Genomic DNA, 54,807 nt, shown 5'->3' with positions numbered 1-54,807 from the left:
TTGCCGCCGGCGCGGTCGATGAGACCGCCCGCGAGTCCCTCGCCGTCGTCGAGCAGGACTTTCAGCAGATGCAGCGGCGAGAACTGCTGATGGCCGTCGCGCACGGCCAGCGATTGCGCCGATTGGATGAAGCCCCGGGCGCGCTCGGTATATTTTTCGATATTCATGATATTTCCCTCAGCCTGCTGTGACGCCCCGAAGGCACGATTTCAGCATCTTCATTGGGTTTCGGACCGCGCACGTTGACGTCCATCAACGCCGCACCCCTGACGTCGCCGGCTTGCGCCCGGCTTGAGCTGAAATGTGGGAAGGCGGGCCAAAAACGGAAGAGGCCGTTTCACAAATTCGTGTGCCCTGGCCGCGGCCATGGGAATCTCCTATGAGGCGGCATGAGCCAGACCCCTCCCGCGCGCATCGCCGGCCTGTACCGCTATCCGGTCAAGGGCCTTACCCCGGAACCATTGCAGACGGCACCTTTGCGGATCGGCCAGACCTTGCCGGCCGACCGCCGCTACGCCTTGGAGAACGGCCCCAGCGGGTTCGATCCGGACGCTCCGGTCTGGCGGCCGAAGACGGCGTATCTCATGCTGATGCGCAACGAGCGCCTCGCCGGCTTCAAGACCATCTTCGACGACGCAACGAATGTCCTCACCATCCGCAAGGACGACGCCGTCGTCGTGCAAGGCGATCTCGAGAGCCCCGAAGGCCGCGCGGCGATCGAGCGCTTTTTCGCAGGCGAGTTCGCCGACGAGCTGCGCGGGCCACCAAAGCTGCTGTCGGGCGGCGGCTACAGTTTCACGGACTTGGCGCGCAAGGTGGTCTCGATCATCAACCTCGCCTCTCTCGCCGAGCTCGAGAAGCTGGTCGGCGCTCCCGTGCATCCGCTGCGCTTCCGCGCCAACGTCTACGTCACCGGCTGGCCGGCCTGGCGCGAGACAGAGCTGTTAGGCGAAACGCTGTGCATCGGCGCGGCGCGGCTCAAGGTCGTCAAGGCCACGACCCGCTGCGCCGCCGTCAACGTCGACCCGGACACCGCCGCCCGAAACCTCGACATCCCGCCCGCGCTGATGCAGCACCGCGGCAACAATGAATGCGGCATCTACGCCGAGGTGATCGAAGCCGGTGATATCGCCGTTGGCGACGAACTCGCCGTGGAGCAGCCGCGGCTGGTGTAGTTCGAGCGCTGGCCGCATCGGCGGCGCGCCCCCTCTCCCGCGTGCGGGGGAGGGTTGGGGTGGGGGCCGCCCCACCCGAAAATCTTCGTGTGGAGAGACTTCCCCCACCCGCATCGCATCTTCGATGCGATGCGACCTCCCCCGCAAGCGGGGGAGGCGCACACCGAGCGAGCCTCGACGGCTCGATTCATATCAGTTCGAGATTGGTTAGTTCGGCATCACATACGCATACACCCGGCCGCGCGACACCGCGGTCTCGCGCACGCGGTTGCCGTTGTTGCCGGAGATGACGATCGGGTTGCCCTGGGCATCGACGCCCGAGACCACGCCGACATGTCCGCCGCCACGGCGGCTCATGACCGCGATCGCGCCGACCTGCGGGCCGGAGACGCGCTGGCCATAGCTCGCGAACGAGCGCGCCATGTCGGAGCCGGTGCCGCGATGGCCGGTCCGCTCCAGCACCATGTTCATGAAACGGGCGCACCACAGGCTGCGCCGGCCGGTCGGGTTGCCGCTGCCGATGTAGCTGCGCGCCGCGGAGACGACGCTGCTGCCGCCGCCGAAGCCGCCGGACGACGCCATGCCGTCAGACGCCGTGCCCGGCATCATGACGCTGGCCTGCGCGTCGGCAACGCCGCTCACCTGCACCCGCGCCACGCCGCGCTCCCAGCGCGACAACCGGGCGACGGACCGGCCGTGGTGATGATATCTTGCGTAGTGATGGCCGCCGTGGCTGCGGTGGGCATGATGCCCGGAGCCGTGATGCGGACGGGCCGAAGCCGGTGTTGCGGTGACGGCGACGACTGCCGAGCACATGGTTAACGCAACGATGTGAAGCGACCGGCGAAGGGTAGACACAACCATACTCAATCCTTCTGTTACTTCCCCCAGTACCTGACTTGGCACCCCCTGGTCCCTCAGCGCGGCCCCTCTGCAAGCCGCCAGCGGCGGTCCGTAAAATGTTGCGGTGTGACGAAACCATGACCATCGACGGCGAAAGGCTGGCGACGAGAGGGTGATTCCGAGTCTATGTCGCGGCGAAAACAAGGCGCCGGCCCGACCATTGTCGCGTGTCGCGCGACTCGTCATCATGCAACACGTGACACGGGAGGAGCTGACGATGCCCCACGCAACGGCGAAAGACGGCGTTCGCCTCTATTTCGAAGAGGTCGGCGCCGGCACGCCGCTCATCTTCCTGCACGAGTTCGCCGCCGACCACACCAATTGGGAGCCGCAGCTGCGCTACTTCGCGCGGCGCCACCGCTGCATCGCCTACGCCGCGCGCGGCTACACGCCCTCGGACGTGCCGGCCGCGCCCGACGTCTACAGCTACGTGCACTTCTACACCGACGCGCTGGCGGTGCTGGACCATCTCGGCATCGCCAGCGCCCACTTCGTCGGCCTGTCGATGGGCTCCTATTCCTCGCTGCAGGTGGCGCTGAACGCGCCGGGGCGCATCCGCTCGATGGTGCTGGCCGGGGTCGGCTCAGGCTCCAGCCTTGAGCAACTCGACGCCTTCCGCGCCCAGTGCCGCGCGACCGCCGAGCAGTTCGAGACCCTGGACTCAGCCGAGACCGCCAGGGTGACGCGCGAGGCGCCCGGCCGCATTCCCTTCCTGGTCAAGGACCCGCGCGGCCACGCCGACTTCTACGCCGCCCTCGCCCGCCATGACGCGCGCGGCTCAGCCAACACGATGCGCGGTTTCCAGGGTGGCCGGCCCTCGATCTTTACAATGACCGACGCCATCCGCGGCGTGCCGACGCCGACCCTCATCATCTGCGGCGACGAGGACGACGCCTGCATCGCGCCGAGCCTGTTCCTCAAGCAGCACCTGCCGGCATCGGGGCTGACGTTCTTCCCGAAGTCCGGCCATGTGTTGAATCTGGAGGAGCCGGCGCTGTTCAACGCGTCGGTCGAGCGCTTCATCGCGCTGGTCGAGGCCGGGCGATGGGGGCCGCGGGATCCGCGGTCGATGGCGGGATAGTTGCGCAGCCGAAGCGTTGCCGCTTTGCTCGACACGCAAGGCGCAGCGGGCCAGGCTGCTTCGAGCCGGCTTTGCCCATTCCAGCGACGATCACGTCCAACATGCATCGGACTCTGCCAGCCTGCGCGGGCATGACAGCTGAGGCTATTGCCACCTCCTCCGTCATCGCGAGCGCCAGCGAAGCGATCCAGGGCTACGCAGACAAGCTACCGTCGTGGCCCTGGATTGCTTCGTCGCTTGCGCTCCTCGCAATGACGGCCTGTTCGAGCAAGCCCTGCCAATGTCGCGACGGACTCGCCTACTCGCCGATGATCTTGATCAGCACGCGCTTGCGCCGACCGCCGTCGAACTCGCCGTAGAAGATCTGTTCCCACGGACCGAAATCGAGCTTGCCGCCGGTGATCGCGACCACGACCTCGCGGCCCATGATCTGGCGCTTCATGTGGGCGTCGGCATTGTCCTCGCCGGTCCGGTTGTGGCGATAGCCCGCCACTGGCTCGTGCGGCGCCAGCTTCTCCAGCCATTGCTCGTAGTCGAAATGCAGCCCGCTCTCGTCGTCATTGATGAAGACCGACGCGGTGATGTGCATGGCGTTGACCAGCACGAGTCCCTCGCGCACCCCGCTCTCCTTCAGCGCCGCCTCGACATCATCCGTGATGTTGATGAAAGCGCGACGGCCCGGTGTCTGGAACCAAAGTTCCTTGCGGAACGATCTCATCGGAACAATCCCGTGCTTCATCACCATGACCAGAGGATACCGCAACGCGCGTGTCCGTCCTCGAGTGTGCCGTAGCTCACAGCGTGCGGTTCCGGCTGCGCGCAGACTGGACCCGATGGAGTGCATACTGCAAGCCCAGCCGGCCCGGTGTCGCTTCGTCATACAATCCAAGATTGAACCGAACGTTGCTCGGACAGACTTAACTGCATTGCCGATCTCATTTCGACGATGACAACGACAGCGTGGCGGCTCGCCCTTCGGCGACGACTGTGCAGACCTGATCCGGCTGCAGCCGCTCATTCTCATCGCACGAGAAGCTCGACTTCTGCAGGCTGACGCCGATCGCAGCGAGTCGCCATTCAGAGGAGAGAGACAATGAGTCTGCTGCGTATCAATCTCTTTGGCGGTCTTGAAATCAAACGCGTCTCCGGCGAGCAGGTCGTCATCCCAAGCCGCAAGGCTGCAACACTCCTGGGCTATCTCGCCCTTACCTCTCCGCACGGCATTTCACGCAGCAAGCTTGCCGCACTCCTGTGGGAAGGCCGCTTCGGCGACAACGCGCGCGCAAACCTTCGCCAGGCCCTGTTGACGCTGCGCCGGGTGCTGCCGCAATGCGCCGACATCATTTCGGCGGAACGGGACGACATCCGCATCCATCCGAACGCCGTCAGCACCGACGTGCAGGAGTTCGAGCTGCTGCTGCAGCTCGGCGATCTGGAAACCATGGCGCGCGCCGCCGCGCTGTTCCGAGGCGAGTTGCTCGACGGCATCAGCTCGACGTCCTGCGCGTTCGAGGCATGGCTCTCCGCCGAGCGTCAACGACTGAAGACGCGAGCGATACGGGCCATCGCGGGCCTGCTGGACGTCGGCGGCCCCGAACATGTGGAGATCGCCAAGACATTCTCGTTGCGCGTGCTGGCCGCCGATCCGCTGCAGGAGGACGTCCACCGCACCCTGATGCGCTGCTACGCACAGCAGGGTCGCCGCGCCGACGCCCTGCGTCAATATGACTTCTGCCGCACCGTCCTGCGCAAGCAGGTCGGTGCCACACCGGAGAGCGCAACCGAAACCCTGCAACGCGAAATCAGGCGCATGCTTCGCGTCTGACGATCCGCGCGACCCTTGCTCCATGCGTGCCTCACATGATCGATTTTGACGGCACTTTCACGCCCCGCTTGACACTTGCATCACGGCCACACGCGCAACATCGCCCTCGATCGACGTCGCGCAGCAACTACTCCTGATGAGGTCAAGCGGCGCGTCGCTCAGAGGTCAGATAACGAGCGAGGAGGCTCAACATGAGTGGCATGCAGCAATCGACTGAGGACTTTGGTCAACTGAATCCCGAAGGGATCTTCGGCTCCGTTCTCGGCAGGTTCGCCGGACAAGCGATCGGACGCCTGATCGGCGGCAAGACCGGCCGGGACTTCGGCGGCGCCATCGGCGGAATCGCGGGCGGGTTCGCGCCGTTCTCCGTCGGCCCCGGCACCGAGCAGCCGTCGGAGATGGAGTTGCAGGGCTTCTGGAGCGTGCTCAAGAAGATCGGACAGGGCGTCCAGACCGGCCTCAATGTCGGCCACAACCTCGGCATCTTCAGCACCGATCCGCAGGCCGCCGCCGCGGCGCAGCCGACCGACATGGAGCTGCAGGGCTTCTGGAGCGTGCTCAAGAAGATCGGACAGGGCGCCCAGACCGGCCTCAACGTCGGCCACAACCTCGGCATCTTCAGCGTCGGTCCGCAAGCCGCCACCGCCGCGGCACAGCCGACCGACATGGAGCTGCAGGGCTTCTGGAGCGTGCTCAAGAAGATCGGTCAGGGCGTCCAGACCGGCATCAATGTCGGCCACAACCTCGGCATCTTCAGCACCGGTCCGCAAGCCGCCACCGCCGCGGCGCAGCCGACCGACATGGAACTGCAGGGCTTCTGGAGCGTGCTCAAGAAGATCGGTCAGGGCGTCCAGACCGGCATCAATGTCGGCCACAACCTCGGCATCTTCAGCACCGGTCCGCAAGCCGCTGCGGCGGCGCAGCCGACCGACATGGAGCTGCAGAGCTTCTGGAGCGTGCTCAAGAAGATCGGCCAGGGCGTCCAGACCGGCCTCGACGTCGGCCACAATCTCGGCATCTTCAGCGCCGGCCAGCCGGGCCAGCAGTCGGCGGCCGCGCAGCCGACCGACATGGAGCTGCAGAGCTTCTGGAGCGTGCTCAAGAAGATCGGACAGGGCGTCCAGACCGGCCTCGACGTCGGGCACAATCTCGGCATCTTCAGCGCCGGCCAGCCGGGCCAGCAGGCCGCGGCGCAGCCCACCGACATGGAGCTGCAGGGCTTCTGGAGCGTGCTGAAGAAGATCGGACAGGGCGCGCAGACCGGCCTCAACATCGGGCACACGCTCGGCATCTTCAGCACCGGCCAGCCCGCCGGCACGATGCACTAGGACGACCGATTGGAAGCAACGACCCGCGATATCGCAACGCGGGTCCAAGAGAGTGAAGCGGTGGGCGCACGAAAAGTCCGCCCACCGCCGACCTGACATGGAGGGAACGACGCATGGCGGATCCGAACTCAGAACAGGAATTCATCGTGCAAGGCGAGCCGGTCAAGTCCGGCCAGCTCGCTGATCACTTGAGCCGCGAGCCCAGCGTGAAACGCGTCGGTCAGGTCGCACCCGACGTCGTCATCCTGTCGATGACGAAGAGCCAGGCCGATCGCCTCCGATCGACTTTCAGCACGATCGTGGTGGAGCCGAACGCTCCGCTGAAACCCTTTGGCGCCGGCTGACTTCAGCGGCGCCTCCCGACGATGTCACGAGCGAGGATGAAGGAGCCCGCAAATGGCCGCACGAAGCAAGCCTGAAATCTCGGATCAGAAGGATGCGGCCGGCACGGCCGTCAACGGCACCGGAGCACAACCCGGAGCGGCGCAGCCGTCAGCCGAGGCCGCTGCCGCACCGCAGGCCGCAGCACGGGTGACCGCCGCATCAGCCCCAGCCGCACAAGGGACCAGCCGCAGCGACGGCGGCACGGCGGCGCCAGCAACGGGTCAACCCGGCGCGACGATCTCGCAACGGCGGGCGCAGTACATCCTGGCACCGCGCCAGCAGATGGGGCTTGGGACCTTCAGCGCCGACTTCATCGTCCAGCAACTGACAAACAGCCCCGACATCGACGTGGTGAAGACAATTCAGCCGCCGCGCCTGCTCGGATTTCAGAGCGCCGACCCAGGACAAGCACCGCTCGGCCCGATGGTGCTGGCCCGCATGGCGCCCGACAAGGCCGAATTGCTGAAGGCCCAGGCCGGAGCACGGCTCGCGGTCGAGCGCGATGCGCCGCTCACCTACATGCTCGATCCGACCGTCCCCCAGGTGCCGGCGCCGCACCAGCTTCCCAATCCCGGCGTTCTCATTCCCTTGGCCGACGGGTTCTCGACGACGATCGAAGTGGTCGGCGAGAGCGGCCCGCTGCCGGAGGTGGAAGTGTACGTGTTCGGCAGCGTGTGGCCGGTTCAGGGCGTCACCGACGCCAGCGGCCGCGTCACGCTCAAGATTCAGGGCGAGACGCCCGACACCATCCGCTCGATCCTGATCAAGCCGCGGGTCGATTACTGGACCTTCTGGCTCGATCGTCCGCAACTGACCCCCGACAGCGTGAACCGCATCGCCGCGAAGACGCTCGGCGCCTATCTGCGCGGATTTCCCGGCCAGCAATTGCTGGGTTGGGGCCAGCGCGCGATGGGCCTCGATCGCCTGCCCCTCGCCTATAACGGCGCGGGAGTGAAGATTGCGGTGATCGATTCCGGCGCCGCGCCGACGCATCGCAATCTGCACAGCGTCACGATCGGCAAGAGCATCGTCGGCAATGATCCCGCGAGTTGGACCGTCGATACCATCGGTCACGGCTCGCATTGCGCCGGGATCATCGCCGGCGGACCGATCGGCTCCGGCGGAGGCATTCGCGGCTTCGCTCCGGCGGCCGAAATCCATGTCTGCCGGATCTTCCCGGGCGGCCGGTTCAGCGATCTCGTCTCGGCGCTCGACTACTGCATGGAGAATGGCATCGACGTCGCCAACATGAGTCTGGGCGGCGGCGAGCCGTCGCAGATCATCGAGGAGCGGATCTTGCGGGCCAAGCAGATGGGCCTCGCCTGTATCGTCGCCGCGGGAAACTCGTCGGGGCCGGTCCAGTTTCCGGGCTCGACGCCGCATTGCCTGGCGGTCGCCGCGATGGGCAAATGGGGCGAGTTTCCCGAGGACAGCTTCCACGCCCAGCAGGGGTTGGACGGCTTCCGGAGCGCCGACGGATATTTTCCGGCGAAGTTCAGTTGCTTCGGGCCGGAGATCGACGTCTGCGCGCCGGGCGTCGGCATCGTGTCCTCGCTGCCGACGGATGGCTTCGGGGCCTGGGACGGCACCTCGATGGCCACGCCGCACGTCACCGGTCTCGCCGCGCTCGTGCTGGCGCATCATCCCGACTTCAAGGGCCAGTTCGCGACACGCGACGCGCGGCGTGTGGAGCGGCTGTTCCAGATCCTGAAGGAGACATCGACGCCGCTGCAGTTCGGCGATCCCAACCGTTCGGGTGCCGGACTGCCGAACGCGATGCGCGCACTCGGCCTGGAAGCGGGCGTGGCCTCCGCGCCCACGGCCGATCCCTCGCTCGACGTTCTCCGTCGCCTGCTCGGACTGGCGCGCGGCGAGGCGCAGAGCGGTGCGACGTCTCCCACGCTGGTGCCGCAGGCGCCCAATGGCAAGCTCAACGGAGCCGGTTCGGTTGCCAGGGGCCCGGCAACGACGACCAGCGAGTGGTCCAGCCCGGCGGTCGGTGATCCCAGTCCGGCGCAGATCCGCGACATCATGCACAAGGTCGGCTTGCTGTAGATCACGGGGCAAGCCGTAGGAACGGCATCAGACGTTGCACGACGGGCAGTTTGCGCATGAGCCTCATGCACGGACTGCCCGTCGTGTTAGTTTGTCGCACGATCGCGGCTTGCGTCGTCGGCCAAATCAAGCGCAGATTTCCGCCCGTCCCGCCTCACTGCAAGAGGGGCGTATCGCGGTCGTCACGAACGCTGAGGTGGGATGCGGTGGGCGTGTCGGATTGCGCGTGGGGCTTCCTCGCGCGGACGAGCAATTCCGGCACGCACGGTCAAGTCGCGCGGTCCTGATACCCCGATGCTGGTATCCAGCGCGATGCGCGCAAGCGCATTGCGCGACACGGTGGCCAAAAAGCCCGGCGCACCGAGGAGAATGCGAAGCAGCCGTTCAACCATCGCGCAGGGAAGGCCGGGTGTTCCGGCTCGTACCTGTGGTTCCTGCCGCCTGCATTTTTTCCGCAGGCGGGCCATGGGTGCGGCCAGCATCCGGCCTTCCCTGCGCCTCTTCGCTATCGGAGGCGATGCATGACGCATAGCTCGGGCGCAGATGCGCCGCGGGGATGCGCAGCCTTGTCTCAACCGCCATCGGCTCTTTGAAAAGTGAAATCCCGCCACCCCAAGCTCGTCATGGCCGGGCTTGTCCCGGCCATCCACGTCCGTCCTCGTGCACGCCTCAAGCTGTGATCCTATCGTAGAGATCGTCCCAGTCGGGATTGCTCGCAAGGATCAGTCCAATCTTCCAGGCGCGCGACCAATGCTTGATGTTGTGCTCCCGTTGGATCGCGCTCTGAATGTCGTCGAAGACTTCAAAGTACACCAATCGCTTCAAGCCATACCGCCTGGTGAAGCCATCAACCAAGCCGGATCGATGCTGAAAGACACGGCGCATGAGATCGCTGGTCACGCCGACATAGAGCGCACCGTTGGGACGATTAGTCATGAAGTACACGTAGCCGCCCGCCATCTCGCCATACTGCAAGACGTGGATGGCCGGGAGAGCGGGCCACAAACTTCAACAAGGCCCCGGGGCTGCGGTCGCCCCCCGTCTCCCTACCGCCCCTTCTCCGCCCTGCTCAGAAGAAACACCCCCTGCTCGCCGAACATGTTCCAGAACCACCAGGGCATGGCGACGCGCAAGGGACGGCCGTAACTATCAAGTGCGACGGCGCGCTCCATCTTGACGCCGATCTCGTCGCAGAGCTGCACGAAGTCCTTGATGGTGCAGAAATGGATGTTCGGCGTGTCGTACCAGGTGAAAGGCAGATTGTCGGTGCGCGGCATGTGGCCGCCGACCAGCAGCTGCAGCCGCAGCCGCCAGAAGCCGAAATTCGGGAAGGTGACGATGGCACGGCGGCCGATGCGCAGGAGATTTTCCAGCACCGTCTTGGGCCGCCGCGTCGCCTGCAGGGTCTGCGACAGGACCACGTAGTCGAACGCATCGTCGGGATAATCGACGAGATCGGTGTCGGCATCGCCCTGCACCACCGCGAGGCCCTTGGCGACACAATGGTTGACGCCCTCGCGCGACAGCTCGATGCCGCGGCCGTCGATGCCGCGGCTCTCGAGCAGCTGCAGCAGGTCACCGTCGCCGCAGCCGATGTCGAGCACCTTGGAACCGCTCTCGACCATGCCGGCGATCAGGAGATGATCGGGCCGATAGGCCAGCACCTCGCCGCCGGAGAATCCGTTCAGCGGCAGCACACCCTGCATGCTCATGTCTCAGCCTCCCGTCGCGACCTTGAGGCCGCGCGCCTTGCCGGCGGAATCGAGAAAAGCGCTGGCGATCTCGAAGAACTCGGGGACGTCGAGCAGGAACGCGTCGTGCCCCCTGTCGGTCTCGATCTCGGCAAACGACACCCGCGCGCTGGACGCGTTGAGCGCATGCACCAGCGCCCGCGACTCCGAAGTCGGAAACAGCCAGTCGCTGGTGAAGGACACCACGCAGAAGCGGGTCTTGATGCCGCGGAACGCCGCCGCCAGCACGCCATCGTGGTCGCCGGCGATGTCGAAATAGTCCATCGCGCGCGTCAAATAGAGATAGGAGTTGGCATCGAAGCGCTCGACGAAGGACGAGCCCTGATAGCGCAGATAGCTCTCGACCTGGAAATCGGCGTCGAACGAGAACGTCGGCAACTCGCGGTCCTGCATGCGGCGGCCGAACTTGCGATGCAGGGCTGCATCCGACAGATAGGTGATATGCGCGGCCATCCGCGCCACCGCGAGGCCGCGATGCGGATGGACGCCCTTGTCGCCGTAGCGTCCGTGGTCCCAATCCGGATCGGCCATGACGGCCTGGCGGCCGAGCTCGTGGAAGGCGATGTTCTGCGCCGAGTGCCGCGTGGCACAGGCGATCGCGAGCGTGGCGAACACGCGTTGCGGATAGGCCACCGTCCATTGCAGCGCCTGCATGCCGCCCATCGAGCCGCCGACCACGGCGAACAGCGTGTCGATGCCGAGATGGTCGATCAGCATCGCCTGGGCGCGCACCATGTCGGGGATGGTGATGATCGGGAAATCGAGCCCCCAGACCTTGCCGGTCGCAGGGTTCAGCGAGGCCGGTCCGGTCGAGCCCATGCAGCCGCCAATCACGTTGGAGCAGATGATGAAATAGCGGCTCGGGTCGAGCGGGCGGCCGGGGCCGACCAGCGTCTCCCACCAGCCCGGCTTGCCGGTGACCGGATGACGGTTGGCGACGTGCTGGTCGCCGGTCAGCGCGTGGCAGACCAGGACCGCGTTCGATCTGTCGGCGTTGAGCTCGCCATAGGTCTGGTAGGCGATCTGGAACGGCGACAGGTCGACGCCGCAATCGAGCCTGAGCGGCTTGTCGGCACCGAACTGCGCGACCAGCGAGCTCGGATGATCGACCTCGTGCGAGCGCTCTTCGGGCGCAATCGTGCGCAGCGCGGAGGTGGGTTTCGGCGTCAGGCCTGTCATGTCTCTCACCCCGGCCATCCGGCAAGGGCTCCCGAACCACGTGACACATCAGGCCATGAAAAACCCGGCCTGAACTGGGGTTCGGCCGGGATCGATAACGCCCCCGGCCTGTTTAGCGAGTTTTTTAACGTGGCTGCAAGCCGGCCGGCTCAAATGACCACGGAACAGGCAGAAACTAGTCCCGCGGGCGCTCCGCGTCAAGGCAAGCTGGGGTTGACCGCCGATCGGGCGCCCCACGGCTGCAAACCAGCCAAGCCTAGGCGGCACAAGGTAAACTTGCTGTTGCGCGCGTCTCCCGCATCGGAGAGAACGACATCCGTTCCAGTCGGCCGCACGTTAACCGGTGGCCTGCGAAGAGTGACCAGCCCATGTCCAACCCGCCGCCTGCCCCGCCTTCGCTTGCCGATTTGCGCAAGGAGATCGACGCGATCGACGAGCAGGTCCATCAGCTCCTGATGAACAGGGCCGACATCATCGACCGGCTGATCAAGGTCAAGAAGACGCAGGAGGTCGGCTCGGCGTTCCGGCCGGCGCGAGAGGCCGACATGATGCGGCGCCTGGTACAGCGCCATCGCGGCATCCTGCCGCTCGACACCGTCGAGGGCATCTGGCGCGTGATCGTCTCGACGTTCACTTACGTGCAGGCGCCGTTCTCGGTTCACGCCGACGTGTCGGTCGGCGAATCCGCGATGCGCGATTCCGCCAGGTTCCATTTCGGCTTCGTGGTGCCTTATGTCGCCCATTTCAGCGCCCAGGCCGCCGTCGAAGCCGTGGCGCGCTCGAAGGGCGATCTCGCGCTGGTGTCGACGACCTCGGGGCATACGCCGTGGTGGATCACGCTGGAGCCCGCGGGCGCGCCGAAGATCATCGCGCGGATGCCGTTCATCGAGCGGGCCGACCATCCGGCGGCGCTGCCGGTGTTCGCGATCTCGCGCGTCGCGGACGACGCGCTGGTGCTGGAGGTCGAGACCTGGAGCATCCGCGTCTCCGGCTGGAATGCGCAGGTGTCCCGCGCGCTGTCGCCGCTCGCCGACGTCATCGCGGTGCCCGATACCGCCTTCGACGGCGCGGCGCTGTTGGTGTCGATCGAGTCGCCGTCGAACCTCGACAAGATCAAGGCTGCCCTGATCGCGGCGGGCGCCTCGGTCCGCTCGACGGCCCTCGTCGGCGGCCATGCGAAACGCTATACGGTTCCCAGCTGAGACGCCCCGCGCCAGTGATGATTTTCCGGAGTTGACGATGAACCGCCCCGTGCCGAATCCCGGCATCCTCGAGATTGCGCCCTACACGCCGGGCAAGAGCCCGAAGCCCGAGCCGGGCCGCAAGGTGTTCAAGCTGTCGGCGAACGAGACTCCGTTCGGTCCTTCACCCAAGGCGATCGACGCCTTCAAGAGCGCGGCCACGCATCTGGAAGATTATCCGGAAGGCACCTCGCGGGTGCTGCGCGAGGCCATCGGCCGCACCTATGGCCTCGACCCCGGCCGCATCGTCTGCGGCGCCGGCTCCGACGAGATCCTGAATCTGCTGGCACACACCTTTCTCGGGCAAGGCGACGAGGCGATCTCGACCGCGCACGGCTTCCTGGTCTATCCGATCGCGACCATGGGCTGCGGCGCCAGGAACGTGGTTGCCGCCGAGACGGAGTATCGCACCGACGTCGACGCGATCCTGGCCGCGGTGACGCCGCGCACCAAGCTCGTGTGGCTCGCCAATCCGAACAACCCGACCGGCACCTACATCCCGTTCGACGAGGTCAAGCGGCTGCGCGCCGGCCTTCCCTCGCATGTCGTGCTGGTGCTCGACGCCGCCTATGCCGACTACGTCTCGCGCAACGATTATGAGTTCGGGATCGAGCTGGTCGCGACGACCGAGAACACCGTCGTCACCCACACCTTTTCCAAGATCCACGGCCTCGCGGCGCTCCGCGTCGGCTGGATGTTCGGCCCGGCGCACATCGTCGATGCCATCAACCGCATCCGCGGGCCGTTCAACGTCTCCTCGCCCGCGATGCTCGCTGCGGTCGCCGCGATCGAGGACACCGCGCATCAGCAGATGTCGAAGGCACACACCGAGACCTGGCGCAACTGGCTCACTGAGGAGATCGGCAAGCTCGGGCTGAAAGTGACGCCGAGCGTCACCAACTTCATCCTGATCCACTTCCCGACCGACAAGGGCCGCACCGCGGTCGAGGCCGACGAATTCCTGACACGGCGCGGCCTCGTGCTGCGCGCGCTCGCCAACTACAAGCTGCCGAATGCGCTGCGCATGACGATCGGCACCGAGGAGGCCAATCGTCTGGTCGTCGAGGCTCTCAGCGAATTCATGAGGGCGAAGTGAGCGTCGCGGGACGGTTCGAACGCATCGCGCTGATCGGCTTCGGCCTGATCGGCGGCTCGATCGCGCGCGCGGCGCGGCTGCAAGGCATGGCCGGCGAAATCGTCACCACGGCGCGTTCGGACAAGACCCGCGCCCGCGTGACCGAGCTCGGCATCGTCGACCGCGTCGTTGCGAGCAATGCGGAGGCGGTCAAGGATGCCGACCTCGTCATCCTCTGCATTCCCGTCGGCGCGTGCGGTCCGGTCGCGGCCGAGATCGCGCCGCATCTGAAGACCGGCGCCATCGTCTCCGACGTCGGCTCCGTGAAGGGCGCCATCGTTCGCGACATGGCGCCGCACCTGCCGGCGCGTGTTCATTTCGTACCGGCGCATCCGGTCGCCGGCACCGAGAATTCGGGACCGGACTCTGGCTTCGCCGAGCTGTTCATCAACCGCTGGTGCATCCTGACGCCACCCGACGGTGTAGATGCCGACGCGATCGATCGTCTCCGCGCGTTCTGGGCCGCGCTTGGCGCCAAGGTCGAGATCATGACGCCGGATCATCATGACCGCGTGCTCGCGATCACCAGCCATCTGCCGCATCTGATCGCCTACACCATCGTCGGCACCGCCGACGAGCTGGCGCAGGTGACCGAGTCCGAGGTGATCAAGTTCTCCGCCGGCGGCTTTCGCGATTTCACCCGCATCGCCGCCTCCGACCCGACGATGTGGCGCGACATCTTCCTGAGCAACAAGGATGCCGTGCTCGACATGCTCGGCACCTTCACCGAGGACCTCTCCAAGCTGACGCGGGCGATCCGCCGCGGCGACGGCGATGCGCTGTTCGATCACTTCACCCGCACCCGCGCGATCCGCCGCGGCATCGTCGACATCGGCCAGGATTCGGCGGCGCCGGACTTCGGCCGGCCGCTGCCGCAGTTGAAGAAGCCCTGAAGGCTTCAGAACAGCGGTGGGACGCGGGCGACCTTGAACGGACCGAGCACCACGACCCCGTCGGCGAAGCGCAACGGGAAGGTCCGTGCCTTGCGCCCTTCGAGCGTGGCCTCCTTGCCGAGCGCATTGATGCCGAGCGCGACGCCGACACTGGCGTTCTGCTTGACGACCTTGCCGAGGCCGGGAATGGCGCGGTCGAGCGCACCGAGCAGGTTGTTGACGTCCTGCGACTTCACACCCGGCGCTACGCGATCGAGCGTCCCCTGCGGCACGCCGTTTTCGAGCATCTTGTCGAGGCCGAGCGCCGGAATGACCTTTTCGATCCCCGCGACCGTCATCTGCACTTCGCCATCGATGCCGCCATTGGCGGTCAGGCTGAGCGTGCCCGAGGCGACGGCCAGCAGCTCGCCCTGCTGGATGCGCGACTGGACGATCTCGACATGACCGCCCGCCGCCTGGATCTCGCGAAACCGCTCCGGCCAGGGTTTGGGCCTGAAGTCCTTGAGACCCGTGACGCGGGCCTGGACGTCGGTATTGAACGGTTCGGCAAGCAGAGGATGGCTGCCTTGGATGCTGCCGTTCGCGATCTGCAACGCAGTCTCCAGCACCGGATGGTCGGACGGCGAGCCCTCGGCAACACGGCCGTGCAATTCGGCATGATCGGCGCGCGCGGCGGGCACGGCAGTGTTGCCCTCGATGCGGTCGATGGTCGGTTGTTCGAACACGAGGTCGGCGCGCTGCGGCGGCCCTGGCAGACCGCGGACACTGGCCTCACCGACGCGCCAGTTCACGGAGAACGAGGCCGGTCCGCGACCGTCGGCGATCATAGCGGGTCCCTTGAATTCCGCGATGACCCGCTTCGGGTCCCACACCTGTGCGACGACGAGAATCTCGTCGAGCTTGGCGTTCATCAAGGGCGTGCCGGCGGCCTGCGAAAACAGGGCTACGTTCGGATCCGTACAGCGGACCTCGAGCCGGAACGGAAAGCCGGCGACCGAGCGGTTCGCGCAATCGAAGACGCGGCCGGACTTCGCTTCGCGCGCACGCCAGGCGTCGGCCTGGACATCCACTTGCGAAGCGGCGAAGAACCAGAATGCGCTCCACGCGACGGCGGCGATCAGGAGCAGGACGGGAGCTATGAAAAGCCCCCAGCGAGAGCGCCTGCGCGGCGGTTGCGGCAAACGAGACATGCAGGACACCCTTTGGGCAGCAATTTTGGCAATTCGGCGATCACGGATTGTGTATCTAGATTAACAATTCGCGAGCACCACACTTAGGCCTCCGCATTGATGTCCGCAATGACCCTCTCCGAACGCGACCTTCCCCACGGCGACCTCTGGGTCTTCGGCTACGGCTCGCTGATGTGGCGACCCGGATTCGCCTTTCTCGAGCAGGTGCCGGCGCGGTTGATCGGCGAGCATCGCGCGCTCTGTGTGTATTCGTTCGTCCACCGCGGAACGCCGGAGAAGCCCGGCCTCGTGCTCGGTCTCGATCGCGGCGGCGCGTGTCGCGGCATTGCGTTTCGGGTGGCAGGAGACAAGCGCGACGAGACCATCGCGTATTTGCGGGCGCGTGAGCAGGTGACCTCGGTGTATCGCGAAGTGACGCGCTCGGTATGGCTGGAGAACGACGCCCGCGAGCGGGTGAGCGCGCTGGTCTACGTGGTCGATCGCGGCCATGTGCAATATGCCGGCCGGTTGTCGCCGCAGGAACAGTTGCGCCATGTGCGTCAGGGTCACGGCCAGTCCGGCGCCAATCGCGACTACGTGATCTCGACTGTGAAGGCGATCGAGGCGCAGGGCCTTCGCGACACGCAGTTGCATCGGCTCGCAACGATGCTGCACGATGACGGCCACTCGCTGCATCCTGCGCCGGAAGGTGCGCCGCCATAGCACGCGTCAAGCTTTCACCGCCGCCGCTATGCGGCCGAACAGCCGGGCCTGCTCGGCCTGCCCTGCGGCGACCAGCCGATTGGTGGCCTCCTCGATCACGCTTTGGATCCGCTGCATGAATTCATCGCGTGGCAGGCCCGGCGGCAGCGGATCAAGAAACTCCACCACAAGCGTGCCCGGATAGCGCAGGAATGTGCGACGCGGCCAGAACAGCCCTGAGTTCAGCGCCACCGGCAGGCACGGCACGCCGCAATCCGTGTAGATCAAGCCGACCCCGCCCTTGTAGTCCGGCGGTGCGCCCGCCGGGCGCCGCGTGCCTTCCGGAAAAATCACAAACTGACGGCCGTGCTTCACCTCCTCCGCCGCCCGCCGCATCACCTGCTTCAACGCGCGGGCGCCGGAGCTGCGGTCGATCGCGATCATGTCCGCCTTGACCAGATATTGTCCGAACAAGGGAATCCGCAGCAGCTCGCGTTTGAGAACGAAGAACGGCGCATCGAAGAAATGCAGCAGCGAGATCGTCTCCCACATCGACTGATGCTTGGCGGCGACGATCAGCGGCCCCTTCGGGATCTTTTCGACGCCGCGATATTCGACGCGGATGTTGCAGACGACGCGCATCAACAAAATGTTGCTCTGCGCCCACCAATTGGCGACGCGCAGCAGCGCCTTGCGGGGCATCGCCAGGGTCGGCAACGCGATCAGCGCCCAGAGCACGAAGTTCGGGTAGAACAGGATGTTGAACAGCAGCGAACGCAGGAAGATCGAGACCATCAGAAACCCAGTTCAATTGGCTTGCGCCGTCGTCGGTCGGCGCGCCACCGAGCCGGTTGGCGGATCGACCTCGGGCGCGAGATCGAGGCCGAGATCGGCCAGCCGCAGCCGCATCTCGGCGGCGACAAATTTGGCATATTCGGACAGCAGAAGTCGCAGCGTCGGCGCGCTGGTCCACCACGGCTCGTCACGCCATTTCTCGCCGACGACGGCGTACGGAATGAGATCCATGCTCGGCATCGCATGCGACAGTTCGACGATGGCCCGCGGCATGTGATAGTTCGACGTCACCACGATCAGCGACTTGAAGCCGCGCTCGCTGGCCCACCGCCGCGTCTGCGCGGCGTTGCTGCGGGTGTTGATCGCCGAATAATCCAGATCGACGCAGCAGTTGATGAATGATCGCGCCTCGGGCAGCGACCTGGTGATGTTGCTGGCCTCGTTGGTCGGGTGCACGCCGGAGATCAGCAGCCGCCGGCCATAGCCTCCCGCTAGGAGTTCCACCGCGTCCGACACGCGCGACGAGCCGCCGGTCAGGACCACGATTCCGTCCGCCTTTCGCTCGGGCTGGATCTCGGCACCGCGCAATTGCGAGAGGAAGCCGACGAAACCGACCGCGGCGACGAAGAAGCCGAGCCCGAGTGTCGCCACGGCGCCCGCGAGCGTCCGCCACACCGCCACGGTGAGCGGCAGCTTTCGCCTGCTATGGTCGGTCTCCGGCTCCATGCAACGCCTGGCTTGTCCTTGCCTGCCTGCGCGCGGCGCCATGCCGTCGCGCGATCCCGTCGTTCAAGTCCGGGAACGCAGGCAGGTTTCGCCGGCCTCCCGATCACGTTCGCTCGCCGCCGATCCTGGCGCGCGACCTCCGCCGTGTTCGTGACCCAGCTCACCCCGTCCTGCCTCACCCCGGCGCAGACGATTTTAGGCGGTTTTCGGGCCAAGTGAAATCCGCAACGAGACGGCTGGGGATAGAAGCCGCCATCAGTCGATGCTCGCCAGCGTCGTGAACAGGGTCCGGCGTGCGGCCCAGCCGGTCACCGCGGCGATCACGATGGCCTGCAGCGCGATCGCGACATAGCCGAGCGGGCGCAGCGAGAACGTCCCGAGCAATGCCGCAAACTGATCGCCGACGGGGGTGCCGGAGAACCAATTGGCGATCGACTCCGAGAACCCGAATCCGAGCATCGCAAGGCCGCCGCCGATCACGCCCCCCTCCAGTCCGAGCTGCAAAAAGTGCCGCAGGAAGTGATTGGCGATGTAGCGGTCACCGGCGCCGACGAAATGCAGCACCTCGACGATCGGCCGGTTCGCGGCCATCGCGCCGCGGGTCGCGAACGACACCGAGATGATGGTGGCCGCGATCACCAGCACGAGAATGCCGAAGCCTGCAAACAGGGTTGCACCGGTCATCGAGCGCATGCGCTCGATCCAGGCGCGGTGGTCATCCACGCTGGCGGTCGGCGCAACCTGGATCACGCGGGCGCGCAGGGCGTTGAGATCGAAGCTGGTGCCGGGCTGGACGCGTGCGATGATGACGCGGGGCACCGGAAGCTCATCGAACGACAAGCCGCTGCCGAGCCACGGCTCCAGCAGCTTGCTCGATTCCTCCTTCGTGAATGGCCGGACCTCCACGATTCCGGACTGCGCCCGCATCGCCTCCGTCACCAGGGCAATGTCGCGCTCGAGATCCCGGCCGGTCTTGGGGCGAACCTGAACCGTGATCTCGCTCGCCACCTCCGACTGCCATTCGGCCGCGGACTCGCTGACCAGCAGCACGCCGCCGGTCGTGATCGAGGCCAGGAAGGTCATGATCGCCACCACGGCGACCAGCGCACGGCCCGCGATCGAGGCGCGCGGCACGATCGGCGACACGATGCGGGCCTGCGCCGGCAGTTGCGGGCGGTCGTCGCCGAGATCGACCAGGAGGCCGCGATCGTCTACGCTACTCATAGATGTGCAATCGTCCCTGATGCAGCACCAGCCGGCGGGCCTCGTATTGGTCCATCAGCGTGATGTCATGGGTTGCGATGATCACCGCCGTGCCCGAGCGGTTCAGTTCGATGAACAGCCGCAGCAGGCGGCGGCCGAGCGTCGGATCGACGTTGCCGGTCGGCTCGTCCGCGAGCAGCAGCTGCGGCCGCGAGATCACGGCGCGCGCGATCGCCGCGCGCTGCTTCTCACCACCCGACAGGATCGGCGGCAGCGCATCCATGCGCTCGCCGAGGCCGACCCATTTCAGGAGGTCGATGACCTCCTTGCGATAGCTTGACTCGTCGCGGCCCATGACGCGAAACGGCAACGCCACGTTCTCATAGGTCGTCATGTGGTCGAGCAGCCGGAAGTCCTGCAGCACGATGCCGATGCGCTTGCGCAGATCGGCGATCTCTTCCTTGCTGAGCAGCGAGATGTCGTAGCCGAACAGATTGACCAGACCGCGGGTCGGCCGCAGCGACAGGAACAGCAGCTTCAGCAGCGAGGTCTTGCCGGCGCCCGACGGGCCGGTGAGAAACTGGAAGGAATGGGCAGGAATCTGGAAACTGAGGTCGCGGAGAATCTCCGGCCCCAATCCATAGCGCAGCCCAACATTTTCGAACCGAACCAAAGCGTCAGCTCCGTTCGACCGCGTGCGCGGCAGACCCGCACGCTCCAAGCTCAGCGGTACGATGGCCCGATTGAGCGCCCGTTATGGTTTCCGGTTCGTTAACGGTCGCCGTGTACCATTGGCGCGATTGAGTTCCGAAGTTCGTCGACATGGCGGTCCTTGTAGCACGAACTGTCGGAAACAAAGCGGCAATGGCCGTTGGAGAACAGGCGCGATGTTCATCGTTTGCCCTCATTGTACGACATCTTATGCCATCGACCTGGCAACCCTGGGTATGGCTGGCCGCAGCGTACGCTGTTCCCGTTGCAAGGAGGTCTGGCTGGCACGACCGGAGGATGCGGTCGAGGCGCCCGCCCCCATGCCTGCCATGGCGGAGGCCGGCGCGTCGGCCGCGCCCCGTGACGCCGCCGACGAGTGGGAAGCCCTCGCGCGCCAGGAAGACGACGACGAACGGACGCCCGATGTGGAAAGTCCGCCGCTGGCTGCCGGCTGGCCCGAGGATGCCCTCGCCGAGCCCGACGACACAGCCGATGCCGAGCAGCCGGCGCAGGGCGGGGCTTCGCGCCTCGCCGGTCTCCGCAAGCTCATCAGGCGCCCGACGTTGCCGGATTTCCCAGGCAATAAGCTGTTGAACCTGCCGGTGCTGACGGCTGCCATGGCGGCGCTCACGATTGCGCTGGTGGTGTGGCGCGCCGACGTCGTCAGGCTGCTGCCGCAGACGGCGTCGTTCTACAAGCTGGTCGGGCTCGAGGTGAACCTGCGCGGCCTGAACTTCAAGGACCTGAAGGTGGCGACCGAAACCGTCGACGGCAAGCCGGTGCTGGTGATCGAGGGAACGATCGTCAGCCTGACGAAGAAATCGGTCGATCTGCCGCGGTTGCGTTTCAGCGTCCGTGACGCGCAGGGCACCGAGATCTACGCCTGGAACACGCTGCTCGATCAGACCGCGCTCAAGCCCGGCGAGCGCACGACGTTCAAGTCGCGGCTCGCCTCGCCCCCTCCCGAAGGCCGCAATATCGATATACGGTTCTTCAACCGGCGCGACCTCGCCGCCGGCAGTGCATGATGGTTCCGGTCTCGCGGCTCTCTCGCGGGGCCCACGACACGGAGACGAAACGACATGTCGCGCGTGCTGATCGCCGACGACGAAGATTCGATGCGGACCTTGGTCGCGCGCGCCATTGCCATGGATGGACATGAGATCGTGACGGCGCAGGACGGTGCCGAGGCGCTCGACATCCTGACGCGCGAGGCCGGCGCCTTCGACCTGCTGCTGACCGACATCCAGATGCCCATCATGGACGGCATCGCGCTGGCGCTGTCGGCAGCACGCGATTTTCCCGATTTGACCATCCTGCTGATGACGGGCTTTGCCCATCAGCGCGAGCGGGCGTCGAATCTCAGCGCGATCGCGCATGATGTCATCACCAAGCCGTTCTCGGTCGCCGATATCAGAACCGCGGTCGCCGATGCGCTGGCGTCGAAGACTGCGAAGGCGTAGCGCGCCAACGGTAATCCTCGACGTTGCTGCAGTCCGCGCTGTCATCCCTGCGAACGCAGGGATCCATAGCCACCGCCGCCGTTGAGGGACAAGACTGGTCCCACATCTCGCGCCATCACATCTCCCTGGGGGTATGGGTCCCGGGTCGGCACCACGCCGTCGCTTCGCGCCATCGCGGCTTGCCCGGGACGACAGCGATGGATGCGATGGAGCGCGGACATGCCTGATGGGCTCGCGCCTGCGTAAAGGTCGCTGAAGGAACTGATCCTCTCTCCTCCGTCATTGCGAGCGCAGCGAAGCAATCCAGAATCCCTCTGCGGAGACCGTCTGGATTGCTTCGCTGCGCTCGCAATGACGCTGGGGCGGCCGTCGGACGCCCCGCTCAGCTTCACGCGCTGAGCGCGCGCATCTCGGCATAGAGATCGGATTTGCCCTCGAAGCCGATGCCGGGGAGGTCCAGCATCGTGATGTGGCCATCGATCACCTTCACGCCGTCGGGGAAGCCACCATAGGGCTGGAACAGGTCGGGATAGCTCTCATTGCCGCCGAGGCCGAGGCCGGCGGCGATGTTGAGCGACATCTGGTGTCCACCATGCGGGATGCAGCGTGACGGCGACCAGCCGTAGGTCCTGAGCACGTCGAGCGTGCGCAGATATTCGCACAGGCCGTAGGACAGCGCGCAGTCGAATTGCAGCCAGTCGCGATCGGGACGCATGCCGCCATAGCGAATGAGGTTGCGCGCGTCCTGGTGGCTGAACAGGTTCTCGCCGGTGGCCATCGGGCCGGGATAGAAGTCAGCCAGCGTCGCCTGCAGGTGATAGTCGAGCGGATCGCCCGCCTCCTCGTACCAGAACAGCGGATAGTCGCGCAGCATCTTGGCGTAGGCGATCGCAGTCTCCAGGTCGAAGCGGCCATTGGCGTCGACGGCGAGCTGATGGCCGGAGCCGATCTCATCGAGCACGGCCTCGATGCGCTCACGGTCCTCATCGATCGGGGCGCCGCCGATCTTCATCTTCACGACATTGTAGCCACGCTCGAGATAGCCGCGCATCTCGCGGCGGAGCGCCGAGAGATCCTTGCCGGGATAGTAGTAGCCGCCGGCAGCGTAGACGAAGACGCGCGGTTCGGCCTTGCGGCCGTGCCGCTCCGCGAGCAGACGGAACAGCGGCTTGTCGGCGATCTTGGCGACCGCATCCCAGATCGCCATGTCCAACGTGCCGACCGCGACCGAGCGCTCGCCGTGGCCGCCGGGCTTCTCGTTGATCATCATCGCCGCCCAGGCCTTGTCCGGATCGATGTTGTCCTTGCTGGCATCGAGCAACGATGTCGGGTCAGCTTCCAGGAGGCGCGCGCGAAAGCGCTCGCGGATCAAGCCACCCTGGCCGTAGCGGCCGTTGGAGTTGAAGCCGTAGCCGACGACGGGCCGTCCGTTGCGCTCGACATTGGTAATGACGGCGACGAGACTGGAGGTCATCTTGGTGAAGTCGATATAGGCATTGCGGATCGGCGATGAGATCGGCTTCGTCACCTCGCGGACGTCGACGATACGGACGGTCATGGTCATTCTCCTGGTCGGGGCCGCACGCGCCGCTCTACAGCGAGGCGCCTGCACAGATGGTGATGGTCTGTCCGGTGATGGCGCCCGCGTCCGGCGACAGCAGGAAGGCGGTGAGCGCGGCCACCTCCGCTGGATCGACGTAGCGCCCCATCGGCGGCAGCACCGGCGCGGTGCCCGCGCGGCTGGGATCGCGCAGGAACGGCGTGTCGGTCGCGGCCGGAGCGACGACGTTGACGGTGATCAGGCGCGGCGCCAGCTCGATGGCCCAGGAGCGCGCGAGGCCGGCGAGTGCCGCCTTGGTCGCGGCGTATTGGCTGCGGCCGGACGCGCCATTGGCGGTGCGGCTGCCGATCAGGACGATGCGCCCGCCCTCCGTCATGTGCGGCGCCAGCGCATTGGCGAGCACCTCCGCCGCGCCGACATGGACGCGCCACATGCCTTCGCCGTTCTCACGCGTGAGTTCGCCGAGCCTTCCGACGCGCATGTAGCCGGCAGCATGAACGAGCGCAGTGACGACGCCGATGCCTGCGAGTCGCGCGACCAGCGCGTGCGGCTCGGCGAGATCAGCTTGCAGACTTCGAAAGCCCTCATGTGAGAACGCCGACGGCGCGCGGTCGATGCCCGTCACGCGCCAGCCGGCCGCCAGCAGGCGCTCGGCGATGGCGCGGCCGATGCCGGAGCTGGCTCCGGTCACCACCGCGTGGCGAAAACCGGAACTGCTGTCGTGATCCACTGTCATCCCTTGTACGCAGCCGCCTCGGCCTTGACCTTCACTGCATCGAAATTGTTGATCTTGTCGATCAGCTCATTGGTGTAGAGCGCATTGTAGTCCTTGATGTCGAGCCCGTTCATCGCGGCTTCGGTGCGGAACTCCTGCTCGTTGATCGCGCCCATCTTCGTATCAGCATAGGGCGGCGCGTAGAGCTTGATGCGGCGGCTGATCGACTGCAGCACGGCCTTCACGGCTTCGTCCTCGCTGGCGCCGCGCGGCGCCGTCTCCGGATAGAGCTTCAGGAACGCCCTGGCGCCGGCGGCGGGATTGGCGAGCAGGAACTGCGAGGCCTTGCAGACCGAGCGGCCGAAGCCGATCAGCAGATCCTTGTCCTTCTCGAACGTCTGGGGCATCGCCATCAGGAACTGGCCGCCGACCATCGGGATCGTGGTCGGACGCGGCAGATAGGTCATCTCGATGCCGGCCGCCTCGATCTGGCCGAAGCCGGTGTCGAAATAGGCCAGCGCATCAACCACGCCGCGCTGCAGGGCGACGCCCGCCGGCGTGCCGTTGCCGACCGCGACCCAGCTCACATCCTTTTCCGGATCGAGGCCGAGCGCCTTCAGCACGTTCTTGGTCACCGGATATTCGGTGGCGCCAAAGTCCGAGACGCCGATCTTCTTGCCCTTGAGATCGGTGTAGCTCTTGAGCGCAGAGCCGGGCGGGACGGCGATGTCCCATTTGTAGGGGTAGGTGTACTGATAGAACATTTTCGCGCCGCCCCATTCATTTTTGGCGAGCAGCGGCAGCGCCGTCGAGGGCACGCCTACGCCGATCGCCACCGAGCCGCGATCGGTCGCGACCTGGACGTTGGCGTTGGTGCCGAGCGCCTGGACGTCGAGCGAAAAACCCTCCTGCGCATTGTAGCCGAGCGCCTCGCCGATCACGCAATTGATGACGGTGGCGTTGAGCGCCTTGAGGCCAACGCCGAAACGGATCTTTCTGACGTCGGCGGCCATCAGCCCGGCCGGAGCGCCGCTCATCAGCAACGCCGCTCCGGCGCTGCCCTTCAGGAATGACCTGCGCGAAACCATTCTTCGTTCCTCCCTGCTTTATTTTTTGCGGTTGGCGCCCCAGTGCACGACCTTGGCCTCGCACCAGCGCACGATCCCGTGCAGCACAATGCCGAGCACGCCGAGAATGATCAGCGCCGCGAACACGCCGGCGACATCGGAGACCGCCTGCGCCTGGGTGATGACGACGCCCATGCCGCGCTGCGCGCCGAGGAACTCGGCGACGATGGCGCCGAGCAGCGCATAGACCACCGCCATGTCGAGGCCGGCGAAGATGAAGGGCGCGGCATTCGGCAGCTTGACGATGCGATAGGTCTCGAGACGCGACGCCGACAGCGAGCGCATCAGGTCGATGCGCTCCGGCTCGACGGCGCGCAGGCCAGTGAAGCTGTTGATCAGCACCGGGAAGAACGACAGCAGCGCCGAGATCGCGATCTTGGAGCCGTCGCCGAAGCCGAACCAGATCACTATCAGCGGCGCGATCGCCACCTTGGGCAGGCTCTGCAGCGCGAACGCATAGGGCATCACCAGCCGCTCGATGGCTTCGACCTCCGCCATCAGCGAGCCGATCACGAGGCCGAGCCCGACGCCGATGGCGCAGCCGACCGCGGCGTTGCTGAGCGTGCTCCACAGCGGCAGGTAATAGCCGAGTGGACTGGCCGGGCTGACCGCGAGCCCGGACCACAGCGCGCGGACGACGGCTTCGGGCTTCGGCAGGATGTAGGACGGGATGTTCAGCAGGTTGACCGCGGCAATCCAGCTCAGGATCAGCACCGCGAGACCGATCCAGGCGATCGGCGATCCCAGGCTGAGGCGTCGGCGCGGCCTGGCTGGTTGATGTGACATGGCTGAAACGGCGACGTTGGCGAGATCAGTCATGACCGTGCTCCTGCGCGTTGAGCAATCCACGCACCTCCTTGGCGAGCCGTGCATAGTCCGGGTGCAGCACGATGTCGTCGAAGGTACGCGGCCGCGGAATCGGCACGTGGAGATCGGCGAGGATGCGGCCGGGGCGTGCCGACATCACGATGACGCGGTCGGCGAGGAAGATGGCCTCGGAAATCGAGTGGGTGATCAGCAGGATGGTCTTGCCGTTCTCCTGCCAGATGCGCTGCAGCTCGAGGTTCAGGCGCTCGCGCGTCAGCGCGTCGAGCGCGCCGAACGGCTCGTCCATCAGCAGGATCTCGGGATCGCGCGCCAGCGCACGGCAGATGCCGGCCCGCTGCTGCATGCCGCCGGACAGCTCGTAGGGATATTTGTCGCCGAAATCGGCGAGACCAGTGACGGCAAGCAGGCGCTCGATGCGGTCGCCCGCCGGTCCATGCTTGCCGCCGACGCGCAGCGGCAGCCGCACATTGTCACGCACCGTCATCCACGGCAGCAGGTTGGCAGCCTGGAACACCACGCCGACCTTGCGCGAGGGCCCTGCGACCGTCTCGCCGTCGAGCAGTAGCCGTCCATCGCTATAGCCGTCGAGCCCGGCGAGCAGACGCAGCAAGGTGCTCTTGCCGCAGCCGGAGGGGCCGACGACGCAGACGAACTCGCCCGGCTTGATGTCGAGCGAGATCCGGCTCAGCGCATGGACGGCCGCGCCCGAGGCCGAGACGTAGGTCTTCGACAGCTGGTCGATCGCGATGAGCACATCGTTCGGCGCGTCCGTGGCGCGCCGTGGCGCATTGTCGACATCCATCATCAGCATGAGCGTCCACCCGGAATGTTATTCGTTGTCGTCTGGAGTGACGGCCGGGCCACACCCGACCGTCGCTTGTCGATCAATCAGGCCGCAGCCTGCACCGTCAGACCGGCAGCCGCGACCGCGGCGCGGATCGCGGCCATCTCCTCGGCACTCGGCGCATGCGTCGGCGGCCGCACGGTAGCGTCGCTGATGACGCCGGCGACCTGCATCGCCGCCTTCATGCGGCCATGCGCCTCGCCGGTCGGCTCGCCGCCGCCATAGACGGCGTCCTTCAGCGGATCGATCATGCCCTGCAGCTTCATCGCAAGCTTGAGGTCGCCGGCAGTGACGGCCGCGAACAGATCGTAGATCAGATCCGGAATCAGCGAGGCGAAGCCGACCAGCGCGCCGTCGACGCCCTGCACCATCGAGGCCAGCAGATATTCGTCGTGGCAGGTCAGGAGCGCCTTGTGCGGCGCCGCCGCACGGATCGCCTTGAGGTCGCGGGCATATTTGTTCATCTCGCGGGTGCCGATCTTGAACGCCTGCACGTGGTCGAGGCGGGCGAGCTCGGCGAGCAGCTCGGACGAGAACGAGGCGCGCGTCCAGGCGGGATAGACGTGCACGATCAGCGGCAGCCTGGTCGCCTCGCCGATCGCGCTGAAATAATCCAGGCAGTGCTCGCGCTTGAAGCCGAAGCGCAGCCAGTGATGCGGCGGCATGATGTCGAGCGCGGTGGCGCCGGCTTCCTTGGCCATCAGCGCATGCTCGATGCCGTCCTTGATGCCTTCGCACACGACAGAAGAAATGGTCGGACAGATGCCGGTGAGCGCCTTGGCTACGATGCGCGTCACCTCGGCGCGCTCCTTCGCGGTGAGGCTGAACACCTCGCCGGTGTGGCCGTTGGTCATGATGCCGACGATGCCGCGGCGCTTGCCGAGCCAGGCCGCGTAGCGCGACAGCTCGGCCTCGTCGATCGAATGGTCGGCGTTGAAGGGGACGGCGATCGCCGGGATGATCCCCTTGAAGTTGGTCATGACGCTCATGCTTGCTCCTGTTTCGTCACATCGATGTTCATCATTTCGAGACCGTCGCGGTCGCCCCGCCCATCGCCTCCAGAGCCCGCGACAGCTGAGCGGCCGCTCTGAGCAGCGGCGCCACGCCGAGCCGCTCGAAGTCGTCCGCCGTGATGCGCATGGTGGGCGCAGCGATGCTGATCGCCGCGAGCGGAATGCCGTCGCGATCGATGACCGGTGCCGCGAGCACGCACAGCCCGGGCGCATTTTCCTGATTTGACAGCGCGTAGCCGGCCGCCTTCACCTGACGCAGACGCTGCAGCAGCGCGTCGAGCTCGGTGATCGTGGTCTCGGTGCGCTTGATGCGCGGCTGCGCCTCCAGCACCTGGATCTGCGTCTCGACCGGCAGCAGCGCGAGAATGGCCTGGCCGACCGCGGTCGAATAGACCGGCGCCCGGCTGCCGATCCGCACGTCGACGCCGAGCCGGACCAGGCCGGCCTGGATGCGCTCGACATAGACGATGTCGCTGCCGTCGAGCACGGCGAGCGAGGCGGCCTCGTTCATCTCGCCGACCAGGCTGCGCAGGATCGGGCGCGCCTGGGTGCGCAGCTCCGAGCGCGCGATCGCGTTGAAGCCGAGGTCGAGACATTTGAGCGTGAGGCGAAAGCGCCTGGTGTCGCCGACCTTCTCGACATAGCCGAGCATCACGAGCGTGTTGAGCAGGCGGAACGTGGTGCCCTTGTCGAGGGCGGCGCGGCGCGCGACGTCGGCGAGCACCAGCTCGGGCTCCTCGCTGGTGAAGGCGTTCAGCACCTGAAAGCCCTTGGCCAGCGACTGCACAACGCTTTTGCCAGCCTTGCTGTCCTCGTCCACTTGGAGGCTCCGACGTTTCCTGACTGACGCCGGCCTTGACGACCGGCATTTTGATTTGTATGGTTCGGATTGCGAACTATAGTTCGTATATTAGAATGCGCGTAGCCGCTTCTGTCAAGCGCGCTCGCACGCCGCATGCGCGCACGGCTTGAAATCTGCGCAGCCGGCATGATCTCTCCCTGAGGGCCGCGACATCTCGCGGCCTTTTTCAGGAGTCCGGCGTGAGCGTCGCATTCACCAAGGAAGAGAGCGCCGAAACGGCCGCCGAAACGCAGCTGCCCGACCGGCCGGTCTCGCCGCATCCGAATCTCGTCACCGAGGCGGGACTCAAGGCGCTCGAGAGGCAGTTGCGCGAGGCGCAGGCGGCCTATGAAGCGGCGCAGGAAATCGAGGACGTCAACGAGCGGCGACGGGAGTCGGCGCTGCCGCTGCGCGACGCGCGCTACTTTGCAGCGCGTGTCCGGACCGCGCAGGTGATGCCGGCGCCGACATCGACGGAGCAGATCGCGTTCGGCAGCACGGTGACGTTCAAGCGCGGCGACGGCCGCGTGCAGACCTACACGATCGTCGGCGAGGATGAGGCTGATCCGAAGCGCGGCATGATCTCGCACGTCTCGCCGGTGGCTCGCCTGCTGATGGGCAAGTCGGCCGGCGACGTCGTCGAGGTTACCGGACAAGAGCTGGAGATTCTCACGATCGCCTGAGGCGGTACCATCACGCCGGCAGGAAACGATGCTCAAAGTTGGAATCATCTCCGACACGCACGGGCTGCTGCGGCCGGAGGCAGTGCGATGTCTGTCGGGCGTCCATCACATCATCCACGCCGGCGATATCGGCCGGCACGAGATCGTTGACCGGCTTCGCCTGATCGCGCCGGTGACTGCGATCCGCGGCAACATCGACACGGCAGACTGGGCGAATGCATATCCTGCGACCGAGACCGTCAGGCTCGGCACGCATGCCGTCCATGTCGTGCACGACGTCCACGACCTCGCGATCGATTCTGCAACGTCGGGCATCGACATCGTCGTGTCTGGTCACTCGCATCGCGCGGGCATCGAGAGGCGCGACGGCGTGCTCTACCTGAATCCAGGCAGCGCAGGGCCGCGCCGCTTCAAGCTGCCGATCACGCTGGCGACGCTGAACATCTCCTCAGGCCAACTGTCACCCGCGATCCACGATCTCGGCAGCGCCTGAAGCAAAGCGAAAGGGCGCCCATGGGCGCCCTCCCCGAACCTCGTATGAGATGCATCGATCAGAAGCGATCGGCCAGCGCCATCCCGGGGTCGCTGAACGAGGGACGGCCGGTCTCGACGTGGCCGGCGACGCGGCGATAGAAGCTGTCGTCGGTGTCGCTGGTGACGACGAAGTCGTACCAATGGCCCGACTTGCGCAGTTGCCAGTACAGCTCGCCGTGGCGTCCGGGCGCGGATACCTTGACCGTCCACGACGTGGACGGACCGCCATGGCCCGGTCCGGGGAAGAAGGTCGGCGCGCCGAAGCCGAAGCCCGGAGCATCGAAGTCGGGAGCCGAGCGGAAACCCGGCACCGCGCCAAAACCCACCGGATGGAAGCCGGGCAGCGGACCGAAGCCGGGACACCGCGGCTCCAGCGCAGCCGAGACCGAGGCGGTGACGGCCTGCAGCGGCCCATAGATCTCGTTCGACTTCACCGTGAAGCTCGCGCGGGCATGGCCGTCGTTGCGCAGCTGCATGTGCAGGCCGCCCTCGAACACGTTGTAGCCGACGAAGATCTCGGGGTTGGCGGCATTCTGCCGCCTGACCTTGTCGAGGTCGCCCCTGAAATGACGGTGGAAGCCGTTCGGGCCGAGCACCCAGAGATCATATAGGCCGTCGCTGCCGACGCTCCATTCATCGTCGATCATCTTGCCGGCCTCGACGGTGTAGCGGCGCGGAATGAGATCGAGATGCTGCTTGTCGTAGACGTGGAACACGGCGCCGGCAAAGCCGGTGTTGGCGAACAACAGCTTCACCTTGCCCGCGGCGGCGTCGACCTTCGCGGTGGCGTGCAGGATGTAGGGCAGCGGACGTGAATAGCGCGCACCGCTCTCCTGAAACAGCGGCTGCGGTGTCGCGGGCGCGACCGGCGCCGGCAGGGTCTTCTGGTGCGCGTCCGAGGCCTGCCAGTTGCTCTGGTCGGGCAGCTCCGGGAAGCGCGGATCGTTCGGGCTGGCGAAGTCGAACGCCGAGGTGAGATCGCCCGAGATGGCGCGGTGCCAGGGGCTGATGGCGTCGACCTTGATGCCGAAGCGCTTCTCGAGAAAGCGACCGATCGAGGTGTGGTCGAACACCTGCGAGTTGACCCAGCCGCCCTTGCTCCACGGCGAAACGACGTACATCGGCACGCGCGCGGAGAGGCCCCAGGGACGGATGTTGCCGCTAATCGTGTCGGTCGCGGTCAGCACGTTGCCGACGGAGTTGGAGAAATACTCGCCATCGAGCGGCAGCGTCGCCTTGCCCATCAGCTTGCCGTTGATGTCATAGGACGGCACCGCCGGTGCCGGCAGATGATCGAAGAAGCCGTCATTCTCGTCGAAGGTCAGCAGGAAGACGGTCTGGCTCCAGACCTCGGGATTGGCGGTCAGGGCTTCCAGCACCTGGTCGGTGAAATTGCCGGCGCGGGTCGGACTGCCGCCGCCGGGATGCTCGGAGTTGGCCTGCGTCGGCAGGATCCACGACACCTCCGGCAGCGTGCCTGCCATCACGTCCGCCTTCAGCCGGTCGAGATAGTCCGGACCGCCGGTCAGGCCATGGACGTAGTTCGGATCACCCGGCTGCGCGTGACGGAAGCTGGAGAACGCGAGGCAGCCGTGCATCGCGCCGGTCCAGTTGTCGTTCATGTCCTGATAGATGTGCCAGCTCACGCCGGCCTTGTTCAGGAGATCGGGCAGCGTATCCCAATTGAAGTCGCTGCCGACATATTTGTAGGTCGCCTGCGGCTGCGGCTGGCCGGCGACCCAATTGTGCGGATTGGGCCAGCAGCGCAGGTTGTTGGGCTCGGAGTCGTTGGTCGTAGAGTTGATGCCCTGCGCGCGCAGCGCCGGATTGAAGTTGGAGCCCGACCAGAACACGATGCGGTTGGGATCGGTGCCGGTGGTGATCGAGGCATGGTAGGCGTCGCACAGGGTGAAGGCCTCGGCGAGCGCGAACTGGAACGGGATGTCGTCGCGGCCGAAATAGCCCATCGCATAGGGCGTCTTGTACTTCGCCCAATAGCCCATCTTGCCCTGATTCCAGGCCGCCTGGCTGTCGCCGAACGAGTGCGGCGTGCCGTAGCCGACCAGCGCGTTGGAGGTCGTGGAGTCGCGGTGATAGGGCGGAATCTCGCGGCTGCCGTCGGACTGGAACCAGACCGGCTTGCCGCTCTCCAGCGGGATCGGGAAGCGGTCGCCGAAGCCGCGGACGCCGCGCAGCGTGCCGAAGTAGTGATCGAAGGAGCGGTTCTCCTGCATCAGGATGACGATGTGCTTGACGTCCTGAATGGTGCCGGTCCGGCGCCGTGCCGGAATGGCCAGCGCCTGGCGGATGCTGGCGAAGGCAGCCGCCGCCGTGGCGCCTGCCAGAAAATCGCGACGTGTTGTCATGCTGATACGACCTTTTGAAATCTTGAAGAACGTATTCAGGGTTGGCGGGGCGAGCCCGCCCTGCTCCTGCGAACGTCGCTGGCGTATCAGCGCGACTTGACAGCGCTGTGAAATTTTTATTTACGAAATGAATCTGAATGAGATTTTCTCAGTATCGGGGCGCAGCGTGACGGGATCGACCTTTCGTTCTGGGCCGGGCGTGAACGGCATCTTGTTTCGTATTCGCGAGTTGCAGAACGAGCTGCCGCCAAAAGCGCGGCAGATCGCGGAGCTGGTCATCGCCCGGCCGGAGCCGTTCATCCACATGTCGATCACCGAGGTCGCGGAAGCCTGCGGCGTCAGCGAGGGGACGATCGTGTCGTTCTGCCGGCGGGTCGGGGTGCGGGGGTTTCAGGAGCTCAAGATCATGCTGGCGCGGGACCTGATCGAGCCGGTGCGGCTGATCCAGGAGGACCTGCATCGGGGGGATGATCCGGCGACGGTCACCGACCACATCTTCGCGGCGCATGCCGCCTCGCTGCAGGAGACGCGGCGGCTGCTGTCGATGGACGCGCTGGCGCAGGCGGCGAAGCTGCTGCGGCAGGCGCGGCGCGTCGAGATCTACGGCATCGGGAGTTCGGCGCCGATCGCGCAGGATCTGTCGTATCGCCTGCTGCAGCTTGGGCTGGCGGCCAATGCGATCGTCGATTCGCATGTCCAGGCGGTCAGCGCCGGGATGACCGGGCCCGACGTCGCGACCGTCACGGTGTCGCATTCGGGCAGCACGGTCGAGACCGTGCTGGCGACGCGGCTGGCGCAGGCGGCGGGCGCGCGCACCATCGGCATCACCCGGCTCGGCAAGTCGCCGCTGGCGGCGCATTGCGAGGTGCTGCTCTACACCGTCGCCAACGAGACGCGCTATCGCCCGGAGGCGATGAGCAGCCGGGTCGCGCAGCTCGCCATCATCGACACGCTGGTCAGCTGCTGCGCCCTCACCGACACCGAACGCTCTGTCGAGAGGCTGCAGCACGCGGCGCGCATCCTGTCCGAGAAACGCTACTGACCGACGCGGCCTCCGGTCAAAACGGTGAGCCACGGGGATGATCTCCCGTGGCCGATCCATCCTCAATAGTCCTTCAGCAGCCGCTCGATGTAGTCGAGCTCGAGCTGCGGCCGCGACTGATCGCCGAGACGGCGGCGCAGCTCCTCAAGGATGCGGCGGACGCGCTGCACGTCGATCTCGCCTGGGATCTTCTGGGAGAAATCGTCGATGTCGCGGCCGGGATGCATCGGACGTCCGAGCGGATCGGTCTGCTGCGCGCCCTGCTGGCGGCCGGCGCGCTGACCGGGGCCGTCGCCGGGCTGGTCGCCGTCGCCCTGCTGCATCGCCTCGGCGAGGCTCTGTGCGCCCTTGCGCAGCGCGTCCAGCGCCTTGCCCTGCGATTCCACCGCGCCGTCGGCATTGTTGTCGCCGAGCTGACTGCCGGCATCGCCCATCGCGCTGTCGGCGTCGTCGAGCCCGTCGCCGGAATCGCCCTGGTCGCCTTGATCACCGGGATCGCCCTGCTGACCCTGTTGCCCCTTCTGGCCTTTCTGACCCTTCTGTCCCTTTTCGCCCTTCTGGCCCATGCCGCGCTTGGCGAGCTGATCCTGAAGCTGCTTCAGCCGGTCGCGCAGCGCCTGCTGGTCCTGCTGCAGGTCGCCCATGCTCTGGTCCTGGTCGCCCTGCTGCTTGTTGCGGTTGCGGCGCGAATCCTGGCCCTGCTTGAAGGTCTTGTCGCGGAGCTGCTGCTGCTTGCGGATCATGTCGCCGAGCTCGTTGAGCGCCTGCTCCATGTCGTTGTCGCCGCCCTGGTTGGGCTGCGCCATCTGCAGGTTCTCCAGCATCTGCTGCAACTGCTCGAGCAGCTCGCGCGCGCCCTCCTTGTCGCCCTGGCGCGACAGCCGCTCCATGCGGTCGATCATGTTCTGCAGGTCCTGCTGGCGCAGGATCTTGGTGTTCTGGTCGAGCGGCCGCTGCGCAGCTTGCGGGTTGTTGCGCAATTGCTCGGCGAGCTGGCGCATGTAGTTGTCCATCGCCTTGCGCAGATCCTCGGCGAGCTTCTTGATCTCCTCGTCGCTGGCGCCGCGCTCCAGCGCCTGCTTCAGCGCGTCCTGGGCCGCGCGTAGCGCCTTGTCGACGTCGGAGATGTTGCCGTCCTCGATGGTGACGGCGAGCGCCCACAGGCTCGCCACCACCTCGCGCAGCGCATCGTCGGTGCGCGAGGCCTCGAGCTGCCGGGTCACCGAGCGCAGGCCGAGATACTGGCCGGGCTCGGGCGTGAACAGCTCCGGCGCGATCGCCAGCGCATCGAGCGCGGTGAACACGTCGGCATTGCGGTTGCCGTCGAGCGCGAGGATCCGCCGCTGCTCGATCAGCGCCCGCGCCAGTGGCTTGGTGAACAGCCGCTCCGGCAGCCTGGTCTCGAACGGCTCGCTGGTGCCCTCGTTGCCGGCCTCGTCCTTGGCCGTCAGCGTGAGCGTGACGTCGGCGCCGGCGTACGGGTCCTCGCTGAGATCCTTGACGGTCTGGCCGACGCCGTTGCGGGTGCGCGCGTTCGGCAGCACCAGCGGAAACTCCGGCGGCTGGAACAGCGGCCGTGCGGCGGGCGCGTCGGCCGTCTTGCTCTCGGCAGCCTTGCTTTCGACAGGCCGCGCGGTGACCCGGGCGCGGGCTTCGGTGACGCCGTAATCATCCTCGAGCTTGTAGGACAGCTTCAGCGAGCCGCGCGCCTGCCGCTCGGGGTCCTTGGCCATGCTGATGACCGGCGGCTTGTCCGGCGTCGCCGCGAACACCCATTGCGGCTGCCCCGAGGGCGCGCGGACGTGAACGGTGCCGTCGGCCTTGATCGTGTAGTGCTTCTCGGTGGTGCCCTTCGGCGCCGCCTCGCCGGCCGCGCCCTCGCCGGGCGCCGCCTCGGCGACGCCGCCACCGGTGATGACATCGAGATTGCCGCCGCTGGAACGCACGATCAGCGTCGAGCCCTGGGGCACCACGATCGGGCCGCTCGACGGCACCGCGCCCTCCTTGTTGGCGGCGGACAGGATGATCGGCGGCTTGGCGGTGTAGAGCGGCGGCTTGACCCAGGCATCGACCCTGATCGTGACCGGCGTCAGCACGCCGTTCCAGTCGAACGCCGAGGCCACCCGCAGCGCCCGCTCGTCACCGGCCGCGATAGAGGTCGCAACCAGCAGCACGACGACCAGCGCGCGCACAGCCCAGGGATCGTGCAGCGACAGCCGCGGCCGCGGCGTCCCGGCGCGGATGCGCTTGATCGAGGCCAAAGTGCGCTCGCGCTGCGCCTGCCACAGCGCGCGGGCCAGCGGATCCTGCGTGGTGAGCGTGTCGGTGAGCGCGGTGGCGGGGCGATGGGCGATGCCCGAGCCGCGATCGAGCCGCGCCAGGCCCTCGTCGCGGGTCGGCCAGCGATAGCGCAGCATCGGCACGGCGGCGCCGAGCAGGAGCAGCAGAAACAGCCCGACGCCGATCATGCGGACCGTGAACGGCAGGCCGAGCCAGAGGCCGGCCCAGGAGACGATCAGGAACAGACCGGCGACCGTAAGCAGCCGAGCGAGATGCGGCCAGCCGCGCTCCCAGGCGATGGCGAGACGCGCCCGCTTCAGCGCCTGCGCCAGCTTCAGCCGCGCCAGGCCATCATGCGTCAGGCCATCGGGCGTGCTGCTTGCCGGCCCGGCCGGCTCGGGGGTGATGCCGCTCAACAATCTCTCCAGGTTGCCCGGATGTTCAACCTAGCACAAAGGCAGCCGTGAGGCACCCGCTCTGCGCGGGCTTTCCCGCCGCCGGCCGCGGTTCACACGGGAGTGTGACCGGCCGGGTTCCCGGAAAGCTACGGGGCGCACGGGGGCCTCGTGGTTCGAGACGCGCCGCTTGCGGCGCTCCTCACCATGAGGGGTAAGCTCAGAGATCGTAGATTCACCTGCCCAAGATTCATGTTCCGGGCACCACCTTCGCTCCTCACCCTGAGGAGCCCGCCGCAGGCGGGCGTCTCGAAGGGCGAGGCCCGCAACTGTAGCCTGCGTGGACCGATGAGACTGACGTAGCGACCGCATCTGCAGCTTGCACGTCGCATGGAGATCCGTTCTCGCGGCGCGTTGTCGCCCGAGCTTTTCAAGAAGGCGTCACCCTCGGAAAGCGAGGGCGCAGGGAAGGCCGGGTGCAGGCTGATCGGGATAGGGGGGAGTCTCGCGACTCCACCCCTCCCACACCACCGTACATACGGATCACGTATACGGCGGTTCGGCGGATTAAGCGGCTTTGCGGGCTGCGAGGAAAGGCAGGCCGAGTGAGGCGAACAAGGACCTTGGCAGAGCGTTGGCCAGTGCGGCGCTGTTGGCGAGCCGCCAGGGACCACGTGGGTTGCCGGCGGTTTTAAGCGCCGTCTCCCGGTCGACGCCGCGGCGTCGCAGCTCGTCGAAGCGAGTAGGACCGCACTTCCATTGGGTCCAGACGACGGCGCGCAACCGCCGCCTGATCCACTCATCGAGCTTGCGCAACACCGACGGCGTCTCGCAGAACCCGAAGTAGCCGCGCCATCCCTTCAGATACAGCGCCAGCTTCTCGATGATCTGCTCCAGGCTTCGGCCAGACTGTCGCCCCGTCAGCTCCCGAACTCTCGCCTTGCAACGGGCAATGGCCTCAGGCGCGATGCGCCGGCGCGGCTTCTTCCCCTGCGTAAAGCTGAAGCCCAGGAACTTGCGGTGGCTCGGTCTGGCGACCGCGCTCTTGGCCCTGTTCACCTTGAGCTCGAGGCGCCGTTCCAGGAATCTCTCGATGCTCGCCATCACCCGCTCGCCCGCCTTCCGACTGCGCACATAGATGTTGCAGTCGTCGGCATAGCGCACGAAGCGATGACCTCGCCTCTCCAGCTCCTTGTCCAGCACGTCCAGCATCAGGTTCGACAGCAGCGGCGAGAGCGGCCCGCCTTGCGGCGTTCCTTCCTCCGTCGGGCTGACCAGCCCTCCCTCCAGCACGCCCGCAGTCAGGAAGCCGCGGATCAGCTTCAGGAGTCGCTTGTCGGCAACCCGCTTGGCGACCAGCCCCATCAGGATGTCGTGATTGACCCGGTCGAAGAACTTCTCCAGATCGATATCCACCACGACCGCGTGCCGGGACGCAATGTAGGTCTGCGCCTTCGCCACCGCCTGATGCGCCGAGCGGCCCGGCCGGAAGCCGAAGCTCGTCTCGGAGAACGTCCGATCCCATTCGCTTTGCAGCACCTGCAGAACCGCCTGCTGGATGAAGCGGTCGAGCACCGTCGGGATGCCGAGCAGCCTGACGCCGCCCGATGCCTTCGGAATCTCGACACGCCGCACCGGCTGCGGCTTGTAGGTGCCGTCGAGCAGTTGGGCGCGGATCGCGAGCCAGTTCACCTTCAGGTAGGCCGGCAGATCATCCACGGTCATCCCGTCGACCCCCGCCGCGCCCTTGTTGCGCTTCACTCGGTCCAATGCCTTCTTCAGGTTCTCACGTGCGACGATCCTTTCCATCGACGGTCCCGCGACCGCCGTCTGATCGAGACAGGCTTTCGCCGCGCGAGCTTCGGCCGCCCCGGCGCCGGCCCGCGGGGCTTCACCCCTCGGTCCGGGGCGAGGGTTCAGATTGCTCTGAGCTTCCTGCCGCATTGGGTCGTGCGAGATCACCGCTCCACCAGAACTTCCATCGTTCGGGCCTTCGGCGGTACGCTGCCGCCTACTATGCCCTCTGCTGACTTCTGCGTCGCGTTCAGATCGCCTTGCAACGACCTCAGTCCCGTTGCCGGGACACGACGCAGATCTCCCGAGGTAAGACCGACCGCCTTCACCGCATGCCCGTCGGATCTACCACCCCGCCCCTTGATGACCGTGGACTTCGCGATTGGTGGCTCGCTCGTCCGGCCGGGTAGGCCTCACATCCGATGTTTGTTCATCGGGCCGCGGCTTTGCTCCACGCTGTCTTCAGACCCCACCTCGCGATGACGCCCTTGCGCTTCGCTAATCCTTCGCCGCCATCAGGCTGGATAGAGGACTTCCACCTCCAAGCTGTCGTTCATACTCGGCACACCGCCCATGGTCCGCGTGCAACAAAAAGCACGCGGCAGAACCACAGGCTCAGCCGAGATCACCCGGCCTTCCCTGCGCGATGGTGTTACGATTTATACGCGATCTTCCCGGGGATCGGCTGTCTTGCCCCCGTCGCCGGCGATTCGTCACCGCCAACTTGGCATCAGCACCGGGATGCCAGAACCACGCGACTTCACCGTCGCACCGGGATCGTTCGTCCGCGCGAGCAAGCCCACGCTGCGCCCCAATGCGCCCACCGCATCCCGCACCCGACGTCCGTGACGACCGCGAAGCGCCCCCTCAGCGGGACGGGATGCGGGGAGTAGAGCATGATTTCGGATAAAACGCAAGAGGGAATTTGTAGAGCGGCTGCACAGAGTGACTCGCGTTGAAAATATCCGCGAACTGGTCGTTCGCGTCACGAGGCAAATGTTTTGCGCAGCACGAGCAGCATCAAGCCGACCAGTTAGGTGCAGTCCCGCAGCGACACCTGTGCCCCCGGCACGGCGCCCTAAATCGTCCGGATAGCACTGATCCGACTTAGCTATTGCTCTGCCAGCCGCTTGCTGCATCATCGAGCCGCTGCTGCGCATATTCAGTCGCCTCCGCCGAATTGCGAAGGTCCGGGTTGAAAATGATGCGGCTTCTTTCGCCACCACTGTCCACCGTATAGCGGACATGCCAGTTTCCGCTCTTGTCCTGACGAACTCCTAACACCGCTGCCATTATCGCCTCCGTCATCGACCGTCGGGACGCTTGACAAGCGTATATTCAGGCCATTGCGTGGCGTTGCTCCAAGCCGCCAGCCGCTCCCCGCAGACATCGCATTCGACTGTATCCGTGTCGGGGATCGGCATCCTCACGTACTTGACTTCATATACAGCACCGCAGTTCGGGCATGTTTCTTCGGCCATAGCTCGCTTTCCCTCTTTAGCAACTTCGGCCATGCTTCCGCCGGGCTAGCGAATCTCACAGATCCAACCCACCGCCGCCCTTGGCGTATCGGAGAGGCCTCCCTCGGCGCCCTCAGCACAATTTCCAGCTGATACGCAGTCCCCGGATTCAGAGTTGGCTCATTCGCTTATTGAAAGCGGCCAAGTAACACTCCTCCGCACCATGGGCAAAACCCGAGGCCAAATATTACTGGACACCTACGTCGTCGCCATCCCTTTCGCGCTGCACCAAAGAAGCGACACGAGACGGCGGGGCTGTTCTCCAGCCCAGGCGGGCTATTTGTCCACAGTATCGAATTAAAACAGATAAGACGAAGCACGCAAAGATTGCAAGAAAACAAACACAAACCTACATGCTTTCGAACGGCCGAACCATAGAGCTTCCCCTTCCACCGCGTTGCCGGCCTGACGGAGTTTTGGGCAAAGAGGAGATCGAAACGATGTTGCCAGCACGCACTATCATTTTCTGCCAGCAATGGTCTGACTCCCACGGCCAGGACGGAAACACATACTGGCTGGGGCTAGATCCACTAAGGGCTACTACGCAGAGCCATGGGACCTTCGTTCTCGGTCAAAAATGCCGAACGCTAGCCGAACTCGAACAAATAGCGCGACAGCTTCACGAGCAGATCATCGATGCCGTAACCTCGGCAAGGGAAAAATTGCAGCCGAACCCTACACCCGCAGGTTTTCGGACCTAAGCCTACTCTGAATGACGCCTCTCCAAGCGTCCCTGACGACATTTTATCCGTGTAACTACCAGCGCACATATCGGAGATTAGATCATGGCCGGAAAGAAGGTTGTCTTTGTAGCATTTGCGATTGAGGACGAGCGGCAACGGGATTTTCTAAAAGGGCAAGCGCTGAATACAGCCTCGCCATTTGAGTACATCGATATGTCAGTGAAAGAGGCGTACGAAACGGACTGGAAGGAAAAGGTCCGCACGCGCATTAAACGGTCGGACGGCGTTATCGTGCTTGTAAGCAAGAATTCGCTGAAGTCGTCGGGCCAAAAATGGGAGATTGATTGCGCAAGAGAGGAGAAAAAGAAGGTCCGCGGGATTTGGGCCTATACAGACGACCGAACAAAACTCGAGGGCGTGAACACCGCGGTTTGGACCTGGGATAATATTACCAGCTTTATCAACAGTCTCTGACCTTACTGGCTCGCCAAATGCGCAAGGCTCTCGTCGTCGGCATTGACTACTACAAGCATATCACTGGACTAAGCGGTTGCGTGAATGATGCGCATGCGGTCAAGGCCATGCTGGATCGACACGCGGATGGCTCGGTCAACTTCGGTACCCTTTCACTCACGTGCAGCGGGGAAGACAGTTTATTGACAAAGAGAATCCTCCGGAACGCAGTGCAGGAGTTATTTGCAGGTGATAGTGATATCGCTCTTTTCTACTTCGCTGGTCATGGCTACATCGAGGAAACTGGGGGTTACTTGTGTGCAGCTGATTGCGAAAGTGGCGAGGACGGCCTGCCACTCAATGACTTGATGGTGTTCGCGAATAGCTCGCGTGCGAAGAACAAGGTTATCGTTCTCGATAGCTGTCACAGCGGGATAGTCGCTCAACGCGAGGATGGAAAAGGGTTAGCCGAGATCAAAGAGGGCATGACAATTCTGACCGCATCAACGGCGGACCAGTATGCCAAGGAGGTTCCGGGCGGGGGCGCGGGGGTCTTTACGAATCTGTTCATTGACGCCTTAGGCGGAGCCGCCGCAAACCTCGTGGGTGAAGTAACTCCTGGAGGAGTGTACGCCCATATTGACCAGTCACTCGGACCGTGGGCCCAACGTCCGGTTTTCAAAACGAATGTGAGGACTTTCGTCTCACTTCGTAAGGTAACACCGCCTCTAGAGCTAGCCGACCTCCAACGGATTGCCGAGTTTTTTCCGGCGCCGGGCTACGAGTTAAAGCTAGACCCGTCTTTCGAACCAGAGCGAACGAAAGAACAGGCGAACGATCAAACGATTCCGCCGCCCGACCCTAGAAACACCGCCATCTTCAAGATTCTACAAAGGTATAACCGAGTGAACCTGCTCGTACCTAACAATGCTCCGCACATGTGGCACGCGGCGATGGAGAGAAAGTCATGCTCGCTTACTGCGTTGGGAGAGCACTATCGTAGGCTTGTTGCCAACGGCCTGATATGATCGCCGCATGAAAGCAGATCAAATCACAAAGACACTCGACGACTTGATCGAGACGCTTGCTGCCGTCGAACATGAGCGCTGGTCACACTGGCAGCGGTATGTGCACCAGCATGGTATTAGCCAATCGGATGGTTCGCTGGTGATACCAGCCGATCTTGTTATTCGATGGGAAAATCAGATCATAACGCCTTATGCAGAGCTGAGCGAGAGGGAAAAGGAAAGCGACCGTGAACAGGTGAGGAAATACTTGCCGTTAATCGTGCGGGCGCTTGCGCGGACTGACCATGAAGACTCCAACTGAATCGGTCTCGGGAATGTTCGCGACCAAGCCAGCGTGCCGACGTATCCGTTGCGATCATTTGCTCGACGTCGATCCGCGAACGGATCACCCCGGCCTGATCCGCCCTTGACCAGCAACTCGGAATTACGGTGACGCTGCATGAAACCTGGCGCCTACGGTCGCAACGCTGCGGCTTTCGTCTTCGGCTTGGCGCGGGCCGGCTCGGCCGTCAGCCGGATTCCCATCGCGGTGATGATGCGAAGGACGGTCGCGAACTCCGGGTTGCCGTTTTCGCCGAGGGTCTTGTAGAGCCCCTCCCTGGTCACGCCGGCGGCCTTTGCGACCTGGCTCATGCCCTGCGCCCGGGCGACGAGATTGAGAGCGTCGCGGACCTCGGCGGGATCGCCATCGGCGAGCACGATGTTGAGATACTCGGCACGGGCGGCCGGTGTGCGAAGGTGCTCAGCGGCGTCGAACTTCTTCAGCTTGCTGACCTTCATCCTCAATCCTCCAATGTCGCCGCGAGGTCCTGGGCCTTCCGGATATCCTTGTCCTGGGTCTACTTTGTCGCCCCCGCGGCAGACTGGAACACCCCCTCGCATGTCCCGACGACCCGTGTTATTTTGCGGATATGACCGATGCAACCACCCGTGCAATGCCTTCCGCTCTGCCGCCGAGCGAAGCCGAGCTTGCCGAATGGCGGGCTTTGAGCCGCGAAGAGCAGCTCGCGCGCTACCGCGAGGTTCTGCAGCATCCCGACTGCGAGCGCATCAGCTGCTCGACCATGAGCGATATTCGCGCTGAGGCCCAACGGCGCGCCGCGGCTCGCCGTGGCTGAGTTCAAGCTCTCAGCCCGCGCCGAGGCTGATCTGCTTGAAATCTACGATTATACGAACAGCACTTTTGGTACGTACCAAGCCGACGCCTACCATGCCGGGCTTGAGCGGACGTTCGATCTGCTGGCGAATTTTCCGCGGATCGGTGCGAGTGTGGACGATATTGCGCCCGGGCACCGGCGGTTTCGGTTCCAGGCGCATATCGTGTTCTACACCGAAGATCGCGACGGCGTCGTGATCCGCGCCATCATGCATCACTCGCGCGAGATCAGGCCCGATCTGTTCGATTGATCGTCCTCACAGCCAGGGCGCCGGCGTGTCCATCGCGATCAGCTGCTCGACCTCGATCCGCGGGCGGATCACCGCGGCCTGGTCGCCCTTGACCAGCACCTCCGGCACCAAAGCGCGGGTGTTGTAGGTGCAGGCCTGGACGGCACCGTAGGCGCCTGATGTCATGATGGCGAGGAGGTCGCCCGGCTTGGGCTCGGGCAGCGTGCGGTCCAGCGCAAGGTAGTCGCCGCTCTCGCAGACCGGGCCGACGACGTCGGCTGTGAAGGACGGCGCACCCGGCGCCGGCTGGACCACCGGCAGGATGTCGTGATGGGCCTCGTAGAGCGTCGGGCGGATCAGGTCGTTCATTGCGGCGTCGATGATCACGAAGTTCTTGGCCTCGCCATGCTTCACATAGATCACCTTGGCGACGAGGATGCCGGCATTGCCGACGATCATGCGGCCGGGCTCGAACATCAGGGTGCAGCCGAGATTGTGGCTGACGCGCTTGACCATGGCGGCATAGGCCGCGGGCTCCGGCGGCACCGCGCGGTCCATGTGATAGGGGATGCCGAGGCCGCCGCCGAAATCGACATGGGAGATGTCGTGGCCGTCGGCGCGCAGCGTCTGCACGAATTCGGTCAGGATGCGGAACGCGGTCTCCATCGGACCGAGATCGGTGATCTGGCTGCCGATATGGACGTCGACGCCGGTGACCTTGATGCCCGGCATCTTCGCCGCGCGGGCGTAGACGCGGCGCGCGTGCTCCAGCGGGATGCCGAACTTGTTCTCCGACTTGCCGGTCGAGATTTTTGCGTGCGTGCCGGCATCGACATCCGGGTTGACGCGCACGGAGATGCGGGCGGTGTGGCCGGTCTCCTGGGCGAGGCGCGCCAGCAGATCGAGCTCGGGCTCGGACTCGATGTTGAGGCAGTGGATGTCGGCCGCGAGCGCGGCGCGCAGCTCGGCCTCGGTCTTGCCGACGCCGGAGAACACGATCTTGCGCGAGGGGATGCCGGCCGCCAGCGCGCGCTTCAATTCACCGCCGGAGACGACGTCGGCGCCGGCGCCGAGATTGGCCAGGGTGCGCAGCACCGACTGGTTGGAGTTGGCCTTCATCGCGTAGCAGATCAGCACGTCCTGGCCGCTGAAGGCGTCCGCGAACACGCGGTAGTGCCGCTCCAGCGTGGCGGTGGAGTAGCAGTAAAACGGCGTGCCGACGGTGGCGGCGAGTGAGGTGAGATTGACGGCCTCGGCGTGCAGCACGCCGTCGCGGTAGTCGAAGTGATTCATGGGTCTGATCCGCGCACGGGGCCGCGAGAAGGTTGATTGTGGCGGCGAATTGCCGGGAAATGAGCCGGAATGTCAATTGAAGCTGCCGTCCTCGCCGAGGCACAGATGCCGCGCCGTCCGGGCCTCATGGTTCGAGACGCGCCGCGCGCGGCGCTCCTCACCATGAGGGTGGAGATCTCGCCGGGGGCCAGGTCGCGCCACAAGTTCAGTCCTCGTCCTGAGGAGCCCGCCGGAGGCGGGCGTCTCGAAGGACGGTGGCGGCCTAGGTGCCTGCGCAGGCGTCGGTCGGATGCGATCTCCCCCGGAGAAGGGGTGGTGTCCGTCGCGGGCGCGTCAGCCGCTATTTGCTGTCGAGCAGCGGGTCGAGGATGAAGGGTTTCTTCTGGCCGCGGGTGGCGGCGGGGGCGGCGTCGGCGCCGTAGCCGGAGTTGAACAGGCCGGGCTTGTTCGCAGCTTCCGTCGCGGTGTCGGCGGGAGCGGCCGACATTTGCGGGGCCGGCGGGGAGTTGGCCGGCAGGTCCAACGGGCCCTTGCGCCCGCAGGCGGCGAGCAGAAGGGCTGTGGCGCCCAGGACGAGGACGACCCGGGCGGCGGAGGTTGGACGACGAGCGCGATTCACGTGTGAGATCCCCATGCGGGCGGCACCATACAGAGATTGCCCCGATGTGGCGAGTGCCGGAGAGCCACGCCACGCCGGTCAAATTTCAGACAGCAGCCCTACTTTCGCTGTTTTTCCAGCCGCTTCAGCCAGCTCTTGGCCTGCGCGGCCACGTTCTTCGGCGCGGTGCCGCCGTAGCTGGTGCGGCTCTTCACGGAGGACTCGACCGAGAGCACGCCGAGCACCTCGACGGTGATCTTCGGCTCGACCTCCTGCATCGCCGTCAGCGGCAGCTCGTGCAGGGCGACGCCCTGCTTGGCGGCCAAGACCACGATCCGCCCCGTCACGTGGTGGGCCTCGCGGAACGGCATCTTGAGCGTGCGCACCAACCAGTCGGCGAGGTCGGTCGCCGTCGCATAGCCCTCGCCGGCCGCGGCCTTCATGCGGGCTTCGTCCGGCACCAGGTCGAGCGCCATGCCGGTCATAGCGCGGATGGCGAGCGACAGCGCCGCGAAGGCCTCCATCGCGCCCTGCTTATCCTCCTGCATGTCCTTCTGATAGGCGAGCGGCAGGCCCTTCATGACGATGAGCAGCCCGTTCAGCGCGCCGATGACGCGGCCGGTCTTGGCGCGGACCAGCTCGGCGGCATCCGGATTGCGCTTCTGCGGCATGATCGAGGAGCCGGTGGTGAACTTGTCCGACAGCTTGATCAGGCCGACCAGCGGCGAGGTCCAGATCACGATCTCTTCGGCGAAGCGCGACAGATGCACGGCGCAGATCGAGGCCGCCGACAAGGTCTCCAGCACGAAATCTCGGTCGGACACCGCGTCCAGCGAATTGGCCATCGGGCGCTCGAAGCCGAGCGCCTCGGCGGTGGCGTGGCGGTCGATCGGGAACGAGGTGCCGGCGAGCGCGGCAGCCCCCAGCGGCGATTCATTGAGGCGCTTGCGGGCGTCGAGGAAGCGGCCGCGGTCGCGCCCGGCCATCTCGACATAGGCCAGCAGGTGGTGGCCGAAGGTGACGGGCTGGGCGGTCTGCAGATGGGTGAAGCCGGGCATGACCGTGCCGGCGTAATCGAGCGCGCGGGTCGCGAGCGCATGCTGGTAGGCGGCCAGCGCGGCGTCGATGTCGTCGATGGTGTCGCGCACGAACAGGCGGAAGTCGGTTGCAACCTGGTCGTTGCGCGAGCGCGCGGTGTGCAGGCGGCCTGCGGCCGGGCCGATCAGCTCGCTGAGCCGGCTCTCGACATTCATGTGAATGTCTTCCAGCGCCCGCTTGAACTGGAACGAACCCTTGGTGATCTCTGACAGAATCGTGTCTAGACCCTTGCCGATATTTTTCGCATCAGTCGCGGTGATGATGCCCTGGGCGGCGAGCATGGCGGCATGCGCCTTGGAAGCGGCAATGTCCTGTGCGTAGAGGTGGCGATCGACGTCGATCGAGACGTTGATGTCCTCCATGATCGCGTCGGGACGCTCCGAGAACCGTCCGCCCCACATCTTGTTGCTCATGCCTGAACCGCTTCTTAGACCTTGCTGACCGCCATGGGATGGGACACACCGTCCGGCGCCGCCCCGAAACTCGCGCTCCTGATAGCCGCAACCGACCCGAGATGACAAACGATAAGCCTGACCCGTCCCCTGCCCGCCCCGCCCGCTCGCGCCGGACGCTGCTCGCGGCCAGTGCCGTCGCGCTCGTCGCCGCGGCCGGCATCGCCGCGGTGGCCTTTGGCGGATTGCTGAAGGGACGGCCGTCGGGCGACCAGGCGTGCCAGGCGGCGGTCGCCACCGCCAAGCGGATCGCGCCGCTGATCAAGGGCGAGGTGGCGGCGCTGACGGCGGCAACAGTGCCGCTGCGGCTGCCGGATCTCGCCTTCGAGGACGCCGCAGGCGCGTCGAAGAAGCTGTCGGATTTCCGCGGCAAGACGGTGTTATTGAACCTGTGGGCGACATGGTGCGTGCCGTGCCGCAAGGAGATGCCGGCGCTGGACTCGCTGCAGGCCAGGCTCGGCGGCGACGATTTCCAGGTGGTCGCGGTCAACATCGATACCCGCGATCCGGAGAAGCCGAAGGCGTTCCTCAACGACGCCAAGCTGACCCGGCTGGCCTATTTCAGCGATCCGAAGGCCAAGGTGTTCCAGGACCTGAAGGCGGTCGGCCGCGCCCTGGGCATGCCAACCTCGGTGCTGGTGGATTCGAATGGCTGCGAGATCGCGACCATCGCGGGTCCCGCCGAATGGGACAGCGCCGACGCGGTCAAGCTGATCCAGGCGGCGACATCGAAGGCGGCCGCGGGCCTGTAACCAGAGATATCAGGCCGCGATGTTGAGATTGCCGCCGACGCCGGGGCCGGCATTGGCGAGCGACAGCGTCTGCTGCGCGCCGCCGAGCAGCGTCATGACGGCATCCTTCTGGGCGTTCAGGTTCTGCTTCATCACCGACGTCGCGACCTGCTGCTGAATCGCACCCGTCTGCTGCGCCATGACCGCAGCCACCAAGCTCATATCCATACGCGCTTACCTCTCTGGGGCACACGCTAGCCGAGGAGGCTTAACGAAGCGTAGCGAGGGAGCCGCGGTGGCGGGAAATCTAGCGCGTCGGCACCGGCTTGGGGCCGCGATAGTCGTAGAAACCGCGCTGCGTCTTGCGGCCGAGCCAGCCGGCCTCGACGTATTTCACCAGCAGCGGACACGGCCGGTATTTGGAGTCCGCCAGCCCCTCGTGCAGCACCTGCATGATGGACAGACAGGTGTCCAGGCCGATGAAATCGGCCAGCTCCAGCGGGCCCATCGGGTGATGCGCGCCGAGCTTCATCGCCGCATCGATCGCCTCGACGTTGCCGACGCCCTCATACAGCGTGTAGATCGCCTCGTTGATCATCGGCAGCAGGACGCGGTTGACGATGAAGGCCGGAAAATCCTCGGAGACGGCGACCTGCTTGCCGAGCCGCCCGACGAACTCCTTGGCCGCCTCGAAGGTGGCGTCGTCGGTGGCGATGCCGCGGATCAGCTCCACCAGCTCCATCAGCGGAACCGGGTTCATGAAATGGATGCCGATGAAGCGCTCGGGGCGGTCGGTGCAGGCGGCGAGCCGGGTGATCGAGATCGACGAGGTATTGGAGGCGATGATCGCCTCCGGCTTCAGCACCGCGCACAGATCGTGGAAGATCTTGCGCTTGACGTCCTCCTTCTCGATCGCCGTCTCGATGACGAGATCGCAGTCGGCCAGCCCGTCGAGGGTTTCGCTGATCGAGATATGGCCGAGCGCCTGATTGCGGGCCTCCTCGGAGATGACCTTCTTGGCCACCTGACGGGTCAGGTTGCCGTTGATGGTGGCCATGCCCGACTTCAACCGGTCGGCAGTGACGTCGTTGAGCACCACGTCGAGCCCGGCCAGCGCGGCGACATGCGCGATGCCGTTGCCCATCTGTCCTGCGCCGATCACACCGAGCTTGTTGATCTGAGCCATGTTGTCATCCACCCGGACGGCACGCCTGCTGCGCCCGTCCATGCCCTTGGAAGTGAGAACACCGGCCGCCGCGGTCCCATGCGGCCGGTGCCAGCAGCGTTATTTGCCGAGCTTGCCGAGCGCCTCGGTCAGCTCGGGAACCGCCTGGTACAGGTCGGCCACCAGGCCGTAATCGGCGACCTGGAAGATCGGCGCGTCCTCGTCCTTGTTGATCGCGACGATCACCTTGGAGTCCTTCATGCCGGCCAGATGCTGAATGGCGCCTGAAATGCCGACCGCGACATAGAGCTCCGGCGCCACGACCTTGCCGGTCTGGCCGACCTGCCAGTCGTTCGGCGCGTAGCCTGCGTCAACCGCGGCACGCGAGGCGCCGACGCCGGCGCCGAGCTTGTCAGCCAGCGGCTCGATGTATTTGGCGAAGTTCTCGCGGCTCTGCATCGCGCGGCCGCCTGAGACGATGATCTTGGCCGAGGTCAGCTCGGGACGGTCGCTCTTGGCGACCTCCTCGCCGACGAAGGTCGACAGCGCCGGATCGCCGGCCGCCGCGACGGTCTCGACCGACGCGCTGCCACCCTCGCCTGCCGCGGCGAAGGTCGAGGTGCGCACGGTGATGACCTTCTTGGCGTCCTTCGACTTCACGGTCTGGATCGCGTTGCCGGCGTAGATCGGCCGCTCGAACGTATCGGGCGCGACGACCTTGATGATCTCCGATACCTGCATCACGTCGAGCAGCGCCGCGATACGCGGCATCACGTTCTTGAAGCGCGAGGTCGCGGGCGCGACGATCGCGTCGTAGTTCGCGGCGAGCTTGACGACGAGGTCGGCGAGCGGCTCGGCGAGATCGTGCGCGTAGGCCGCGTCGTCGGCCAGCAGCACCTTCTTGACGCCGGCGAGCTTGGCGGCGGCATCCGCCGCGCCCTTGGCGCCCTGGCCCGCGACCAGCACGTCGACATCGGCGCCGAGGGCAGTGGCCGCCGTCAGCGCCTTGTTGGTCGCGTCCTTGATCCCGGCATTGTCGTGTTCGGCAATCAGCAGCGTGGCCATCAGAGCACCCCCGCCTCGGTCTTGAGTTTGTTGACGAGCTCGGCGACGTCCTTGACCTTGACGCCGGCCTTGCGGCCCGCCGGCTCGGTGGTCTTGAGCACCTCGAGCCGCGGCGTGAGATCGACGCCGGTGTCGGCGGCGGTCTTCTCGGCGATCGGCTTCTTCTTCGCCTTCATGATGTTCGGCAGCGACGCATAGCGCGGCTCGTTGAGGCGCAGGTCGGTGGTGACGATCGCCGGCCCCTTCAGCTTCACGGTCTGCAGGCCGCCATCGACCTCGCGGGTGACCTTGAAGTCGGAGCCGTCGACCTCGAGCTTGGAGGCGAAGGTCGCCTGCGCCCAGCCGAGCAGCGCCGCCAGCATCTGGCCGGTCTGGTTCGAGTCGTCGTCGATCGCCTGCTTGCCGAGGATGATCAGGCCCGGCTGCTCCTCCTGGGCGACGGCCTTGAGGATCTTGGCGACCGCCAGCGGTTCCACGTTGCCCTCGGCCTTGACCAGGATGCCGCGGTCCGCGCCCATCGCGAGCGCCGTGCGGATGGTCTCCGAGGCCTGCGCGGGGCCGATCGAGACCACCACCACCTCGGTCGCCTTGCCGGCTTCCTTCAGCCGCAGCGCTTCCTCGACGGCGATCTCGTCGAACGGATTCATCGACATCTTGACGTTGGCGAGCTCAACGCCCGATCCGTCGCTCTTGACGCGGACCTTGACGTTGTAATCGACCACCCGCTTGACCGGCACCAGAACCTTCATCGATCCTCTTTCGCTCTAAATTGTCCGGGGTTGACCTTTCGGGCGCGGAACCTAAAGCCCCCATCCCCCCCGGTCAACGCGCGACGGGCGAAAAAACGCAGGCCCGCACGCCGCCGGGTTAACGGTTTTGCCCGGGCACCCACAACACGTCGCCGGCGCCGTTCCGGTTCGCCGCCCGGCTGGCCACGAACAGGAAATCCGACAACCGGTTCATATAACGAATGGCGGCCTCGCTGACCGGCTCGTCGGGCTTGCCGGCGAGCTCCGTCATGATCCGTTCCGCCCTGCGGCAAATGGTACGCGCGACATGCAGATGCGCCGCCGCCGCGGTTCCCCCGGGCAGCACGAACGACGTCAGCGGCGAGAGCCGTTCGTTCAGCGTATCGATGTCACGCTCCAGGCGGTCGACCTGGCTGGCGACGACGCGCAGCCGCTCCGCCTTGCCCTCGCGCTGCGGCACGGCCAGATCGGCGCCGAGGTCGAACAGATCGTTCTGGATCAGGCCGAGCATCGCATCGATCTCGGGCGCATCGGCCAGATGCAGCCGGGCCACGCCGATCGCAGCGTTGGTCTCGTCGACGGTTCCATAGGCGGAGACGCGCAGATCGTACTTGGGACGGCGCTCGCCATTGCCGAGCGCGGTCGTGCCGTCGTCACCGGTCCGCGTGTAGATGCGATTCAGGACCACCATGCTGCTTCTCAACGTCCATTTCTCGACGCCTCGGCGTCTCGGTCTCAGCGTCCCATCGCCCAGATCGCCGCCATGGCAATGACGACCGCGACGAACTGCAGGATCACCCGCCAGCGCATCAGCTTCTGCGACAGGTTCGGCGAGCCGCCGCGCGTCATGTTGACGAGGCCGAGAAACAGCACCAGGGCGACCGCGCCGACGGCGATGGGAAGGATGAATTTACCGAGAAGTGAAGCCATCGGGGCTAGATAACACCGCAGACGCAAGAGCGCCATGGCGGATCCGCGCGGCCGGCGCTGCAACTTCTGGCTTTTGGACCCGTAATATCGGATTGTACAAACCAAGTTTCTTTTGCGGAGTGCAGGGACAGGTGAAGGCGCTTCGCTACATCTTCCACGTCGTCATGGACGCGTTCTACACCTTCCTCGCCGACGACGGCTGGGCGATCGCCAGCCATATCGCGCTGTCGACCCTGATGGCGCTGTTTCCGTTCCTGATCGTCCTGACCTCGCTCGCCGGCTTTCTCGGCTCCAAGGACCTGGCCGACCAGGCCGCCACCTTGATGCTCGAGACCTGGCCGGCGCAGGTGGCGGATGCGCTGACCGGCGAGATCCACGACGTGCTGACCACGACCCGGACCGATGCGCTGACCATCGGCGCCGTGCTCGCGGTCTACTTCGCCTCGAATGGCGTCGAGGCGCTGCGGGTCGCGCTCAACCGCGCCTATGGCGTGATCGAGCAGCGCCGCTGGTACTGGCTGCGGCTGGAATCGATCGGCTATACTCTGGTCGCCGCGTTCACCGCGCTGGCGATGTCGTTCCTGATCGTGCTCGGCCCGCTGATGCTGGCCACCGCCCGGCGCTATTTGCCGCTGGCGGTCGAAGCCAACGAGCGCTTCGTCAACCTGTCGCGCTACGGCATCACCATCAGCGCGCTGATCGTCGCGCTGTTCATCCTGCACGCCTGGCTGCCGGCGGGCCGGCGCAGCTTCATGCAGATCGTGCCCGGCATCGTCTTCACCTTCGTCGCCTCGCTGGTGTCGGGCATCGTGTTCGGCCAGTATCTGGCGCGCTTCGCCAACAACTACGTCACGATGTATGCGGGGCTCGCGTCGGTGATCATCGCGCTGGTGTTCCTGTATTTCATCGCCGCGATTTTCGTGTATGGCGGCGAGTTGAACGCCTCGATCATCAAGTCGCGGCTGCCGCGCGGCGTGTCGCTCCAAGAAGCGCAGTCGCTAGAGCCCGCGGCGAAACGGGCTTGAGCAGGAACGCGTCCGCGCCGGCAGCGCGCGAGGCCGCCTCGTCCTCGCCGCGTCCGGACACGCCGATGATCGGGATAGTCCCTTGGGGCGCGTCCAGCTTGCGAATGCGAGCAATCGCCTCGACGCCGTTGATGCCGGGCAGCACCATGTCCATCAGCACCGCATCGTAATTGCCGGCCGCGATCCGCTCCGGCGCCGCCTCGCCCCGACCGATGAACTCGGCCTGGTGGCCGAGCTCGTTGAGGATGGTGTTGAGCACCACGCGGCCGAACGGATTGTCCTCGACCCCGAGGATGCGCAACGGCCTTGTCGGCGCCAGGGTCACGCCATTCTCCGATCCGCCCGCCGCGGTGTGCGGCGCGGCCGCAACGGTCAGCGTCACGGTCAGCGTGAAGGTCGTGCCGCCGCCTTCATGCGGCGCCACGGCGACGTCGCCCCCCATCGCGCGCGCCAGCTGCCGGACCGAGGACAGGCCGAGGCCGGCGCCGCCGAAGCGCGAGGCGATCGAGACATTGGCTTGGCTGAACGGGCGGAACAGCCGCTTGATCTCCTTCAGGGTCAGGCCGATGCCCGAATCCGAGACGTGGAAGGCGATCGCGGCGCGGCCCCTGTTCGCGCCTCGGCCTGCGCCCGTGCTCGGCTTGCCGCGACCGCCGCGACGTGCGGGAACGACCTCCAGCGCGACGCCGCCCTGCTCGGTGAACTTCACCGCATTGTCGATCAGGTTCTCCAGCGCAGCGCGCAGCCGCACGGGATCGCCGAACACGAGTCCCGGCAAGTCGTCGGAGACGTGGACCTTGACATCCAGCCCCTTGGCGGCGGCGCGGCCCGACAGCGAGTCTCCGGCGGCCCGCGCCAGCACGCGCAGATCGAACAGATCCTCACGCAGCAGCGCGCCGGCGGTCTCGTCCTTGGCGGCATCGACGAACAGGGTGGCGAGGCTCGACAGATGCTCCGCGCCGGCCTTGATCGTATCGACCCAGCGCCGCTCGCGCTCGCCGAGCTCGGAGGTGGCAAGCAGGTCGCTGATGGCGAGAATGCCTGTCAGCGGCGTGCGCACCTCATGGGCGAACACCGCCAGCGCGGCTTCGACGACCCCTGGTGATCCGGCGCCAGCCCTGGGCACTGACTTCGCGGCTTCGGGCTTCCTCACTCCGGACTTGGCCGCGCTTCGCCGGCTCCCCGCCATCGCCGTGACCTGAGGAACGTGCTTCTTGAGCGGTCGCGCCTTGGCGCGCTCCTTGGCCGGCGCCGCCTTCGCGGCCTTGGTCTTCGGCGTTTGTGTCTTCGGCGGTTGTGTCTTCGGCGTTTGTGCTGCGGACGACGGCATCCTCACAGATGTCGTCCTGGAGGACGCCTTTTCAGCGGGCGCTCTGGACGCGCCGGCGGGCCTGGGCGCAGCCGGCTTGGCCGGTCGGGCCCGACGCCCCGTACTCATCTTCCGAACGCGCTTCATCATGGCCCCTGTGACATGAACTCCGAAAAACGAAGGGGCACTTGTACTGTCATGTCTCGTCGTGCCGCTTTCGATTGAAGCTCCCGATTACCCGCGCCATTGAGCAGCATGGCACGGTCGTTTCCGGGTGTCACGATGCCCCGGAGGTTGTCCCCGCCGGAAACATTCGGAGATATCAGGGCTGCGGACAGGACACGGCTAGACCATGCCGATCCTGTGTCGGATTTCCGTCGGCGAGACGCCTTCCGCGCGCAAGGCGCGCAATCCCGTCGCCTGGGTGGACTTGGACAGCTTGTGGCCCTGCGCGTCGCGAATCAGTTGGTGATGCCGATAGGCCGGGGCCGGCAGGCCGAGCAGGACCTGCAGCAGCCGGTGGACGCTCGTGGCATGAAACAGGTCCTGTCCACGCACCACCTCCGTCACCCCCTGCAGGGCATCGTCGAGCACGACGGAGAGGTGATAGCTGGTCGGCGTCTCCTTGCGCGCCAGAATCACATCCCCCCAGGCCTCCGGCCTTGCTTCGACCCTGCCACTCTCGCCCGAAGGCCCGGCGCCGTGCTCGTCCCAGGCCGCCCGGCCCGCGCGCGCGACCGCGGCGGCCATGTCGAGCCGCAAGGCATAGGGCGCGCCGCCGGCCATCAGTGCCGCACGGCGCGCTCCGGAGAGCGAGGTCGCGGTCCCCGGATAGAGCGGCGCGCCATCCGGATCGCGCGGCCACCTCCCCTCTGCATCCCGTTGCGCGACCATCCGCGCGACCTCGGCCCGGCTCTCGAAGCTCGGATAGACCAGCCCCATGCCCTGCAGCCGCTCCAGCGCAGCGCGGTACTCGGCGAGGTGCTCCGATTGCCGCCGCACCGGCTGCTCCCAGGCGATGCCGAGCCAGGCGAGATCCTCATAGATCGCCTGCTCGAACTCGGGGCGGCAGCGGGTCGGGTCGATGTCCTCGATGCGCAGCAGCAAGCGGCCGCCGCTCTGCTGCGCGCATTGGAAGTTCAACAGCGCCGAAAAAGCGTGGCCGAGATGCAGATAGCCGTTCGGGCTGGGGGCGAATCGGAAAACGGGTGGCATGTCATCTCGTCCTTGCCGGACTTGAGCTGGCGTGGTCCGACGATCATTCTTCGCGGGCTCGTTCGATCCGAGATGGATACGCGGGTCAAGCCCGCGCATGACAATGGAAAAGGTCGCACTGAGATGACCCTTCACCTCGATAGCCAGGACATCCTCGAGGATGCGATCCGCGACCTGGTGAAGCAGGACGCGCGGCTGGCGCCGATCCTCGCCGCCGCCGGCATGCCGGCGCTGCGGCGGCGCGAGCCAGGCTTTGCCGGGATCGCGCACATCGTCTGCGGCCAGCAACTGTCGACCGCCAGCGCGGCCGCGATCTGGGGCCGGCTGCAGGCGGCATTCGATCCGTTCGATGCCGACGCCATCCG

The 54,807-nt window shown here is 65.9% G+C and carries 58 protein-coding genes and 1 riboswitch (2 of these 59 cut by a window edge); of the genes, 23 read left to right on the top strand and 35 right to left on the bottom strand.

Annotated features, from left to right (window positions below; genetic code table 11):
* Positions 1-167, bottom strand: partial view of an ATP-dependent chaperone ClpB gene (gene clpB, locus QX121_RS16100; RefSeq protein ID WP_315736251.1) — the 5' end (the start) only. It extends 2,473 nt beyond the left edge of the window; only the first 167 of its 2,640 coding nucleotides appear in the window; the start codon lies at positions 165-167; its stop codon lies off the left edge, out of view.
* Positions 168-389: 222 nt separating this feature from the next.
* Here clpB and QX121_RS16095 point away from each other — a divergent pair, with 222 nt between their 5' ends.
* Positions 390-1,175: an MOSC domain-containing protein gene (locus QX121_RS16095; protein WP_315812456.1), complete on the top strand. Its 786-nt coding sequence runs from the start codon at positions 390-392 to the stop codon at positions 1,173-1,175.
* Between the two features lie 207 nt (positions 1,176-1,382).
* Here the strand turns inward: QX121_RS16095 and QX121_RS16090 are convergent, their stop codons facing one another.
* Positions 1,383-2,039, bottom strand: coding sequence for a TIGR02594 family protein (locus QX121_RS16090; protein WP_409999341.1), 657 nt, complete (start codon positions 2,037-2,039; stop codon positions 1,383-1,385).
* 256 nt (positions 2,040-2,295) lie between these two features.
* On the opposite strand from QX121_RS16090, the gene QX121_RS16085 reads away from it, so the two are divergent.
* The gene (locus tag QX121_RS16085; RefSeq protein WP_315812454.1) at positions 2,296-3,159 is read left to right on the top strand and encodes an alpha/beta hydrolase; all 864 of its coding nucleotides are present in this window, start codon (positions 2,296-2,298) and stop codon (positions 3,157-3,159) included.
* Positions 3,160-3,457: 298 nt separating this feature from the next.
* On the opposite strand, the gene QX121_RS16080 is transcribed toward QX121_RS16085, so the two are convergent.
* Entirely contained in the window at positions 3,458-3,877 is a 420-nt protein-coding gene (locus QX121_RS16080; RefSeq protein WP_315795638.1) for a secondary thiamine-phosphate synthase enzyme YjbQ, read from the bottom strand.
* A 375-nt stretch (positions 3,878-4,252) separates the two neighbouring features.
* Between QX121_RS16080 and QX121_RS16075 the strand changes: the two genes are divergently transcribed.
* The 4 genes from QX121_RS16075 to QX121_RS16060 all read left to right on the top strand — a co-directional run bounded on the left by QX121_RS16075 (position 4,253) and on the right by QX121_RS16060 (position 8,751).
* Positions 4,253-4,984, top strand: a complete 732-nt coding sequence (locus QX121_RS16075) for a BTAD domain-containing putative transcriptional regulator (RefSeq protein ID WP_315812453.1) — start codon at positions 4,253-4,255, stop codon at positions 4,982-4,984.
* A gap of 191 nt (positions 4,985-5,175) precedes the next feature.
* A complete protein-coding gene (locus QX121_RS16070; protein ID WP_315812452.1) occupies positions 5,176-6,312 on the top strand; it encodes a hypothetical protein in 1,137 nt (378 codons plus the stop codon).
* 113 nt (positions 6,313-6,425) lie between these two features.
* On the top strand, positions 6,426-6,656 hold the full coding sequence (locus tag QX121_RS16065; RefSeq protein WP_315736244.1) for a hypothetical protein: 231 nt from the start codon (positions 6,426-6,428) through the stop codon (positions 6,654-6,656).
* A 52-nt stretch (positions 6,657-6,708) separates the two neighbouring features.
* On the top strand, positions 6,709-8,751 hold the full coding sequence (locus QX121_RS16060) for a S8 family serine peptidase (RefSeq protein ID WP_315812451.1): 2,043 nt from the start codon (positions 6,709-6,711) through the stop codon (positions 8,749-8,751).
* 669 nt (positions 8,752-9,420) lie between these two features.
* On the opposite strand, the gene QX121_RS16055 is transcribed toward QX121_RS16060, so the two are convergent.
* The 3 genes from QX121_RS16055 to QX121_RS16045 form a co-directional block, all read right to left on the bottom strand.
* Positions 9,421-9,711 carry a GIY-YIG nuclease family protein gene (locus QX121_RS16055; protein WP_315812450.1) on the bottom strand — a complete coding sequence of 97 codons (291 nt, stop codon included), beginning with the start codon at positions 9,709-9,711 and terminating at the stop codon, positions 9,421-9,423.
* A gap of 86 nt (positions 9,712-9,797) precedes the next feature.
* The gene (metW, locus tag QX121_RS16050; RefSeq protein WP_315736241.1) at positions 9,798-10,463 is read right to left on the bottom strand and encodes a methionine biosynthesis protein MetW; all 666 of its coding nucleotides are present in this window, start codon (positions 10,461-10,463) and stop codon (positions 9,798-9,800) included.
* Between the two features lie 3 nt (positions 10,464-10,466).
* Positions 10,467-11,681 (bottom strand): homoserine O-acetyltransferase, encoded by a 1,215-nt coding sequence (locus QX121_RS16045; protein ID WP_315778301.1) that lies wholly within the window; start codon positions 11,679-11,681, stop codon positions 10,467-10,469.
* Between the two features lie 91 nt (positions 11,682-11,772).
* Positions 11,773-11,852, bottom strand: a riboswitch (SAM riboswitch).
* A gap of 197 nt (positions 11,853-12,049) precedes the next feature.
* Between QX121_RS16045 and QX121_RS16040 the strand changes: the two genes are divergently transcribed.
* Genes QX121_RS16040 through QX121_RS16030 form a run of 3 tightly spaced genes read left to right on the top strand, consistent with a single transcriptional unit; the run spans position 12,050 to position 14,950 of the window.
* A complete protein-coding gene (locus QX121_RS16040; RefSeq protein ID WP_315812449.1) occupies positions 12,050-12,883 on the top strand; it encodes a chorismate mutase in 834 nt (277 codons plus the stop codon).
* 37 nt (positions 12,884-12,920) lie between these two features.
* Positions 12,921-14,018 carry a histidinol-phosphate transaminase gene (gene hisC / locus QX121_RS16035; RefSeq protein ID WP_315812448.1) on the top strand — a complete coding sequence of 366 codons (1,098 nt, stop codon included), beginning with the start codon at positions 12,921-12,923 and terminating at the stop codon, positions 14,016-14,018.
* Positions 14,015-14,950, top strand: a complete 936-nt coding sequence (locus tag QX121_RS16030) for a prephenate/arogenate dehydrogenase family protein (RefSeq protein WP_315812447.1) — start codon at positions 14,015-14,017, stop codon at positions 14,948-14,950. The genes hisC and QX121_RS16030 overlap by 4 nt, the downstream gene beginning before the upstream one ends.
* A gap of 5 nt (positions 14,951-14,955) precedes the next feature.
* On the opposite strand, the gene QX121_RS16025 is transcribed toward QX121_RS16030, so the two are convergent.
* Entirely contained in the window at positions 14,956-16,140 is a 1,185-nt protein-coding gene (locus tag QX121_RS16025; protein WP_315812446.1) for a DUF2125 domain-containing protein, read from the bottom strand.
* A gap of 99 nt (positions 16,141-16,239) precedes the next feature.
* On the opposite strand from QX121_RS16025, the gene QX121_RS16020 reads away from it, so the two are divergent.
* Positions 16,240-16,842, top strand: a complete 603-nt coding sequence (locus QX121_RS16020) for a gamma-glutamylcyclotransferase (RefSeq protein ID WP_409998895.1) — start codon at positions 16,240-16,242, stop codon at positions 16,840-16,842.
* Between the two features lie 6 nt (positions 16,843-16,848).
* On the opposite strand, the gene QX121_RS16015 is transcribed toward QX121_RS16020, so the two are convergent.
* The 4 genes from QX121_RS16015 to ftsE form a co-directional block, all read right to left on the bottom strand.
* Positions 16,849-17,616 carry a lysophospholipid acyltransferase family protein gene (locus tag QX121_RS16015; protein WP_315736234.1) on the bottom strand — a complete coding sequence of 256 codons (768 nt, stop codon included), beginning with the start codon at positions 17,614-17,616 and terminating at the stop codon, positions 16,849-16,851.
* Positions 17,617-17,628: 12 nt separating this feature from the next.
* Entirely contained in the window at positions 17,629-18,342 is a 714-nt protein-coding gene (locus QX121_RS16010; RefSeq protein WP_315736233.1) for a YdcF family protein, read from the bottom strand.
* A 255-nt stretch (positions 18,343-18,597) separates the two neighbouring features.
* Positions 18,598-19,566: an ABC transporter permease gene (locus QX121_RS16005; RefSeq protein ID WP_315783082.1), complete on the bottom strand. Its 969-nt coding sequence runs from the start codon at positions 19,564-19,566 to the stop codon at positions 18,598-18,600.
* Positions 19,559-20,218 (bottom strand): cell division ATP-binding protein FtsE, encoded by a 660-nt coding sequence (gene ftsE, locus QX121_RS16000; RefSeq protein ID WP_006615648.1) that lies wholly within the window; start codon positions 20,216-20,218, stop codon positions 19,559-19,561. Before ftsE ends, QX121_RS16005 begins: the two co-directional genes overlap by 8 nt.
* Positions 20,219-20,432: 214 nt before the next feature.
* On the opposite strand from ftsE, the gene QX121_RS15995 reads away from it, so the two are divergent.
* Positions 20,433-21,284 carry an MJ0042-type zinc finger domain-containing protein gene (locus QX121_RS15995; RefSeq protein ID WP_315756098.1) on the top strand — a complete coding sequence of 284 codons (852 nt, stop codon included), beginning with the start codon at positions 20,433-20,435 and terminating at the stop codon, positions 21,282-21,284.
* 54 nt (positions 21,285-21,338) lie between these two features.
* Entirely contained in the window at positions 21,339-21,719 is a 381-nt protein-coding gene (locus QX121_RS15990) for a response regulator (RefSeq protein WP_315812445.1), read from the top strand.
* A 388-nt stretch (positions 21,720-22,107) separates the two neighbouring features.
* On the opposite strand, the gene QX121_RS15985 is transcribed toward QX121_RS15990, so the two are convergent.
* The 7 genes from QX121_RS15985 to QX121_RS15955 form a co-directional block, all read right to left on the bottom strand.
* Complete coding sequence (locus QX121_RS15985) at positions 22,108-23,277, bottom strand: mandelate racemase/muconate lactonizing enzyme family protein (RefSeq protein WP_315778296.1); 1,170 nt, start codon at positions 23,275-23,277, stop codon at positions 22,108-22,110.
* A gap of 34 nt (positions 23,278-23,311) precedes the next feature.
* Complete coding sequence (locus QX121_RS15980) at positions 23,312-24,016, bottom strand: SDR family oxidoreductase (protein WP_315812444.1); 705 nt, start codon at positions 24,014-24,016, stop codon at positions 23,312-23,314.
* Positions 24,013-25,083 (bottom strand): ABC transporter substrate-binding protein, encoded by a 1,071-nt coding sequence (locus tag QX121_RS15975; protein WP_315812443.1) that lies wholly within the window; start codon positions 25,081-25,083, stop codon positions 24,013-24,015. Before QX121_RS15975 ends, QX121_RS15980 begins: the two co-directional genes overlap by 4 nt.
* Positions 25,084-25,101: 18 nt before the next feature.
* The gene (locus QX121_RS15970) at positions 25,102-25,941 is read right to left on the bottom strand and encodes an ABC transporter permease (RefSeq protein ID WP_315812442.1); all 840 of its coding nucleotides are present in this window, start codon (positions 25,939-25,941) and stop codon (positions 25,102-25,104) included.
* A complete protein-coding gene (locus QX121_RS15965) occupies positions 25,934-26,761 on the bottom strand; it encodes an ABC transporter ATP-binding protein (protein ID WP_315812441.1) in 828 nt (275 codons plus the stop codon). Before QX121_RS15965 ends, QX121_RS15970 begins: the two co-directional genes overlap by 8 nt.
* A 77-nt stretch (positions 26,762-26,838) precedes the next feature.
* The gene (locus tag QX121_RS15960) at positions 26,839-27,783 is read right to left on the bottom strand and encodes a dihydrodipicolinate synthase family protein (RefSeq protein ID WP_315812440.1); all 945 of its coding nucleotides are present in this window, start codon (positions 27,781-27,783) and stop codon (positions 26,839-26,841) included.
* A 31-nt stretch (positions 27,784-27,814) separates the two neighbouring features.
* Positions 27,815-28,627, bottom strand: coding sequence for an IclR family transcriptional regulator (locus tag QX121_RS15955; RefSeq protein ID WP_315812439.1), 813 nt, complete (start codon positions 28,625-28,627; stop codon positions 27,815-27,817).
* A 221-nt stretch (positions 28,628-28,848) separates the two neighbouring features.
* Here QX121_RS15955 and greA point away from each other — a divergent pair, with 221 nt between their 5' ends.
* Together greA and QX121_RS15945 are read left to right on the top strand one after the other, a co-directional pair.
* Positions 28,849-29,331, top strand: coding sequence for a transcription elongation factor GreA (greA, locus tag QX121_RS15950; RefSeq protein ID WP_315795608.1), 483 nt, complete (start codon positions 28,849-28,851; stop codon positions 29,329-29,331).
* A 28-nt stretch (positions 29,332-29,359) separates the two neighbouring features.
* Entirely contained in the window at positions 29,360-29,824 is a 465-nt protein-coding gene (locus tag QX121_RS15945) for a metallophosphoesterase family protein (RefSeq protein WP_315795607.1), read from the top strand.
* 58 nt (positions 29,825-29,882) lie between these two features.
* Here the strand turns inward: QX121_RS15945 and QX121_RS15940 are convergent, their stop codons facing one another.
* Positions 29,883-32,231 (bottom strand): phosphocholine-specific phospholipase C, encoded by a 2,349-nt coding sequence (locus QX121_RS15940; protein ID WP_315812438.1) that lies wholly within the window; start codon positions 32,229-32,231, stop codon positions 29,883-29,885.
* Between the two features lie 211 nt (positions 32,232-32,442).
* Here QX121_RS15940 and QX121_RS15935 point away from each other — a divergent pair, with 211 nt between their 5' ends.
* On the top strand, positions 32,443-33,273 hold the full coding sequence (locus tag QX121_RS15935; RefSeq protein ID WP_315812437.1) for a MurR/RpiR family transcriptional regulator: 831 nt from the start codon (positions 32,443-32,445) through the stop codon (positions 33,271-33,273).
* Positions 33,274-33,335: 62 nt separating this feature from the next.
* Here the strand turns inward: QX121_RS15935 and QX121_RS15930 are convergent, their stop codons facing one another.
* From QX121_RS15930 to QX121_RS31640, 4 genes are all read right to left on the bottom strand, one after another.
* Positions 33,336-35,969, bottom strand: coding sequence for a TIGR02302 family protein (locus QX121_RS15930; RefSeq protein WP_315812436.1), 2,634 nt, complete (start codon positions 35,967-35,969; stop codon positions 33,336-33,338).
* A gap of 546 nt (positions 35,970-36,515) precedes the next feature.
* Entirely contained in the window at positions 36,516-37,892 is a 1,377-nt protein-coding gene (gene ltrA, locus QX121_RS15925; RefSeq protein ID WP_409997696.1) for a group II intron reverse transcriptase/maturase, read from the bottom strand.
* 957 nt (positions 37,893-38,849) lie between these two features.
* Positions 38,850-39,035: a hypothetical protein gene (locus tag QX121_RS15920; RefSeq protein WP_315812435.1), complete on the bottom strand. Its 186-nt coding sequence runs from the start codon at positions 39,033-39,035 to the stop codon at positions 38,850-38,852.
* Positions 39,036-39,046: 11 nt separating this feature from the next.
* Positions 39,047-39,223 (bottom strand): MJ0042-type zinc finger domain-containing protein, encoded by a 177-nt coding sequence (locus QX121_RS31640; RefSeq protein ID WP_409999343.1) that lies wholly within the window; start codon positions 39,221-39,223, stop codon positions 39,047-39,049.
* An 824-nt stretch (positions 39,224-40,047) separates the two neighbouring features.
* Between QX121_RS31640 and QX121_RS15915 the strand changes: the two genes are divergently transcribed.
* From QX121_RS15915 to QX121_RS15905, 3 genes are read left to right on the top strand one after another with little or no spacing between them, the layout of a single operon-like run.
* On the top strand, positions 40,048-40,419 hold the full coding sequence (locus tag QX121_RS15915; protein ID WP_315812434.1) for a TIR domain-containing protein: 372 nt from the start codon (positions 40,048-40,050) through the stop codon (positions 40,417-40,419).
* Positions 40,420-40,436: 17 nt separating this feature from the next.
* A complete protein-coding gene (locus tag QX121_RS15910; protein ID WP_315812433.1) occupies positions 40,437-41,426 on the top strand; it encodes a caspase family protein in 990 nt (329 codons plus the stop codon).
* 7 nt (positions 41,427-41,433) lie between these two features.
* Positions 41,434-41,727, top strand: a complete 294-nt coding sequence (locus QX121_RS15905; protein WP_315812432.1) for a hypothetical protein — start codon at positions 41,434-41,436, stop codon at positions 41,725-41,727.
* A gap of 152 nt (positions 41,728-41,879) precedes the next feature.
* Here the strand turns inward: QX121_RS15905 and QX121_RS15900 are convergent, their stop codons facing one another.
* Positions 41,880-42,206, bottom strand: a complete 327-nt coding sequence (locus QX121_RS15900; protein WP_315812431.1) for an addiction module antidote protein — start codon at positions 42,204-42,206, stop codon at positions 41,880-41,882.
* 131 nt (positions 42,207-42,337) lie between these two features.
* Between QX121_RS15900 and QX121_RS15895 the strand changes: the two genes are divergently transcribed.
* Both QX121_RS15895 and QX121_RS15890 read left to right on the top strand, forming a co-directional pair.
* Positions 42,338-42,544 carry a hypothetical protein gene (locus tag QX121_RS15895; RefSeq protein ID WP_315812430.1) on the top strand — a complete coding sequence of 69 codons (207 nt, stop codon included), beginning with the start codon at positions 42,338-42,340 and terminating at the stop codon, positions 42,542-42,544.
* The gene (locus QX121_RS15890) at positions 42,537-42,833 is read left to right on the top strand and encodes a type II toxin-antitoxin system RelE/ParE family toxin (RefSeq protein WP_315736211.1); all 297 of its coding nucleotides are present in this window, start codon (positions 42,537-42,539) and stop codon (positions 42,831-42,833) included. The genes QX121_RS15895 and QX121_RS15890 overlap by 8 nt, the downstream gene beginning before the upstream one ends.
* 6 nt (positions 42,834-42,839) lie before the next feature.
* Here QX121_RS15890 and lysA read toward each other — a convergent pair whose 3' ends face one another.
* From lysA to argH, 3 genes are all read right to left on the bottom strand, one after another.
* Positions 42,840-44,105 (bottom strand): diaminopimelate decarboxylase, encoded by a 1,266-nt coding sequence (gene lysA / locus QX121_RS15885; RefSeq protein WP_315812429.1) that lies wholly within the window; start codon positions 44,103-44,105, stop codon positions 42,840-42,842.
* Positions 44,106-44,445: 340 nt separating this feature from the next.
* A complete protein-coding gene (lptM, locus tag QX121_RS15880; protein WP_315736209.1) occupies positions 44,446-44,739 on the bottom strand; it encodes an LPS translocon maturation chaperone LptM in 294 nt (97 codons plus the stop codon).
* Positions 44,740-44,822: 83 nt separating this feature from the next.
* Positions 44,823-46,214 carry an argininosuccinate lyase gene (argH, locus tag QX121_RS15875; RefSeq protein ID WP_315812428.1) on the bottom strand — a complete coding sequence of 464 codons (1,392 nt, stop codon included), beginning with the start codon at positions 46,212-46,214 and terminating at the stop codon, positions 44,823-44,825.
* A 101-nt stretch (positions 46,215-46,315) separates the two neighbouring features.
* Between argH and tlpA the strand changes: the two genes are divergently transcribed.
* On the top strand, positions 46,316-47,005 hold the full coding sequence (tlpA, locus tag QX121_RS15870) for a thiol:disulfide interchange protein TlpA (protein WP_315812427.1): 690 nt from the start codon (positions 46,316-46,318) through the stop codon (positions 47,003-47,005).
* A gap of 9 nt (positions 47,006-47,014) precedes the next feature.
* Here tlpA and QX121_RS15865 read toward each other — a convergent pair whose 3' ends face one another.
* The 6 genes from QX121_RS15865 to QX121_RS15840 form a co-directional block, all read right to left on the bottom strand.
* The gene (locus QX121_RS15865) at positions 47,015-47,212 is read right to left on the bottom strand and encodes a putative motility protein (protein WP_315736206.1); all 198 of its coding nucleotides are present in this window, start codon (positions 47,210-47,212) and stop codon (positions 47,015-47,017) included.
* Between the two features lie 79 nt (positions 47,213-47,291).
* A complete protein-coding gene (locus tag QX121_RS15860; RefSeq protein WP_315812426.1) occupies positions 47,292-48,170 on the bottom strand; it encodes a 3-hydroxybutyryl-CoA dehydrogenase in 879 nt (292 codons plus the stop codon).
* Between the two features lie 99 nt (positions 48,171-48,269).
* Positions 48,270-49,214, bottom strand: coding sequence for an electron transfer flavoprotein subunit alpha/FixB family protein (locus QX121_RS15855; protein WP_315736204.1), 945 nt, complete (start codon positions 49,212-49,214; stop codon positions 48,270-48,272).
* Positions 49,214-49,963, bottom strand: a complete 750-nt coding sequence (locus QX121_RS15850; RefSeq protein ID WP_315777790.1) for an electron transfer flavoprotein subunit beta/FixA family protein — start codon at positions 49,961-49,963, stop codon at positions 49,214-49,216. The genes QX121_RS15855 and QX121_RS15850 overlap by 1 nt, the downstream gene beginning before the upstream one ends.
* A gap of 118 nt (positions 49,964-50,081) precedes the next feature.
* Entirely contained in the window at positions 50,082-50,654 is a 573-nt protein-coding gene (locus tag QX121_RS15845; RefSeq protein ID WP_315812425.1) for a cob(I)yrinic acid a,c-diamide adenosyltransferase, read from the bottom strand.
* A gap of 44 nt (positions 50,655-50,698) precedes the next feature.
* Positions 50,699-50,893: a twin transmembrane helix small protein gene (locus tag QX121_RS15840; RefSeq protein ID WP_015664263.1), complete on the bottom strand. Its 195-nt coding sequence runs from the start codon at positions 50,891-50,893 to the stop codon at positions 50,699-50,701.
* A gap of 131 nt (positions 50,894-51,024) precedes the next feature.
* On the opposite strand from QX121_RS15840, the gene QX121_RS15835 reads away from it, so the two are divergent.
* Positions 51,025-51,918, top strand: a complete 894-nt coding sequence (locus QX121_RS15835; RefSeq protein ID WP_315736201.1) for a YihY/virulence factor BrkB family protein — start codon at positions 51,025-51,027, stop codon at positions 51,916-51,918.
* On the opposite strand, the gene QX121_RS15830 is transcribed toward QX121_RS15835, so the two are convergent.
* Together QX121_RS15830 and gluQRS are read right to left on the bottom strand one after the other, a co-directional pair.
* Positions 51,845-52,999: an ATP-binding protein gene (locus QX121_RS15830; RefSeq protein ID WP_409999342.1), complete on the bottom strand. Its 1,155-nt coding sequence runs from the start codon at positions 52,997-52,999 to the stop codon at positions 51,845-51,847. The genes QX121_RS15835 and QX121_RS15830 overlap by 74 nt on opposite strands.
* A 573-nt stretch (positions 53,000-53,572) precedes the next feature.
* Entirely contained in the window at positions 53,573-54,442 is an 870-nt protein-coding gene (gluQRS, locus tag QX121_RS15825) for a tRNA glutamyl-Q(34) synthetase GluQRS (RefSeq protein WP_315812423.1), read from the bottom strand.
* A gap of 123 nt (positions 54,443-54,565) precedes the next feature.
* On the opposite strand from gluQRS, the gene QX121_RS15820 reads away from it, so the two are divergent.
* Positions 54,566-54,807 carry the 5' end (the start) of a DNA-3-methyladenine glycosylase 2 family protein gene (locus tag QX121_RS15820; protein ID WP_315799007.1) on the top strand. 412 nt of this gene lie beyond the right edge of the window, so 242 of the gene's 654 nt are visible here — the first part of the coding sequence; the start codon lies at positions 54,566-54,568; its stop codon lies beyond the right edge, outside the window.

The sequence above is a fragment of the Bradyrhizobium sp. SZCCHNR2028 genome (assembly GCF_032380995.1).
In the GTDB taxonomy this organism is placed as follows: domain Bacteria; phylum Pseudomonadota; class Alphaproteobacteria; order Rhizobiales; family Xanthobacteraceae; genus Bradyrhizobium.
Note: the sequence above shows the minus strand (reverse complement) of the source record. Positions and strands in the feature narration are given on the sequence as shown.

What these genes read in the sequence shown, in the direction of transcription:
- QX121_RS16095 (WP_315812456.1), top strand. Translation starts at nt 390, where the DNA reads ATGAGCCAGACCCCTCCCGCGCGCATCGCCGGCCTGTACCGCTATCCG.
- QX121_RS16090 (WP_409999341.1), bottom strand. Translation starts at nt 2,039, where the DNA reads ATGGTTGTGTCTACCCTTCGCCGGTCGCTTCACATCGTTGCGTTAACC.
- QX121_RS16085 (WP_315812454.1), top strand. Translation starts at nt 2,296, where the DNA reads ATGCCCCACGCAACGGCGAAAGACGGCGTTCGCCTCTATTTCGAAGAG.
- QX121_RS16080 (WP_315795638.1), bottom strand. Translation starts at nt 3,877, where the DNA reads ATGAGATCGTTCCGCAAGGAACTTTGGTTCCAGACACCGGGCCGTCGC.
- QX121_RS16075 (WP_315812453.1), top strand. Translation starts at nt 4,253, where the DNA reads ATGAGTCTGCTGCGTATCAATCTCTTTGGCGGTCTTGAAATCAAACGC.
- QX121_RS16070 (WP_315812452.1), top strand. Translation starts at nt 5,176, where the DNA reads ATGAGTGGCATGCAGCAATCGACTGAGGACTTTGGTCAACTGAATCCC.
- QX121_RS16065 (WP_315736244.1), top strand. Translation starts at nt 6,426, where the DNA reads ATGGCGGATCCGAACTCAGAACAGGAATTCATCGTGCAAGGCGAGCCG.
- QX121_RS16060 (WP_315812451.1), top strand. Translation starts at nt 6,709, where the DNA reads ATGGCCGCACGAAGCAAGCCTGAAATCTCGGATCAGAAGGATGCGGCC.
- QX121_RS16055 (WP_315812450.1), bottom strand. Translation starts at nt 9,711, where the DNA reads ATGGCGGGCGGCTACGTGTACTTCATGACTAATCGTCCCAACGGTGCG.
- metW (WP_315736241.1), bottom strand. Translation starts at nt 10,463, where the DNA reads ATGAGCATGCAGGGTGTGCTGCCGCTGAACGGATTCTCCGGCGGCGAG.
- QX121_RS16045 (WP_315778301.1), bottom strand. Translation starts at nt 11,681, where the DNA reads ATGACAGGCCTGACGCCGAAACCCACCTCCGCGCTGCGCACGATTGCG.
- QX121_RS16040 (WP_315812449.1), top strand. Translation starts at nt 12,050, where the DNA reads ATGTCCAACCCGCCGCCTGCCCCGCCTTCGCTTGCCGATTTGCGCAAG.
- hisC (WP_315812448.1), top strand. Translation starts at nt 12,921, where the DNA reads ATGAACCGCCCCGTGCCGAATCCCGGCATCCTCGAGATTGCGCCCTAC.
- QX121_RS16025 (WP_315812446.1), bottom strand. Translation starts at nt 16,140, where the DNA reads ATGTCTCGTTTGCCGCAACCGCCGCGCAGGCGCTCTCGCTGGGGGCTT.
- QX121_RS16020 (WP_409998895.1), top strand. Translation starts at nt 16,240, where the DNA reads ATGTCCGCAATGACCCTCTCCGAACGCGACCTTCCCCACGGCGACCTC.
- QX121_RS16015 (WP_315736234.1), bottom strand. Translation starts at nt 17,616, where the DNA reads ATGGTCTCGATCTTCCTGCGTTCGCTGCTGTTCAACATCCTGTTCTAC.
- QX121_RS16010 (WP_315736233.1), bottom strand. Translation starts at nt 18,342, where the DNA reads ATGGAGCCGGAGACCGACCATAGCAGGCGAAAGCTGCCGCTCACCGTG.
- QX121_RS16005 (WP_315783082.1), bottom strand. Translation starts at nt 19,566, where the DNA reads ATGAGTAGCGTAGACGATCGCGGCCTCCTGGTCGATCTCGGCGACGAC.
- QX121_RS15995 (WP_315756098.1), top strand. Translation starts at nt 20,433, where the DNA reads ATGTTCATCGTTTGCCCTCATTGTACGACATCTTATGCCATCGACCTG.
- QX121_RS15990 (WP_315812445.1), top strand. Translation starts at nt 21,339, where the DNA reads ATGTCGCGCGTGCTGATCGCCGACGACGAAGATTCGATGCGGACCTTG.
- QX121_RS15985 (WP_315778296.1), bottom strand. Translation starts at nt 23,277, where the DNA reads ATGACCGTCCGTATCGTCGACGTCCGCGAGGTGACGAAGCCGATCTCA.
- QX121_RS15980 (WP_315812444.1), bottom strand. Translation starts at nt 24,016, where the DNA reads ATGACAGTGGATCACGACAGCAGTTCCGGTTTTCGCCACGCGGTGGTG.
- QX121_RS15975 (WP_315812443.1), bottom strand. Translation starts at nt 25,083, where the DNA reads ATGGTTTCGCGCAGGTCATTCCTGAAGGGCAGCGCCGGAGCGGCGTTG.
- QX121_RS15970 (WP_315812442.1), bottom strand. Translation starts at nt 25,941, where the DNA reads ATGACTGATCTCGCCAACGTCGCCGTTTCAGCCATGTCACATCAACCA.
- QX121_RS15965 (WP_315812441.1), bottom strand. Translation starts at nt 26,761, where the DNA reads ATGCTGATGATGGATGTCGACAATGCGCCACGGCGCGCCACGGACGCG.
- QX121_RS15960 (WP_315812440.1), bottom strand. Translation starts at nt 27,783, where the DNA reads ATGAGCGTCATGACCAACTTCAAGGGGATCATCCCGGCGATCGCCGTC.
- QX121_RS15945 (WP_315795607.1), top strand. Translation starts at nt 29,360, where the DNA reads ATGCTCAAAGTTGGAATCATCTCCGACACGCACGGGCTGCTGCGGCCG.
- QX121_RS15940 (WP_315812438.1), bottom strand. Translation starts at nt 32,231, where the DNA reads ATGACAACACGTCGCGATTTTCTGGCAGGCGCCACGGCGGCGGCTGCC.
- ltrA (WP_409997696.1), bottom strand. Translation starts at nt 37,892, where the DNA reads ATGCGGCAGGAAGCTCAGAGCAATCTGAACCCTCGCCCCGGACCGAGG.
- QX121_RS15920 (WP_315812435.1), bottom strand. Translation starts at nt 39,035, where the DNA reads ATGGCAGCGGTGTTAGGAGTTCGTCAGGACAAGAGCGGAAACTGGCAT.
- QX121_RS31640 (WP_409999343.1), bottom strand. Translation starts at nt 39,223, where the DNA reads ATGGCCGAAGAAACATGCCCGAACTGCGGTGCTGTATATGAAGTCAAG.
- QX121_RS15915 (WP_315812434.1), top strand. Translation starts at nt 40,048, where the DNA reads ATGGCCGGAAAGAAGGTTGTCTTTGTAGCATTTGCGATTGAGGACGAG.
- QX121_RS15910 (WP_315812433.1), top strand. Translation starts at nt 40,437, where the DNA reads ATGCGCAAGGCTCTCGTCGTCGGCATTGACTACTACAAGCATATCACT.
- QX121_RS15905 (WP_315812432.1), top strand. Translation starts at nt 41,434, where the DNA reads ATGAAAGCAGATCAAATCACAAAGACACTCGACGACTTGATCGAGACG.
- QX121_RS15900 (WP_315812431.1), bottom strand. Translation starts at nt 42,206, where the DNA reads ATGAAGGTCAGCAAGCTGAAGAAGTTCGACGCCGCTGAGCACCTTCGC.
- QX121_RS15895 (WP_315812430.1), top strand. Translation starts at nt 42,338, where the DNA reads ATGACCGATGCAACCACCCGTGCAATGCCTTCCGCTCTGCCGCCGAGC.
- lysA (WP_315812429.1), bottom strand. Translation starts at nt 44,105, where the DNA reads ATGAATCACTTCGACTACCGCGACGGCGTGCTGCACGCCGAGGCCGTC.
- lptM (WP_315736209.1), bottom strand. Translation starts at nt 44,739, where the DNA reads ATGGGGATCTCACACGTGAATCGCGCTCGTCGTCCAACCTCCGCCGCC.
- argH (WP_315812428.1), bottom strand. Translation starts at nt 46,214, where the DNA reads ATGAGCAACAAGATGTGGGGCGGACGGTTCTCGGAGCGTCCCGACGCG.
- tlpA (WP_315812427.1), top strand. Translation starts at nt 46,316, where the DNA reads ATGACAAACGATAAGCCTGACCCGTCCCCTGCCCGCCCCGCCCGCTCG.
- QX121_RS15865 (WP_315736206.1), bottom strand. Translation starts at nt 47,212, where the DNA reads ATGGATATGAGCTTGGTGGCTGCGGTCATGGCGCAGCAGACGGGTGCG.
- QX121_RS15860 (WP_315812426.1), bottom strand. Translation starts at nt 48,170, where the DNA reads ATGGCTCAGATCAACAAGCTCGGTGTGATCGGCGCAGGACAGATGGGC.
- QX121_RS15855 (WP_315736204.1), bottom strand. Translation starts at nt 49,214, where the DNA reads ATGGCCACGCTGCTGATTGCCGAACACGACAATGCCGGGATCAAGGAC.
- QX121_RS15850 (WP_315777790.1), bottom strand. Translation starts at nt 49,963, where the DNA reads ATGAAGGTTCTGGTGCCGGTCAAGCGGGTGGTCGATTACAACGTCAAG.
- QX121_RS15845 (WP_315812425.1), bottom strand. Translation starts at nt 50,654, where the DNA reads ATGGTGGTCCTGAATCGCATCTACACGCGGACCGGTGACGACGGCACG.
- QX121_RS15840 (WP_015664263.1), bottom strand. Translation starts at nt 50,893, where the DNA reads ATGGCTTCACTTCTCGGTAAATTCATCCTTCCCATCGCCGTCGGCGCG.
- gluQRS (WP_315812423.1), bottom strand. Translation starts at nt 54,442, where the DNA reads ATGCCACCCGTTTTCCGATTCGCCCCCAGCCCGAACGGCTATCTGCAT.